Raw genomic sequence first — 56,373 nt, forward strand, 5'->3', positions numbered from 1 at the left:
CCCAGGTCGTTTAGCTCAGCTGGGAGAGCACCTCCCTTACAAGGAGGGGGTCACTGGTTCGATCCCAGTAACGACCACCAGTTTGTAAAAATGATTTAGATGGGTCGTTAGCTCAGTCGGTAGAGCAGTTGACTTTTAATCAATTGGTCGCTGGTTCGAATCCAGCACGACCCACCATCATTTCAGAATTCCCAGGTCGTTTAGCTCAGCTGGGAGAGCACCTCCCTTACAAGGAGGGGGTCACTGGTTCGATCCCAGTAACGACCACCATATTCGCAAGCGAGGCTGAGATATCAGTTGCGGTTGCAGAGAAAGTCCCCACTCAGATGGGGATTTTTTTTGCCTGAAATTCAGTGTTCAGCATTTTCTATTGCTCGATCTCTTAACCTGTCCCGTCTGCTCCCGTCTGCTCCCGTCTGCTCCCGTCTGCTCCCGTCTGCTCCCGTCTGCTCCCGTGTTATCCAAGCGCCCTTTTCCACTCCCGCTCTTGGTCTGCTGATGCCTGCTCATCTTATTGCCGCTCCTTGACCGCCGCCTCTGGCGAGCGGCAAGAAAAAGGGCAGGCCAGAGCCTGCCCTCATCGTGATGGTCGACGTTACATGATCCCGCGGATCAGGATCCCGCTGATCAGCAGCGGCGCCACCACGCGCCAGCACCAGAGCAGCGCAAGGCGCAAGGTGGGTGACATGCTTGCAGGCAGAATGGCATCACCCAGTCGCCAGCCCAGCAGCAGGGTCAGTACCAGGCCAAACAGCGGCATCATCAGGTTGGAGGTGAGGTAGTCGAGCAGCTCGAAGATGGTTTTGCCAAACAGGGTCAGATCGCTCCAGGGGCCGAACGACAGGCTCACCGGAATGCCGGAGGCCATGATGAGCAGGGTCAATACCCGGCAGGCGCCACGGCGTGACCAGCCCCACTCCTCGGTAGTGAAACGCACCAGATGCTCCAGCATGGAGATGGAGGAGGAGAGGGCGGCAACCAGCAGCAGCAGGAAAAATACGACACCGAGCCCCTGACCGAACGGCAGATGGCTGAACACGGCAGGCATGGTCATAAAGGTGAGACCCGGCCCGGCAGTGGGGTCTATGCCGGTAGAGGCCAGCGCCGGGAAGATCATCAAGCCCGCCAGCACCGAGATAAGGCTTGCCAGAGTGACCACCCAGACGCCGGAGCGCAGCACACCTTCGCTATTGGGCAGGTAGGCGCCATAGGTCGTGTGTACCCCGAGCCCGATGGAGAGGGAGAAGAAGGCCAGTCCCAGCGCGTCCAGCACGCTCTGGCCGGTCAGCATGGAGAAGTCCGGCAGCAGCAGCTGGCGCACACCCGCCATGGAGCCGGGCATGGAGAGGCCAACCCCCACCAGCAGTAGCATCATGATGAAGAGCGCGGGCATCATCCAGCGCAGTGCCCGCTCAACCCCTTTCTGAATCCCCCCCTGCACGAACCACCAGGTCAGGCCCGCGAAGATCAGATGGGTCAGCACCGGCCACCAGGGGTTGCTGACATAGCCGTTGAACAGGGCGGTGAGGGCGCTCCCCTCGCTCAGGTTGAGCTTGCCAGCCATCGCCAGCGCGGCGTAACCCACGGTCCAGCCACCGACCACGCTGTAGAAGCTGTATATAAAGAAGCCGCAGGCGATCCCCATATACCCCATCCAGCGCCAGTTCGGCCCCACCAGTTTGCGAAAGGCGCCGAGCACCCCGCGCTGGCTATGGCTGCCGAGCAGGGTTTCGCCGACCTGTACCGCTACCCCCAGGGTGAAGCTGAACAGCAGAAACACCAGCAGAAAGGCGCCACCGCCATTGGTGGCGGTCACATAGGGAAACTTCCAGATGGCACCAAGGCCAATCGCTGTGCCTGCTGCGGCCAGCACATGACCGAGACGGGAAGACCACTGAACCTGGCTCATACAACCTCCGGGTAACACGACATCGAAGCAATACTCCTCTGTAGCAATAAACGACAGACCATAAAAAAGGCCGCCTGAGGCGACCTTTGCAATGAACATTCAGAAAAACTGTGCGTGCAAGGTCACCTCTCTTGCGAGCTAAAAAATCGACCAAACAGCACGAGGATGGCAGACATGAGGTGGCAACCTGACCAATGAATGAGGGAACAGCCTAAACCATGGAAAGAATAATTGACACATAAAATCAAAAATTTTTTATGTGTGCCGCTGTCATCACTCTGACTGTACGTACAACTCAATGGGGGAGAACCTCGCAGGGCCGTATCTTTTCTACCTTGCGGCTATTTACTGGGCGATAATCGACGTAGCTTCTTCTGGAACTAGTGACTGCTACATGGCGCTGACGGGAACAACGATGAGACAGGATGTCGTATGAGATGGATGGTGTTGCCCTGGTTACTGATCAGCCTGAGTGTGTCGGCGCAGCCCGGATTAACCCTGCTGAGTCACGACTTACCCCCCTTTACCGAATACCACGACGGCAAGCTCGACGGATTTGCCATTCGCCTGATCGATGAGGTGCAGGAGGAGCTTGGCACCCGTTATCCGGTGCGGATTTACCCGCTCAAGCGGGCGCTGGCGCTGGCACGGGTCGAGCCCGGCTATGGACTGTTCGTGGTACAGCGGCTCCCGGAGCGGGAGTCTCATTTCAAATGGGTTGGCCCGCTCTTTATCAATCGGGTCTTTATCTATCAGGCGCCGGATAGTCGCCACCCGCTGACCTCGCTGGCACAGCTGCGGGATCTGCCCAGAGTGGGGGTCGTGCTGGGTAATGCCGATGACGTGCGGCTGACCCATGAGGGCTACACCAATCTGGTGCGCTACAAGACAGTCGGGGAGGCGATAGAGCGGCTGATGCTGGGCAAGATCGATGCCTTGCCGATGGCGGAGCTGGTGATGGAGGCCACCCTCGACAAGATGGGGTTATCCCTGCGCAGCATCGTCAGCAGTGGGGTACTGCTCCATCAGGCCGGTCTCTATATCGTCTTCTCCAAGGGAACGGATGATGCCGAGATCACCCGCTGGCAGCATGCCCTGGAGGCCGTCAGAGCCGCCCAGGGGCGGGCCGATGAGCCCACCCGCGAAGAGTAACCGTCACACCAGACCGCGAATCAAGATCCCGCCGATCAGCAAGGGGGCAATCCAGCGCCAGCAGTTCATCAGCAAGTGATGCCAGTGGCTGGCAATCCCCTGCGGCGGCGCCTTGCGCCCCAGTTTCCAGCCCAGCAGCAGCGTCAGCATCAGGCCGAACAGCGGCATCATCAGGTTGGAGGTGACAAAGTCCAGCAACTCGAAAATGGTTTTGCCAAACAGGGTTGCGTGTTGCAGCGGGCCAAACGACAGGCTGACCGGAACACCGCTAACCATGACGAATCCAGTGATGGCGCTGCAGGCCGTGCGGCGTGACCAGCCCCAGGTCTCGCACAGGAAGCACTGCAAATGCTCCAGCAGGGAGATGGCCGAGGAGAGCGCCGCAAAGACCAGCAGGGCGAAGAAGATCACCTCAAGCACCTGACCGAAGGGCAGCAGTTGAAATACCGCCGGCATGGTCATAAAGGTGAGACCGGGGCCGGAGGCCGGGTCGATACCGGTCGAGGCCAGCACCGGGAAGATCATCAAACCCGCCAGCACTGCCACCATGCTGGCCAGCAGCACCACCCAGAGGCTGGAGCGACCAACCCCTTCGCTGGTCGGCAGATAGGCGCCGTAGGTGGTGTGGATGCCAAGACCGATGGAGAGGGAGAAGAAGGCCAGCCCCATGGCATCGAGCACGCCGGACATCCCCAGCTTGCTGAAGTCGGGCATCAGGAAGTGACGTACCCCCGCCATCGCATTGGGCAGTGTGAGGCCAAAGGCGACCAGCATCAGGATCATCAGGAACAGGGCCGGCATCATCCAGCGCAAGGTGCGCTCCACCCCTTTCTGAATGCCCCCTTGCACCACCATCCAGGTGAGGGCGGCAAACAGCAGGTGAGTGAGGATTGGCCAGACGTCGCCGCTGACATAGTCATTGAAGCGGGCGGTGAGGGCCGCCGCATCCCCATGGTTGAGCTGACCGGAGATGGCCATGCCGGTATAACCCAGGGTCCAGCCGCCCACCACGCTGTAGAAGCAGTAGATGAGCAGGGTAGAGATCACCCCCATTACCCCAACCCAGCGCCACTGTTTACCGAGCAGATCGGAGAAGGCTCCGACTACCCCGCGGCGACTCATGCTGCCGAGCAGGGTCTCCCCCATCAATACCGCCACCCCCAGGGTGAAGCTGAACAGCAGAAAGACCAGCAGGAAGGCGCCGCCGCCGTTGACGGCAGTGACGTAGGGAAATTTCCAGATTGCGCCGATACCGACCGCGGAACCCGCTGCGGCGAGGATGTAGCCGAGTCGGGATGACCATTGGGACTGCTTCATAAGAACTCCAATCGAGCGCCCCTTGGCAGGGGCAGAATGGCGCTCATGTTACGGAGGTCACGGCGCAATCACTACGACGGTTATCAGGCATAAATGCGATTTATTGGCATGATTGGCTAATTTAATTCTGTTTTTTGCCCAATCCTGCCGCCAAATAAAAACCGGAGCGAGATTGCTCCGGTTTGGTCTCTGACAACTGCTCGTCGGCGGACTAGATCACCCCGAGCTCCCGCAGCCGCTCCATCAGGTAGCTGTGGGCGGTATGACGCTCGGAGAGCACCACCTCGGGCCGCGGATGGAGGAACAGCGGCAGGGAGATACGCGACTTGGCGGCACTGCCACCGGTCGGGTTGATGACGCGGTGAGTGGTGGAGGGGTAGTAGCCGCGAGAGGCCTCCTGCAGCATGTCGCCGATATTGATGATGAGGGTGCCAAAGTCGCACGGCACGTCCATCCACTCGCCGTCGGAGCCCTTCACCTGCAGCCCCGGCTCGTTGGCGGCGGGCAGAATAGTGAGCAGGTTGATATCTTCGTGGGCGGCGGCGCGGATGGCGCCCGGCTCCTCGGTGCCATCGAACGGCGGATAGTGCAGCACCCGCAGCAGGGTCTTCTGGCTCTCTTCAATCATCGAGGAGAACGGGCAGCTGTAGTGAGCGGCGATATCGGCCGGGGTATACTGCTCGACCCAGCCCAGCAGCTCGGCGGCCAGACCGTTGGCGAGACGGTAGTACTCCATCGCCTGCTCTTTCAGCTCTTCCGGCATCTGGCCCCAGGGGTAGATGTGGAAGTACTCCTTGATGTCTTTCTGGCTATGGCCCTTGGCCACCTCGGAGACCGACGGCGGGAAGTAGCCATCCTGGGTTTCGCGGTTGAACAGGAAATCCTGCTTCTGCTCGCTCATGAAGAAGCGATACCAGTTGTCGTAGATGGATTGCACCAGCTCTTTTGGAATGGGGTGGTTGGTCAGCACGCCAAAGCCGGTGGTACGCAGGGATTCGGTGAAGCGTTGGGCCGCATCGGGTGAGCGGTAATCGACGGTCAGGACTTTCATTGTTTTTGTTGCGCGCCAGTTAAAAGATGGCGCAGTTTACCTTGCGCCTGATAACAAGGAAAGCGGGTTGGCCGCCCGTCTGGCACGGCGTTGAATAGTGACAAAAACATCAAATAAACCGCGCCAGACCGCACGGGAGTGCATCCCTTGTTATGGCCTTTTATCCTCTCTAGAATGCCGGTCACTATCTTTTCCGGAGTCTGTTCATGTCCCCCAAAATCCTGTTGCTGACCCTGCCGGTATTGCTGGCGGGATGCAGTGCCCTGTCAGAAGATGAGTGCCGCACCATGAGTTGGTACAACCTGGGTTATCAGGATGGATCGGAGGGTAAAACCCGTCAGGCGACCCGTGATTACGTTTCGTCTTGCAGCGAATATGGCCTCAAAGTGGATGAGGCCGAGTGGAAACGGGGCTACGACAAGGGGCTGGAGCTCTACTGCATTCCCGAGCTGGCTTACAGCAAGGGCAAGGAGGGGCAGGCCTATCTGGGGGTATGCCCCAATGACGCCAGCTTCCTCAAGCAGTATCAGCGTGGCTACGAAGAGTACAAACTGGCTGCCCGCCTGCGGGAGATCAGCGACGAGCTGGAGCGTACCGAGCGGGATATCGATACGCTTGAACGCAGCATCCGCAACGAAACCAACACGGAACAGCGCGACTATTACCGCGCCAAGCGCGATCGGGCCATTCGCCACTACGAATCCCTGCGCCGGGAGTACAACCGTCTGCGTTATCCGGATCGGGTGATCCAGTTCTCCTTCGGCGGTTAATCCCTCTCTTCATGGCCAGCCCGCGTGCTGGCCATGTTGCATCTTGTCAGATCAGGGCAGTACCCAGCGCTGCAACGCCAGTGCGATGCCATCTTCGTTGTGGTCGGCCGTGACCCGATGGGCATGGCTCTGGAGCTGTGGGGCCGCATTGCCCATGGCCACCGCCAGCCCCACCTGCTCGAACATGCTGATGTCGTTGTTGTTGTCACCAAACGCCACCACCTGCTCCATCGCAATCCCTTCGCTGGCTGCCCACTGGGCAAGCCGGTTGCCCTTGCTGCAACCGGGCTGTACCAGCTCCACCGCATAGGGGGCCGCCCAGTCACGGGTAAAGGGCATCTGCTCGACCACCTCGCCCATAAAGGTGTGCAGGCGCGCCGGATCCTGATTGAACAGCTCCAGTTTCCAGACCGGGTTGTCGAGCCAGCCTGCCAGCTCCTCGACCGGGTGGAGGGCGATCTTGAGGTGGTCCGGCTGATTGGCCGACCAGTGGCGGATGCGAGTGACATGCTCTTCACAGCCGATGTAGCCAATGCCCTCGCTCAGGTGGAACAGGGCGCCCATCTGCTGCGCCTCGACCGCGGCCAGCAGCTCGGTAAGCGGGGCGACCGCCAGCGGGTCGCCGCTGAGGATACCGTTTTGCACCGGATCATAGAGATAGGCGCCGTTGCTGCAGATGAGGGGGGTATCGAGGGCCAGCTCGTGGTGGAAGGGACGCGCCGTCATGTAGTGGCGTCCCGTGACCAGCAGCACCTTGATACCGTGGGCGCGGGCCTGCGCCAGGGCTGCCCGGGTGGCCGACGAGATCTTGTGATCCCGGGTCAGCAGGGTGCCATCCATATCGAGCGCGATGGCCTTGTACTCACTCATAGCTCCTCCAGCATCGAACAAATCCGCAAAGAGCTTTACCGTCCCAGACCCGGTGCTCCGATGCAAGTCTTGCGCGTGGCCGAAGCGCCGAACTGTGATCCCTTCGTGGCTCAGGTGCAGCTGGCCAGCTGTTGACGACGGTCGGCACGGCGGCGCAGCAGATAGAAACCGGCAGCACTGGCAAGGGAGCAGAGGGTGGCGAGATAGAAGGGCCACTCGGTACCGGCCAGCAGCACCAGACTGCCGAGCAGCACCGCCAGTATCTCGCTGCCTACGGCGAGGGCGCGGTAGAGCCCCATCGCCTGCCCCTGTTGCTCCGGGTGACTGCGGTTGGAGATCGCCACCGAAGTGGCCAGCTCTCCCAGACTCATTCCGATGCCAGCGGGAACGAAGGTAAGCGCCAGTCCCCACCAGTGCACGGGCAGGATAAAGAGCAGCATGCCGCTCGCCATCACCAGATGGCCGACAATGCCGAGGGAGCTGCCGCGCCAGTGACGGGCGATGCGGGAGCCGAGCCAGGAGCCCGCCATCATGGGCAGGCTCACCAGTACCGCCGCCTGTGCCAGCTGGGCCGGATCCCAGGACAGCCGCTCCACCAGCCAGATATTGAAGTAGGTGAAATAGAGCTGCACGGCGCCATAGCTGATCAGGGTAAGTGCGAAGTAGGGCAGCAGGGCCGGTTGCAACAACAGCTGGCGGCTGGAGAGGGTCGCTGTCTGACGGGTGGCCGCCACCGGCGGACGATAGGGGATCAGCCAGTAGACCAGCAGCAGGTTGAGCAGGGTCATTCCTACCGCCAGCCAGGCGGCCAGACTGTAATCCCCCGAGATCACTGCGGCGTAGCCCCCGATCACCGGCCCCACTACCCAGCCCAGATTCATGCCGATATTGATCCAGGCGAAGCTGCGGGCCTTGTGCTCCTTGCCGGCGAGATCCGCCGCCATCGCCTGCACGATGGCGATGTTGCCGTTGCACAGCCCCTCCACAATCCGGCTGAGCAGCAACAGGGGGAGTGAGCGCCAGGCGATACCGAGTGCCATCAGGGCATAGCCTGCCAGTACCCCCGCCAGCGAGAGCAACAGCAGTGGCTTGCGGCCATAGCGGTCGGAGAGGCGCCCGAGCCAGGGGCTGCCCACCAGCTGGAACAGGGGATAGAGCCCCATGATGACCCCCAGCCACACCTTGCGGCTCCAGTCGGAGGCTTCCGGCGTCAGCATCCCCTGCGCCGGATCCAGCAGCAAAGGTGCCAACACCGGGGAGGGGAGACTGAAGCCTGCAACTGCCAGCGTGACCGTCATGACCAGCACCCAGAGGGGATTTTTGTGCCCGTGTTTCTCCATGTTGCACCCATTAAGTAAAGTTATTTGTTTATTTATGCTGATTCATAGACGGGATTAAGTAAAGTGAATTGTTGATTTAATAAAGGGCGATCCCCATAATGAGACCATGAACGCAAGCACCGACAAGATCCTGTTTCTGCTCAAGAGCCATGGCCCGCAGAGCGCCGCCGCGCTGGGGGAGCAGTTGCAGATGACCTCCATGGGCGCCCGCCAGCACCTGCTCACGCTCGAGCAGGAGGGGTGGGTTACATTCAGCGACGAGGCGCGCGGGCGCGGTCGTCCCGTGCGGCTGTGGCAGCTCACCGAGCAGGCCTGGCAGCGCTTCCCCGATAGCCATAGCGACCTGACCGTGCAGCTGATCGACAACGTGCGCGAGCTGTTTGGCGAGGAGGGGATGGAACGGCTGATCCAGCAGCGGGAGCAGCAGATGCTTGCTCGCTATCAGGAGGCGCTGGGGTCCCATGGCCTCTCTGGCCGGCTGGCGGCGCTCAAGGAGCTGCGTACTCGCGAGGGCTACATGGCGGAGATCCGCCGCGAAGAGGATGGCAGCTGGCTGCTGTGGGAGAGCCACTGCCCCATCTGTGCGGCGGCGCGCACCTGCCGCGGTTTCTGTCGCAGCGAACTGGCGCTGTTTCGCCAGCTGCTGGCGCCGGCGACGGTGGAGCGGGAGCAATATCTGCTGGAGGGGGCGCATCGCTGCCTCTATCGCATCACGCCGCCCGCGCTCTGATTTCGTCAAACGCCCAAAAACAACAAAGCAGGCGCCGGGATGCCTGCTTTGTTGCCTTCGGGGAGGGGGTTCTCTCGTTCCAGCCCGTCGTTTCCCGATAAGGTAAGACGGCTGATGGGGCTCTTGACCCGGTAAGGTCCTTCACCGCAGAGACCCGGTCAGGTATCTGCTTTGCCACCGGAAGATGTAACCATAGTATCCCTCCCGTGCCGGTGAGTGGTTGCAAAGCAACCACTTATTTCGGTTGTTTTTGCAATACTTCACCCTTAATCTAGGAAAAGTGGATTAGTCATTGCAACGAGGAAGGGTAAATGCTGAAACTTGATCGCATAGACAGACATATTCTCGAGCTGATGCAGGAGAATGGCCGCATCAGCAATCTGGAACTGGCCGAGCTGGTCGGGCTCTCGCCGTCCCCCTGCTCCCGCCGGGTCAAGGCGCTGGAGGATGCCGGTCTCATCGACACCCACGTTACTCTGCTCAACGCCCGCCAGCTTGGCCTCACCCTCACCGCCTACATTCATATCTCCATGGACAGACACACGCCCGAGCGGTTCGAGAATTTCGACCGCGCCATCAGCGAACTGCCCGAAGTGCTGGAGTGTGACCTCATCACCGGCAACGATGCCGACTACCAGCTCAAGGTGGTGGTGCGCGACATGGAGCACTACCAGCACTTCCTGCTGGACAAGCTGACCCATATTCCGGGGGTGACCGGAGTGCGCTCCAGCTTCGTGTTGCGCCGCATCAAGCACAAGACGGCGCTGCCGCTCAACCATCTGGGGTGAGCCCGCGCAAGCCGCTTATATAAACAGAAAGAGGAGGCCAGTGGCCTCCTCTTTTGCTATTCGCTCTTGGTTATTCGGTAGTGGTTATCGGGTCTGGATTAGCTGTCGCGGTGACGGGGCGACTGCCGTGGTCAGACACTGACCTGGCTGATGTCTTCCACCTGCAGCAGCCAGCCGCTCTGCTCCTGCTGCGGTTCGCCGCTGACCCGCAGCCGCTCGCCGGTCGGCACCCACTGCCCCTCGGGCAGGGAGACCAGCAGGCTCTCGCTGCCGTTGTCGAACAGCCAGCGATCTTCGCCAAGCGATTCAATCAGATAACCTTCCATCTCCACTCTGGACTCGGCTTGCCAGGATGGCGCAACGGAATCACGGCTCTCGATGAAATCCCCCTGAACACCAAAACTGGCTAGCCCCCACAGAATGGAGAGCCCGACGATGGATGTTTGCATCTTGTCTCTCCTCTTTTGGAACTGTAGGGCCAGTATGGGAACAGAAAACTGAGCGCACCATGAACAAGGTGGCAAAGTGCTGGCGAGATCGCGAAAAAATCCGGCCAATTGGTCGGCAGTGTCATTTTATGGTGCCTGGATCACACTATTTGGCGGCTTCTTCTGCCATCCGTTCAGCTCTTGGCTTATTCGTCCACATGGCTACCCCGCGATGATCCCCACAGATCCCCTCTGCCACCACGGCGCGAACCCGGGTGCCATCTTTGCAAATGGCCTGCCAGGCGTCGGCATCATCGATGGCGAGCGAGTTGGGGGGCGGCGTGGTTTGGCAAGCCGTGAGCAGCAGGGCGCACAGGGGGAGCAATTTTTTCATGGCGGACTCCTCGGGGTGATGGGGGACTGGGAGGATGGGGATGACCTCTCCATCCGGGCTTCACTCCCCAGCATCAGTGATAACCGGTTAAGGGGCAAGGGGGGGCCACTGACGGCCGCAGGTGCCGTGCAGCCAGGGCTTGCCCTGTGCCCTCCTTGGGCCTATGGTGGGGCCGTTTTATTGCCTGATTGAAGGAGCGTTTTCATGTCCACTCTCTATCCCCGCGTCGGGGTCGGCGTCATCCTGACCAACGCCCTAGGCCAGGTGCTGCTTGGCAAACGCAAGGGGAGCCATGCCCCCTACTGGTCGATCCCGGGTGGTCATCTGGAGTTGGGGGAGAGCTTCGAGTCGGCGGCGATCCGCGAGGTGGCCGAGGAGACGGGACTTGAGATCCACGGGCCCGAGGTGGTGGCGGTGACCAACAATCTGGAGACCTGGCGCGAGAGCGGGCTGCACTATGTCTCGGTGACGCTGCACGCCCGGGCCGATGGTGAGCCGCAGCTGCTGGAGCCGGAGAAGTGCGAAGGCTGGGTCTGGTGCGATCCGCGCGCGTTGCCCGAGCCCCATTTCGACGCCAGCCGTCAGTCCATCGCCTGCTGGCTGGCGGGACGCTGCTATCTGCCGGGTGATGTGCCCATGGTGTCGGCCTAATCAGTCTGATTGTCATAAAAAGATCATCGCGCTGTCATAATATCCCCTCTCCATCGGGAGAAGAGGGATGAGGGAGAAGAGCGTGGGACAGGTATTTATTCAGTTTTTATGGCTGGGCTGCATCAGCTTTGGTGGTCCGGCCGCTCATATCGGCTATTTCCAGCGCACCTTCGTCCAGCGGCTTGGCTGGCTGACACAGGCCGAATTTGCCCGCTTGCTGGCGCTGTGCCAACTGCTGCCGGGGCCCGCCTCCAGCCAGCTTGGTTTCGCCATCGGTCGTCATCGCGCCGGTCTGGGCGGGGCGCTCTCGGCTTTTGTTGGCTTCACGCTGCCCTCATTTCTGCTGCTACTGGCGGCCGCGATCGGCATCGGCCAGCTGGGCAGCAATCTGTGGCTCGATGCGGCTTTGCACGGCCTCAAGCTGCTGGCGCTTATCGTGGTGGCCGATGCGGTGTTCACCATGAGTCGTCAGTTCTGTGCCACGGGAATGACCCAGGGGATCATGGTGGTGACCGCTGCCGCACTCTGGTGGCAGCCCGGTCTGATGACTCAACTGTTGATGCTGGCTGGAGCGGCGCTGATCTGCGCCCGCAGCCAGCGCGGGGCGGGTAGTGTGCCAGCCTCCGCCGAGCTGCCTTCTGCCGCCAGCAGTCAGCCTCATTGGCCGACCCTGCTGCTGTTTGGCATTCTTTTTATCGGTCTGCCGCTGCTCGCTAGCCCGATTGGCCAGCTGGTTGCTGACTTCTATCGCGCCGGTAGTCTGGTGTTTGGCGGTGGCCATGTGGTGCTGCCACTGCTGCAAGAGAGCGTGGGCCACACTCTCAACGAGCAGCAGTTTCTGACCGGTTACAGCCTGGCCCAGTTGGTGCCGGGCCCCATGTTTACCCTTGCCACCTATCTTGGCGCCCAGCTGCAGCCCGAGATGCCGATGATCGGTGCCCTGTTGGCGACCCTGGCGCTCTTTGCGCCCGGCTTTCTGCTGCTCTGGGCGGTGGGCCCCTGCTGGCAACAGTGGCTGGCCCAGCCCCGTCTGGCGGGGGCCGTCACCGGAATCAACGCCGCCGTGGTGGGCTTGTTGTTGGCGGCCCTCTATCAGCCGGTGTGGCAGAGCGCGGTGCTGGCGCCGACCGATCTGGCGCTGGCGGCCATCGGCTTTTATCTGCTGCGGGTGGTGAAGCTGCCGATACCGGCCATTGCGGCCCTGCTGGTGATGGCCGCCATCCTGCTGGCGTGAATGCGGTGAAATCCCGATAAAAAAACGGCGCCTCCATAACGGAGGCGCCGTTTTTATTGCAATGGGTCAGCCGCTTAAGCGTCGGGATCGAAATCCAGACTCAGGCTGTTGACGCAGTAGCGCTGGCCTGTCTCGGTCGGTCCGTCGGGGAAGACGTGACCGAGGTGAGAGCCGCACTGGCGGCAGGTGATCTCCACCCGCTTCATGCCGTGGCTGTTGTCCTCGGTGTACTCCACCGTCCCCTCGATGGCCTTGTCGAACGAGGGCCAGCCGCAGCCGGAATCAAACTTGGCTCCTGAGTGAAACAGCACGCTCTTGCAGCAGACACAGAGGTAGTCGCCGCTCTTGCGATTGTGGAGCAGGGCGCCGCTGTAGGGGCGCTCGGTGCCCTTCTCCCAGCAGACGTGAAACTGCTCTGCGGTCAGTTTGCTGCGCCACTGTTCCGGATTGTTACTGCTCATACCGACTCCTTGCCATCCATACCGGAGCCCAGCATAGCGGCTCCGTAAAGCTGACTCCAGCATGCCTGTTATGGTTTGCCTGTATCTGTGATCGAGGTGGCAACCATCTCCTCACCGGATGCAGGGAGAATTTCCTGCTGCGGTGGTTGGGCATCCTCCGCCGTGCTGGCCAGCGCCACCCGCTCCAGCAGTTTGAGGGAGTGGGCCCGGCCGACTGCCACCTGCCGTTTGATGTCATCGGGTAGGAAGGGCAGCCCATCGTTGGTGGCGGTGTCGATGGTCTGGATCCACTCCAGCCCTTCCCCCGGCGGCGGCAGGCGGAACTGGATGTCATAATCGCTGGCGTTGAACAGCACGTACCAGCGCTCGCCGACACAGTTGATCATGCCGATATCCATGGCGAACGCCTGCCCCATGGGGGCGTGCCAATCCTGATCGGTGAGCTGGTGGCCGTCCGGGTGATACCAGTTGACCTGATGGCAGCTGGATGGGGTGCCATTCCAGCTGTCGTCGCTCAGTTGCAGGTTGGAAAAGACGCAGGACTCCGCCCGCAGCGCCATCATCTGCTGGGTGAAGGCGAACAGCCGCTCATCCTCCGGCCGCCACTGCCAGTTGACCCAGCTGATCTGGTTGTCCTGACAGTAGGCGTTGTTGTTGCCAAGCTGGCTGCGGCCCATCTCGTCGCCGGCGAGGAAGTGGGGAGTACCTTGGGACAGCAGCAGGGTGGCAATCAGATTGCGCTTCTGCTGCTGGCGCAGGCTGTTGACCCGCGGATCCAGGGTTGGCCCCTCTACCCCATGGTTATAGGAGAGGTTGTTGCCGTGGCCATCCCGATTGTCCTCACCGTTGGCCTGATTGTGGCGCTGGTTGTAGGAGACCAGATCCTCCAGGGTGAAACCGTCGTGATAGCAGAGGTAGTTGACGCTGGTGTGAGGCGAGCGCCAGTTCTTCGGGAAGATATCCCGCGAGCCTACCAGCCGGGTGGCGAAGTCCCCCATCTTGCCCGCATCACCGCGCCAGAAGGCGCGCACAGTATCGCGGTAGCGGTCGTTGATCTCCTGCCACTGGCTCGGGAATTGACCCAGCCGGTAGCCGAAGGGGCCGATATCCCAGGGTTCGGCGATGAGCTTGACCTGTGACAGCACAGGGTCGGCCATCACTGCCTTGAAGAAGGCGCCCATGGGCTCGAACTCCCCCGCTTCCCGCGCCAGTGTCACCGCCAGATCGAAACGGAAGCCATCCACCTGCATCTCGGTGACCCAGTAGCGCAGGGCATCGAGCACCAGTCGCAGGGTATTGGGATGATCCAGATTGACGCTGTTGCCACAGCCGGTCACGTTGGCGTGACGGGTGTAGTCCGGGCCGTGGGGGCCCGCTTCGAAGGCGTAGTAACCGGCGTTGTCAAAGCCCTTGAACGAGAGGGTGGGGCCGTCGAAGCCAGAGGCGGCAGTGTGGTTGTAGACCACATCCAGGATCACCTCGAGCCCGGCCCGGTGCAGCTCGCGCACCATGGTCTTGAACTCGGTCACCGCCTCGTCCGCCCTGGTGCTGTAGCGCGGCTCCGGGGCGAAGAAGGCGATGGGGTTGTAGCCCCAGTAGTTGGTCAGTCCCAGCTGCTCCAGTCGCGGTTCCGACATGAAGGCGGCCACCGGCATCAGCTGCACCGAGGTGATGCCGAGACTCTTCATATGCTCGATAACCAGCGGGTGACAGATGCCAAGGTAGGTGCCCTGCAGCGCTTTGGGGATCCCCGGGTGCTGCTTGGTAAAGCCCTTGACGTGGGTCTCGTAGATAATGGTGCGGGCCGGGCTGATCCCGGGTTTGCCAACCCCTTGCCAGTCAAAGCTGTCATCCACCACCACCGACTTGGCAATCATCCCGGCGCTGTCCCCCTGATAGAGGGCTTCATCCCAGTAGGTGGGACGACTGAGCGCCTTGGCGTAGGGGTCAATCAGCAGTTTTTGCGGATCGAACAGCATCCCCTCCTGCGGGGTGCCATAGACCCGATAGCCGTAGCGCTGACCGGCCTTTACACCGCGCACGTAGCCAAAGCGATACTGGCCACGGCGGCCGGGCAACTCCAGCCGCATCAGCTCCTGCTCCTGCTCGTCGTACAGGCAGATCTCCACCTTGTCCGACTGGGGGGCCCAGACGCAGAAGTGGCAACCGTTCTCGTCAAGGCGGGCCCCCAGCGGGTGGCCCACCCCTTTTTCCATTACAAGCATCAAGACTCCTGTTTGATAAACAAGGTCGCCAGCGGCGGCAGATCCAGCACTATGCTGTGTGCCATCCCCTGCCAGAGGGTCGGCTCGGCAGCGAACACCAGACCTACATCATAGTTACTGCCCCAGTAATACTCGCTGTCGGTGTTGAGCACCACCCGATAGTGGCCCGCCGCAGGGACGCCGATCCGATATTCGAGACGGGGCACCGGGGTGAAGTTGCAGGCCACCACAATAGTCTGCTTGCCCTCTTTGTCCGCCCGCAGCCAGGCAAAGATGCTGTTGTCGGCATCGTTGTGATCCAGCCAGCGGAAGCCGGTCTGCTCATAATCGGCCTGATACAAGGCAGGCTCATGACGGTAGAGGTGGTTGAGATCGTGGATCAGCCGCTGCTGACCGGCATGCTTGGGATATTGCAGCAGATGCCATGGCAGCTGGGCGTCGTGGTTCCACTCGTTGCTCTGGGCGATTTCGGTGCCCATGAAGTTGAGCTTCTTGCCCGGGTGGGCGTACATGAAGCCCATGTAGGCCCGCAGGTTGGCGGCTTGCTGCCACTCGTCGCCCGGCATCTTGTAGAGCATGGAGTGCTTGCCGTGCACCACCTCGTCGTGGGAGAGCGACAGGATGAAGTTCTCGTCATAGTGGTAAACCATGGAGAAGGTCATGTCGTTGTGGTGGTAGCGACGGTGGATCGGCTCTTTCTGCATATAGGTGAGGGTGTCGTGCATCCAGCCCATATTCCACTTGAAGCCAAAGCCGAGGCCGCCGAGGAAGGTGGGGCGGGAGACACCGGCAAATGCGGTGGACTCTTCGGCTATGGTCATGGCGTGGGGGTACTTGCCGTAGACCTCCTCGTTGGTCCACTTGAGCAGACTGATCGCCTCGTAGTTGTGGTTGCCGCCATCGACGTTCGGTACCCATTCACCGGCGTTGCGGGAGTAGTCCAGATAGAGCATGGAGGCGACCGCATCCACCCGCAGTCCGTCGATGTGGAACTTGTCGAGCCAGAACAGGGCGCTCGCCACCAGGAACTGACGCACTGTGTCGCGGCCAAAGTCATAGATGTAGGAGTTCCAGTCTGGATGCCAGCCACGGCGCGGATCCTCGTACTCGTAGAGCGGGGTGCCATCGAAGCGGGCCAGGCCGTGGGCATCGGACGGGAAGTGGGCGGGCACCCAGTCCAGAATGATGCCGATCCCTGCCTGGTGGCACTGGTCGACGAAGTATTTGAAATCATCGGCGGTGCCGTAGCGGCTGGTGGGGGAGAACATGCCCACCGGCTGGTAGCCCCAGGAGCCGCTGAAGGGGTGCTCGGAGACCGGCAGCAGCTCGATGTGGGTGTACTCCATCTCTTTGACGTAGGCGACCAGCTCCACTGCCAGCTCGCGCCAGCTCAGGCTGTCGCCGTTGGGGTGGCGCTTCCAGGAGCCGACATGCAGCTCATAGATGGAGAGGGGGTGCTCACGCTTGTCGTTGTGCTGGCTGGCAATCCACTCGGCATCCTGCCACTGGTACTGGGCGTGGTCATAGACCACGGAGGCGAACGACGGATACTGCTCACTGTAGAAACCGACAGGGTCGCTCTTGTGGGGCAGCCGGTTGCCCATGGGATCCTTGAGCTCGAACTTGTAGCGATCCCCGGCCTTGAGGCCCGGCACAAACAGCACCCAGTGACCGCAGAGGCTGCGCTGCATCGGATGGCGGCGGCCATCCCAGAAGTTGAAATCGCCGATCAGGCTCACTGCGGTGGCGCTCGGCGCATAGACCGCAAAACGCACCCCTTCAACCTGCTGGCCAAGATGCTCCACGGTGCGCAGCTGGGCGCCAAGGGTGTGGTAGAGGTTTTCCGGCTGGGCGGTCAGTTCGGCCAGGCCTGCCCAGGCGGCATCCTGAAACTGATAGGGGTCGATGACCTCGGTGGTGGCATCTTGGTAGCTGGCGATCAGCTGATAGGGGAAGGAGTTTTTGCGGCGGGTGAAAACAGTTTCAAAAAGACCCGATTCATCGGTGGGCGCCAGGGTGGCAACGACTTTGCCCGACTTGAGATCCTTGACGCGGACTTCGAGGGCATCAGGCAACCAGGCGGTCAGTTTGAGGCCGGGCCCATCCGGATTGGCCTGCAGGCCTAAGTGAGAGAAGGGATCGGAACAGCGGGCAGCAACCAAACGTTCAACGAGCATCGAGATTTCCTTTCATGACAGAGCATCCACTCCGGCCGAAGCCGGAGTGGATTTAGGTGAGAACGCTGTGGGAGACAGCGTCTCAACGACTGGCCTCATCACGGGCTTGGCTCATCTTGCCAGCCAGTGCCTTGAGTGCCTCATTGGCAAAAATATCTTCCAGATCAGCGGAAAGCTTGCGGCGCCAGTTGGGGTATTCGTAACTGGTGCCCGGTACGTTGACCGGCTTGTCCATCTCCAGCCAGTCTTCCAGCTGGGTACTGAACAGGGCGCAGCTGCCGCGGGACATGTGGATCTGCAGACCGTGGTTGAGTTCGGTGTTCATGCCGACCCAGTTCACGTCATGACTGATGTTGTCAGAGATGACCTTGTGGGCATGCAAGCTGTCGAGGATCCGTTGTTTGGCCTGGTGACGATCAGCATACAGAGTCTTCAATACATCTTCATCCGGATACAGACCCAGTTGACGGCCGAGCGCCAGATCGTCGCAGTGCCAGAAGCCCTTGAGGGTCGGCATGTCGTGGGTGGTCAGGGCCGACATCGCCTGCTCGGTGTAGTGCGCCGGGGAGATAAAGCCGCCATCTTCCTTGGAGCGCTCGAAGAAGAACACCTTGTAGGAGTGAACGCCGTTCTCTTTCAGGGTCACGTCGATCCCCTCCGGCACGGTACCCAGATCCTCGCCGATCAGCAGGCACTGATTGCGGTGGGATTCGAGGGCCAGAATGCCCAGCAGATCGTTGACCGGATAGTAGATGTAGGCGCCCTTGGCGGCGGACGCTCCGGGCGGTACCCACCACAGGCGCAGCAAGGCCATCACGTGGTCGATGCGCAGTGCGCCGCAGGAGCGCATGTTGGCTCGGAACAAGTCCACCATCGGCTGATAGGCCGCTTCAAACAGCTTGTTCGGGTTCATCGGGGGCAGGCCCCAGTTCTGACCGAGCGGGCCGAGGATATCGGGCGGCGCACCGACCGAGGCCTTCGGACAGTAGAGATCCTGGTTGGCCCAGATCTCGGTGGAGCCTTCGGAGACGCCCACTGCCAGATCCCGGTAGATCCCCATCACCATGCCGGCAGCCTTGGCACGGGCATCGGCTTGCGCCAGCTGCTCGTCGGCCAGGAACTGCAGATAGAGGTAGAAGTTGACATCTTGCGGGTGCGCGGCCATCCAGGCGGCAACGGCAGGATTGTGGTAATCGCGCAGCTCCTGCGGCCATACCGGCCAGCCCCAGGCATTTTCGCCTTTGGCATAGAAGTGGGCCTGCAGGGCATCAAATGCTGCTTGCTGTTGCAGGCTGTCGTCACCGGCGGCCACGAAGGCATCAAAGGCAGCCTGACGCTCGGCGCCAAGGCTGGCTTCGTCGAACACCTGACGCAGCATGCCGAGTTTGGTCTGGATCACGCCGGTGTAATCGACATTCTCTTTGGCACGCAGGTCGGCCAGATGTTGCTGGAAGGCAGGGCTTGCCACTTCCGCCTTCAGGCGAGCGCTCTGCTGGAATTCGGGCACCGCTTCCACATTGATATAGGCCACGTTGAGCCAGCGACGGGAAGAGGGGCTGTAGGGACTGGCGCTCTCCGGATTGGCCGGATAGAGGGCGTGGATAGGGTTGAGACCGACGAAGTGGGCACCCCAGGCGGCCGCTTTCTCGACCAGCTGGCCCAGATCGCTGAAATCACCGATACCCCAGTTGTGGCGGCTGCGCAGGCAGTAGAGCTGCACGCTCGGGCCCCATACCTTGCGGCCATTGGCAATTGGCGCCTGCTTGTAGCAGGCCTTGGGGGCGACGATGAGGCGCATGGTAGCCAGCGGCTCGTCATTGCCCTCTTCCAGCAACACCAGCTGGTGATAACCCAGCTCCGGGGCCATATCCAGCGTGACGCGATAGGCCTGGCACTCCATCTCTTCAAATTCGGCCACGCCGACCAGCTCACCCTCGATGGGGGTGAATTGACCGGACAGCACCGCACCCTGCTCCTGCTGGAGCTGCCAGGTGAGGGCGTCGTTGACGAATTCGATGGGGAGGCGAACCTCAAGGGTAACGGCGTCGCCGGTGCGAACCACCATCACAGGATCCAGCGCCCGCAGCCAGTGCTGGCGATGCTCCTCTTCCAGCTGCTGCACCAGTGCGGCCTCGTCATCGACGCGGTAGCCCATGGCGCCCAGCATGGCGGCCTTGCTCTCTTCTGATACCTGGGCCGGGTGGCCCCAGGCATCGACATACTCGCTGGCGATACCTTTTGCGGCAGCCAGCTGTTCAATCAGGGTGGTCATAGTTTGAGAATTCCCGCTGTGGATTCTATCTATACTATTTTGTTTGATTTTTATGGGGTGGTACTTGAACAGTGGCTCTATGGGCCATGCTAAACCGCGCACATTTTTACATATCTCAGTGAATGGTTGTGTGACCGAGTAGGCACTATTGTTGATATCTGCGCGATGCCACGATCTGGCACTTTTTTCGTCAAAACGTGGTAATCAGTTACATAAACAGAAAATTAATTTCACAGTTTTTCATGATATAGCGCAATTTCAGACAGAATGTTGGTTGACTCACCGGAGAGTTCTAGTAAATTTACAAGCGGAATTTTCTTTGACTACTGAACAGTTAGGTAACTAAATATGACTATCAAAGTAGGTATTAACGGTTTTGGCCGTATCGGTCGTTTCGTATTCCGTCTGGCTTGCGAGCGTGCAGACATCGAAGTTGTTGGTATCAACGACCTGATCGATGTTGACTACATGGCTTACATGCTGAAGTACGATTCAACTCACGGTCGTTTCAACGGTACCGTTGAAGTTAAAGACGGCAACCTGGTTGTAAACGGCAAAACCGTACGTGTTACCGCTGAGCGTGACCCGGCCAACCTGAAGTGGGGCGAAATCGGTGTTGACGTTGTTGCTGAAGCTACCGGTCTGTTCCTGACCGACGAGACTGCTCGTAAGCACATCGCTGCTGGTGCCAAGAAAGTTGTTCTGACTGGCCCGTCCAAAGACGCTACCCCGATGTTCGTAATGGGTGTTAACGACTCTACCTACGCTGGCCAGGACATCGTTTCCAACGCTTCCTGCACCACCAACTGCCTGGCCCCGATCGCCAAGGTTCTGAACGATACCTTCGGTATCGAGTCTGGCCTGATGACCACCGTTCACGCTACCACTGCTACCCAGAAGACCGTTGATGGTCCGTCTGCCAAAGACTGGCGCGGTGGCCGCGGTGCGGCTCAGAACATCATCCCGTCCTCTACCGGTGCTGCCAAGGCTGTTGGCGTAGTTATCCCGGAACTGAAAGGCCTGCTGACCGGTATGGCTTTCCGTGTTCCGACTCCGGACGTGTCTGTTGTTGACCTGACCGTTAACCTGAAGAAAGCTGCCACCTACGCAGAAATCTGCGAAGCGATGAAAGCTGCTTCCGAAGGCGCTATGAAAGGCGTTCTGGGCTACACCGAAGACGAAGTTGTATCTACCGACTTCCTGGGTGAGCGTCAGACCTCCGTATTCGACGCCAAGGCTGGTATCCAGCTGAACGACAAATTCGTTAAAGTTGTATCCTGGTACGACAACGAAATGGGCTACTCCAGCAAAGTTCTGGACCTGATCGCTCACATCTCCAAGTAATTTGGGATGCGCAATCGCGTAGCTTGAAAAAGGCGGCCATTGGCCGCCTTTTTGTTTTTCGGTTTCCCCTGATGACAGGAGTCCACATGCAATCCATTCGTCCCCTGACAGCCAATTGCAAGCTTGCCAACAATGCGGCCGGTCTGCCGGTTCTCACCATCAACAACGACTATGCCAAGGCAGAAATCAGCCTGTTTGGCGCCCATGTGCTGAGCTATCAGCGTCATGGCGAGCCGGCCTCCATCTGGCTGAGTGACAAGGCGGTGCTGGATGGCAGCAAGCCTGTTCGCGGTGGTATCCCGATCTGCTGGCCCTGGTTTGGCCCGGCGCCCGCCCGCGTCGGTAGCGGCAAGCCCTCCCACGGTTTTGCCCGTACCACCCTCTGGATGCTGGACGGGGTCTCCGATCACGCTGACGGCACGCTCGTTCATCTCTCCCTGCGCGACAGCGACGCAACCCGTGCCCTGTGGGATCACTCCTTCGAACTGGAGCTGGATGTGCTGGTGGGCAAAGAGCTTTCGCTGGTGCTGACCACTCGCAACACCGGTAGCCAGCCGCTGACTTATAGCGGTGCGCTGCACACCTATTTGCAAATCAGTGCGCCGGAAGCGGTGAGTGTCACCGGCCTGGGCGAGCCCTATGCTGACAAGCTGACCGGACAGGATGCCAAGCAGCAGGGTGCATTGACCCTGAACGGGCCGCTGGATCGGGTCTACTGGCAGCCAGAGGCGCTGGTGAGCGTGCAGGATGGTGAGCGCGAGACCCGGGTAGTGAGCGGCAACCACGACAGCGTGGTGGTCTGGACCCCCTGGCTGGAAGGGGCCACCGCCATGGCCGACATGAGCGACGATGGCTATCGCACCATGTTGTGTGTCGAGGCCGCCATCGCTGGCGAGGCGGGGGTGACCGTCGCGCCGGATGATGAGCACAGTCTCTCCACCGTGATCATCTGATCAGGATGAGGTTCAGATAAATAAAGAGGGCTCCCGCGGGAGCCCTCTTTGCATCTCGTGACGGCGGCAATCAGGCGTTGCCCTGGGTCTTGAGCTTGAGTTCGGCGGCGAAATTGAGCATGCGATCGAGGGGGATCAAGGCTTTGACCCGCAGATCTTCATCGACATGGATCTCGTGGCGCTCGGCACCGTCGGTGAGCGCTTCCTTGATCGCCACCAGACCGTTCATCGCCATCCAGGGGCAGTGGGCGCAGCTGCGGCAGGTAGCGCCATCGCCACCGGTCGGTGCTTCCACCATCTCTTTCTCCGGACAGGCCTGCTGCATCTTGTAGAAGATGCCCCGATCGGTCGCCACGATCAGCTTCTGCTGGGGCAGCTCCTTGGCTGCCTTGATCAGCTGACTGGTGGAGCCCACCGCATCGGCCAGCTCGATCACCGAGGCGGGGGATTCCGGATGAACCAGCACGGCGGCGTCCGGATTCTGCTCTTTCAGCTCGCGCAGGGCGCGGGCCTTGAACTCGTCGTGGACGATGCAGTGGCCCTGCCAGCGCAGCATCTGCGCCCCGGTCTTCTTCTCGATATAGGCACCCAGATGGCGATCCGGGCCCCAGATGATCTTGTGACCCAGACTGTCGAGGTGTTCGACGATCTCCAGCGCAATGCTGGAGGTCACCACCCAGTCAGCCCGTGCTTTAACGGCGGCCGAGGTATTGGCATAGACCACTACGGTATGGTCGGGATTGGCATCGCAGAAGGCGGAGAACTGTTCGATGGGACAGCCCAGATCGAGGGAGCATTCGGCCTCCAGAGTCGGCATCAGCACCCGCTTGTGGGGGCTCAGGATCTTGGAGGTTTCCCCCATAAAGCGCACCCCGGCGACGATCAGGGTTTGTGCCTCATGATCGCGGCCAAAGCGGGCCATCTCCAGCGAGTCCCCGACGAAACCGCCGGTTGCTTCGGCCAGCGCCTGGATCTCGGGATCCGTGTAGTAGTGGGCGACCAGTACCGCCTTGCGCTCCTTGAGCAGCGCCTTGATTTCTGTGGTCAAGGTCGTTCTCTGCTCGGCACTCAGGGGAAGAGGTTTGGCCGGAAAGGGGTAGTCCATCGCGACTACCGGCGGGACACTGCTCAGTGCATTGCTCATTGCGACTGTTCCATCAACGCTCGGGAAGGCAAAAATTATAACCAGAAGCCTGCCACAAACCCATCAACAAATCGGGTGAAGCGCAAGTGGGCGAATATACTCAAGTAATTCGTTGTTATTCTGCCATAAGGAGTTGTCGCATGAAGCAACGTTCCCTCAAGTTCAAGTTGTTGTGCCTTACCATGGGACTGTTTCTGCTGACCGGGCTGGCCATGACCCTGTTGCAATCAGCCTCTTTCAGCTCCCTTCGCAATATGGTGATGACCCAGACCAGCGATGCTCTGGAAGAGGAGGTCTCCCGCAGCCTGCAGTATCAGGCGGAGCGCTATGCCATCCAGATTGCCTCGCTGATGCAGAACTCCTATCAGATCCCCCTGACTGTGACCGCCCAGATTGAAGCCGGTATGGCTAAACCGGAACTGCGCTTGTCGCGACCCCAAGTAGAGTCTCTGCTCGGCAGCAGCCTGCAGCAGGCGAGCGGGATCAGCTCCATCTACGCCCAGTTTGAACCGGATGGCTATGATGGCGAGGATGGCAACTGGCTGGGCGGGGCCAGCCACTCGGTGGCAGGCAAGGGGAGTCTGGAGGTCTATTTCACCAAGGATCAGGGAGGCGCCGTCGCCCAGCAAGCGGTGGACGCCGCCGCCAGCGAGGCCAAGTTTGATACCTCCCTCAATGAGTTTGGTATTCGCAATAGCGAGTGGTATCTGTGCGGCCGCGATACCCGCAGACCCTGTTTGATGGAGCCCTACCTCTTCGAGATAAGCCCCGGCAACAAGATGCTGATGACCAGCCTCACAGTGCCCATTCTCAACGATGGCAAGTTTGTCGGGCTGGCCGGGGTGGATATGAACCTACCCATCTTCCAGCAGCTTGCCGAAACGCTGGGCAAGAGCCTTTATGACAACAAGACGGATGTCACCATCGTCAGCAAGATGGGGCTGATTGTGGGCAGCAACCGCTATGCCGACAAGCTGGGCCGTCCACTCAAGGAGGTGGGTCTGACCCTGCCTGACGGTCAGCCGGTCAGCAGCGACAGTGACTTCATTCTTCATCAGCCCATTCGGGTTGAAGCAGCCAATACCCAGTGGTGGTTGATGATCAAGGTGCCCAAGGCGCTGGCGCTCGGCAAGGCGCACGCCATCAGCAATGAACTGGGCGCCCTGCTGGTGGATGGCCAGCGGCAGCAGATCATCGCCATGGGCGGGATTACCCTGCTGGTGCTGGGGCTGCTGGTCTGGTTTATCCAGACCATCACAGCGCCGCTTTCCCTTATCAGCCGCCATGTGGGTCATCTCTCCAGCAACGAGGGGGACCTGACCCAGCAGATGGAGATCGACACCCATCAGGAGCTGATCGATCTGGGGTCCCAGCTCAATGCCTTCCTCGGCAAGCTGCGGGGTATGGTGCAAATGAGCAAGGGGATCGGCCAGCAGGTCTACCAGCAGGCGCGGGAGATGAAACATACCGCCGACACCATGCGAAGCAGTCTGGACGAGCAGAATCTGGAGCTGGAGAGCGTAGTGAGCGCCATGCATCAGATGAGCACCACGGCAGTCAGCGTGGCGGGTTATGCCGAGCAGGCAGCGCAGGAGTCGGAAGCGGCGACCCACCACATCAATACCGCCCAGCAGACCCTCAGCAATGCCCGCAACGAGATCCATACTCTGGTCGGCGATATGCATGAGGCGGACAAGGCGGTAGCGCTGGTGGCCCAGCGCAGCACCAATATCAGCAGGATCCTCGATGTGATCCGCGCCATTGCCGAGCAGACCAATCTGCTGGCCCTCAACGCCGCCATCGAAGCGGCACGAGCGGGTGATATGGGCCGTGGCTTTGCGGTGGTGGCGGATGAGGTACGGGCGCTGGCCAACAAGACCCGTGAATCGACCGACGAGATCGGCCAGCTGATTGGTAGCCTGCAGACCGAGGTGAGCAGCAGTCAGCGTCTGATGAATACCGGCATCGAGCGCTCCACCACCACGGTGCAGGGCACCGAGCAGGCGTTCGATGCGCTCAATCGGGTGGTGGCGCAGATCCAGCAGATCCACGACCACATCAGTCAGGTGGCTACCGCCGCCGAGCAGCAGAGCGCCGTCAGTGACGATATCAACAAGAATTTGATGCGGATTGGTGATACCGCCAACGTGATCGGGCAGGAGGCCAGCTCTAGCCATCAGCTGAGCGAAGCGCTGGAGCAAGCGGCCACTGCGCTGGCCAGTCAGCTCGATCGGCTGCGTACCTGAGTGGCAGCCAGAGAGACAAAAGCCCGCGAGCGATCGCGGGCTTTTTTATGACTCGACGGCAGAGTTGCGTCAGTTGCGGGGTTCAACCAGCAGGATGTGGGAGTCGGCCCCGACCACCCTGACCTTGCTGCCCGCAGGCAGCGACTCGTCGCAGCGCACCGTCCAGACCGTGTCGTCCAGATGCACCCGACTGGTGCCCTGAGCCACATCATCCAGCAGGGTCAGCTCGCGGCCCATATAGCTCTGCATCCGCTCGTTGATGGTGCTGGCGGCATCCTGACCCGAGTTGTCACGCTGGTGCTGCCAACGCCACCAGGCCCAGGTGGTGAGCAGGGATTGCACCGCAAACAGCAGCAACTGCGCCTGCCAGCCAAAGGGCCAGATCAGCAGCAGTAGCCCCACTTCCAGCGCGGCGATGCCGGTCCAGAGCAAAAAGCCCACTGAGCCGAGCACCTCGATGGCCAGCAGAATGAAGCCGAGCCCCAGCCAGTGCCAGTGGGTCAGCCCCTCTAACAGGGCTGTCATGACTTGCTGCCCTTGCCATCTTTGTTGAACAGCTCGGCCATGCCAGCCACAGAGCCAATCAGGCTGCCTGCTTCCAGCGGCATCATGATGATCTTGCTGTTGGGGCCTTCACCGATGCGGGCCAGTGCCTCGGTATATTTCTGAGCCACGAAGTAGTTGATGGCCTGCAGGTCTCCTTCCGCAATCGCCTGGGAAACCATATGGGTCGCCTTGGCTTCCGCCTCGGCAGCCCGCTCCCGCGCTTCGGCGGCGAGGAAGGCGGCCTGACGCTCACCTTCGGCTTTGAGGATCTGGGACTGTTTCTCCCCTTCCGCTTTCAGGATCTTGGACTGGCGCACCCCTTCGGCTTCCAGTACCTCGGCCCGTTTCTGGCGCTCGGCCTTCATCTGGGCGTTCATCGCTTCGACCAGGGCCAGCGGCGGCCGCACATCTTTAATCTCGATGCGGGTCACCTTGATACCCCAGGGGGCGGTGGCGGCATCCATGGTGCGCAGCAGTTTCTCGTTGATGGTGTCGCGCTGGGAGAGCATCTCGTCCAGCTCCATGGCGCCGAGCACGGTCCGCATATTGGTCATGGTGAGATTGCGGATGGCGCTGGTGAGATCGTTGACCTCGTAACCCGCTTTGCGGGCATCCACCACCTGCACAAAGCTGATGGCGTCGATGGTGACGTTGGCGTTGTCGCGGGAGATCACCTCTTGTGCCGGGATATCCAGCACCTGCTCCATCATGATGATCTTGTGGCCGACCCGATCCACGTAGGGGATCAGCAGGTTGAGGCCCGGGGTCAGGGTGCGGGTGTAGCGGCCGAAGCGCTCCACCGTCCAGTTGTAGCCCTGGGGCACTATCTTGATGCCCGCGCTCAGGGTGGCGAGCACCAGGAACACGAAAATCCCTAGCACAATCAATGATTCATTCATCATTTAGCTCCTTATGAAACACAGTCCCTAGCCTATGGTCTGGCGTCAGGTACCACAAGTGACTTTGTACGCCTTTGTCATGAATGGGCTTTGCTAATTACCAAAACGCATTAAAAAGCATTTTTTATTATTTTGAGGGATAAGCTGCCCTGCCTATAGTCGCCCCATATTAGTCGTGTTCCGAGGGATGGGCCGAAATGGATTATTTACCTATGTTTGCCAAGTTGGAAGGCCGCCCGGTACTGCTGGTGGGCGGGGGCGAGGTTGCCCTGCGCAAGGCGCGCCTGCTGCTGGCCGCCGGTGCTCGCTTGACCCTGGTCTCCCCGGAGCTTGAACCGGAATTTTCGGAATTCACCGATCGTTTCACCCATCTGGCTGAACGCTTCACCCCGGCCCATCTAGCAGGCCAGATTTTGGTGGTGGCGGCGACCGACAACCTCGAAGTCAACGCACTGGTTTATCAAAGTGCCAACCAGCTGGGTCTGTTCGTCAATGTGGTGGATGACCCCAAACGCTCCAGCTTTATCTTCCCCTCGATCATCGATCGTTCGCCGCTGATGGTGGCGGTCTCCAGCGGTGGCAAGGCGCCGGTGCTGGTGCGCCTGCTGCGTGAGCGGCTGGAGAGCCTGCTGCCGCGCCATCTCGGCGGGCTGACCGAGCTCTCCGGCCGGGTCCGTGACAAGGCCAAGCGGGTGCTCTCATCGATTTCCGATCGCCGCCGCTTCTGGGAGCGCGCCTTTGCCTCCAACACTCTCGCCAGCCTGATTGAAAAAGAGGATTGGCAAGGAGCCGAGCAGTGGCTGAGCGATGGCCTCGACCAGGCGAAAAGCGAAGTGGGCGAGGTGGTCTTGGTCGGCGCGGGCCCCGGTGATCCGGGCCTGCTGACCCTCAAGGCGCTACAACAGATTCAACAGGCTGAAGTGGTGCTCTACGACCAGCTGGTCTCCGCCGAGATCCTCGATCTGGTGCGCCGCGACGCCACTCTGGTGTCGGTCGGCAAGAAGGCGGGCGCCCACAGCGTGCCGCAGGAGGAGACCAATCGCCTGCTGGTGGAATACGCCAAGGCGGGTAATCGGGTAGTGCGGCTGAAAGGGGGCGATCCCTTTATGTTTGGCCGGGGCGGCGAGGAGCTGGAAGTGCTGGCCGACGAAGGTATCCCCTTCTCGGTGGTGCCCGGCATCACGGCCGCTGCCGGTGCCACCGCCTATGCCGGCATTCCGCTCACTCACCGTGATTACGCCCAGAGCGCCGTCTTTATTACCGGCCACTGCCAGATCGATGGCAAGGAGCCCGACTGGCAGCAGCTCGCCGCCACCAGTCAGACCCTGGTCATCTACATGGGGCTGATGCGTTCCGAGCATATCCAGCAGCAGCTGGTGGATCACGGCCGAAGCCAAGCCACCCCCATCGCCATCATCGAGCGCGGCACCACATCCCGTCAGCGGGTGCTGACCGGCACGCTGGCCGACTTGGCCGAGCTGGCCAAACAGGCGGTGAGCCCGTCGCTTATCGTCATCGGCGAAGTGGTCGCCCTGCGCGAGCGGCTGGCCTGGTTTGGGGAGCAGAGTGGCAAGCAGCAGCGCGCCAACCCGGATCTCGATGGCTGCGACCTCAAGCTGGTGCAGCTGGCCTGACCCGGAAAGAGATATTTGATGCGGCTGCCAGCGCGGCCGCGCACTGAACCACCCAGCGCCCCGAGCAGGCGCATAAGCAATGACCCGAGGACCAACATGGACCGTGAAAGATTGACACATCTGCAGCAGCTGGAAGCCGAGAGCATCCATATCATCCGCGAGGTGGCTGCCGAATTTGAAAACCCGGTGATGATGTACTCCATCGGCAAGGACTCCTCCGTCATGCTGCATCTGGCCCGCAAGGCCTTCTATCCGGGCAAGATCCCGTTCCCCTTGCTCCACGTCGACACCGACTGGAAGTTCAAGGAGATGATCAAGTTCCGCGACGAGACCGCCAAAAAGTACGGGCTGGATCTGATCGTCCACAAGAACCCAGAAGGGCTCGCCATGGGCATCAACCCCTTCGTCCACGGCAGCGGCAAGCACACCGACATCATGAAGACCGAGGCGCTCAAGCAGGCGCTCAACAAATATGGCTTCGATGCCGCCTTCGGCGGTGCCCGCCGCGACGAAGAGAAGTCCCGTGCCAAGGAGCGGGTCTACTCCTTCCGCGACAAGTCCCACCGCTGGGATCCGAAGAACCAGCGCCCGGAGCTGTGGCGCGTCTACAACAGCCAGGTCAACAAGGGGGAGAGCATCCGGGTGTTCCCGCTCTCCAACTGGACCGAGCTGGATATCTGGCAATACATCTATCTGGAAAAGATCGACATAGTGCCGCTCTACTTCGCCGCTTACCGTCCGGTGGTGGAGCGCAACGGCATCAAGATCATGGTGGATGACGAGCGTATGCCCATCGGCCCGGAAGACGAAGTGAAGCAGGAGCTGGTGCGCTTCCGCACCCTCGGCTGCTACCCGCTGACCGGGGCCATCGAATCCGATGCCACCACCTTGCCGGAAATTATTGAAGAGATGCTGCTCACCACCTCGAGCGAGCGGCAAGGGCGGCTGATTGACCACGATCAGGCCGGCTCCATGGAGCAGAAGAAGCGTCAGGGATATTTCTAAGGAGTCGTCAGCATGAACAGCCATATTCAGACCGCCATCACCGAACAGGGCATCGAAGCCTATCTGCGCGCCCAGCAGCACAAGAGTCTGCTGCGTTTTCTCACCTGCGGCAGCGTGGATGACGGCAAGAGCACCCTTATCGGTCGCCTGCTGCACGACTCCCAGCAGATTTATGAAGATCAGCTCAAAGCGCTGGAGTCCGACAGCCAGAAGCTCGGCACCACCGGCGAGAAGCTGGATCTGGCGCTCTTGGTAGACGGCCTGCAGGCGGAGCGTGAGCAGGGCATCACCATCGACGTGGCCTACCGCTATTTCTCCACCGCCAAGCGCAAATTTATCATCTCGGATACCCCGGGCCACGAGCAGTACACCCGCAACATGGCCACCGGCGCCTCCACCTGCGATCTGGCCATCATCCTGATCGATGCCCGCAAAGGGGTGCTGGATCAGACCCGCCGCCACAGCTTTATTGCGAGCCTGCTCGGCATCAAGCAGTTCGTGGTGGCGGTCAACAAGATGGATCTGGTGGAGTTCAGTCAGGAGGTGTTCGAGCGCATCAGTGCCGATTACCGCGAGTTCGCCAAGAAGCTCAGCGTCGACACCATCCATATCGTGCCGGTCTCGGCACTGGATGGTGACAACGTGGTCAACCAGAGCGACAAGCTGGCCTGGTACGAAGGCGAAACCCTGCTGGCGCTGCTGGAGTCTGCCGAGGTGGAGCGCGAGCTGGAGCGTCATCCGGTGCGTCTGCCGGTGCAGTATGTGAACCGCCCCAACCTCGATTTTCGCGGCTTCGCAGGCACACTCGCCTCCGGCATCCTGCGGGTGGGCGACAAGCTGGCGGTGCTGCCGTCGGGCAAGGAGAGCACGGTGACCCGCATCGTCACCTTCGACGGGGATCTGGAGTACGCCCTGCCGGGTCAGGCCATCACCGTCACCTTCGCCGATGAAATCGACATCAGCCGCGGCGACCTGCTGGTGGATGCCGCCAACCGTCCGCAAGTGACCCAGAACCTGCTGGCCCATATCGTCTGGATGGGGGAGGAGTCCCTGCAACCGGGTCGGGTCTACGACGTCAAGCTGGCCACCAAGAAGAGTCGTGGTCAGGTGGAGGCTATCCGCCACCGCATCGAGATCAACAAGCTCGACGAGTTGCCTGCGAGCGAGCTCAAGCTCAACGAGATCGGCCTGTGCGAGCTGAGCCTCACCGACCCGGTGGCGTTCGACCCGTATCAGGAGATCCGCGATACCGGCAGCTTTATCCTGATCGACCGGCTGACCAACGTCACCGTCGGCGCCGGCATGATAGTGGAAGGCTTGGCCGCCAAAGTAGCCAAAGGCCACTACAGCGAGTTTGAAATCGAGCTCAACGCGCTGGTGCGCAAGCACTTCCCCCACTGGCAAGCCCTTGCCATCGGTAACGACACAAGCAAGGAGTAAGCCCATGACCTGGCAACAATTCCTGGTGCTGGGTCTGCTGGCTGCTCTCGTGGCCCTGCTGATCCAGGGCAAACTCCGCCCGGCGCTGCTCTTCTCGGGCGCCGTGCTCATCACTTACCTGAGCGGGCTGGCGGATATCAACGCCGTGGTGGCGGGCTACACCAACAGTGCCCTGCTGACGCTGGTGCTGTTGCTGCTGGTGTCGCTGGCGGTGGAGAAGACCCGCATCATGAGCTGGTTCGCCAATCTGGTGGGCACGGGTTCATTCAACAAGGTGCTGGTGAAGGTGTGGTTCTCCACCGCCTTCCTGTCGGCTTTCGTCAATAACACCGCCGTGGTGGCCTCCATGCTGGGAGCGGTCAAACGCAACCCCAACCATGCGCCGTCACGGCTGCTGCTGCCCATGTGCTTCGCGGCGACCTTTGGCGGGGTGCTGACCCTGATCGGCACCTCCACCAACCTTATCGTCAACAGCTTCCTCATCAAGATGGGGGCGCCGCCGCTCGGCATGTTCGACTTCTTTATGGTGGGGGCTGGCACCCTGCTGACCGGTCTGGTGGCCGTGCTGCTGTTTGCCCGTCACCTGCCGGTGCAGGATACCGAGATGAGCCGCGAATCCGGCTACTTTCTCGAAGCCAAGGTGGGGGCTGGTTCACCGCTGGCGGGGCGCAGCGTCAAGGAGAACGGCCTGCGCAGCCTGAAAAGCCTCTATCTGGCGGAAATCATTCGCGGCGAGCAGGTGATCTGCCCGGTGCAGCCGGAACACGAACTGCACGAAGGGGACGTGCTGCTCTTTTGCGGCGATGTGGAGAGCGTCGGCGTATTGCAGGAGATGAAGGGGCTGGATCTCTACGGCCAGCACCGCCTCAACGGCCAGCATCTGGTGGAGGTGATCGTCAGCCACAGCTCGCGGCTGGTGGGGCAGACCATCAAGGATGCCGAGTTTCGCACCCACTTCGATGCGGTGGTGCTGGCGGTGCGCCGCGGCGAAACCCAGCTTACCGGTGGCCTCGGCCAGATTGAACTGCACGCCGGTGATACCCTGCTGCTGGCCCCCGGCCCCCAGTTTGCCCGCAACAAGTCGCTGGGGCGGGAGTTTGTGGTGGTGAGCGGGCTGGAAGCCTCCACCCGTCTCGATGGCAAGCGCAGCGCCGCCGTGGTGCTGGGCTTTCTCGGGGTGCTGGCACTGTCGGTGTTTGAGCTGGTGCCGCTGTTCAAGGGCTTGCTGCTGATGCTGGTGGCGCTGCTGCTCACCCGCATTCTGACCCTGGACGAGATCCGCCGCCGCTTCCCGCTGGATATCTGGCTGGTGGTGGGCGGGGCGCTGGCCATCGCCGATCAGCTGGAAAAAAGCGGACTGGCCAAGCTTATCGCCGACTGGCTGATGGGGGAGTTTAACGGTGCCAGCCCCATCATCGCCTTTATCGGTATCTATGCGTTTACGCTGGTGCTAACCGAGCTGATGAGCAACAACGCCGCCGCCGCGCTGGCCTTCCCCATGGGTTACCAGCTGGCGCTCAGCATGGATGTCTCGACCATGCCGTTTATTCTGGCGGTGCTGTTCGGGGCGAGCTCCAGCTTTATCCTGCCCTACGGCTACCAGACCAACCTGATGGTCTATGCCGCGGGCAACTACAAGATGCCGGACTACCTCAAGCTGGCCCTGCCGGTCTCGCTGGCCTATAGCCTCGGGGTGATTGTGATGGTGCCCCTGCTGTTTCCGTTTTAAGGCGTAAGTGCCAATCAAGGCGTGTTGGGTGAGCAATGCCATGGTACCAGCACGTTGTCGGCGGATAGTCCGAGGCGGCTCCCCGTGGTGCCGGACAGTTTAAGTTTTGAGGCGTAAGCGCCAATCAAGGAGTGTGGGATGAGCAATGCCATGGCACCAGCACGTTGTCGGCTGATAGTCTGAGGCGGCTCCCCGTGGTGCCGGACAGTTTTAGTTTTGAGGCGTGAGCGCCAAGCAAGGAGTATTGGATGAGCAATATCGTGTGGCACAAGCATGCCGTGGACAAACAGAGCCGGGCCGAGCTTAAAGGGCAAAAACCGCTGGTGATCTGGTTTACCGGGCTGTCGGGGGCGGGCAAATCGACCCTGGCGGGGGCGCTGGAGCAGGCGCTGGCGGCACAAGGCAAGCATACCTATCTGCTGGATGGGGACAATGTGCGCCACGGCCTCTGCGGCGATCTTGGTTTCGATGATGCTGCGCGGCAGGAGAATATCCGCCGGGTCGGCGAGGTGGCGAAACTGATGGTGGATGCGGGCTTGATCGTGCTCACCGCCTTTATCTCGCCGTTTCGTGCCGAGCGGGCGCTGGTGCGCAGCCTCTTGGGCGAAGGGGAGTTTGTCGAGGTATTTGTCGATGCGCCGCTATCCGTCTGTGAAGAGCGTGACCCCAAGGGGCTCTATAAAAAAGCGCGGGCCGGTGAAATTACGAATTTTACCGGTATCGACTCTGCCTATGAGGCGCCGGAGCAGCCGGAAATTCATCTGCTTAATGCCGGTAAACCGGTGGATACGCTGGTGGAGGAGTTGCTGACTGCCCTGCGGCTGCGGCTGTGGATGGATTAAGGTGTATTGTCTGGACGGATTATTGATAAACAAAGGGGCGTGTGCCCCTTTGTTTATTGCTGGTCAACCAATTCCTTGTTGTCAGTGCTTCAATTCCACCTAAGTAGAGTCGCGTTACATACCCAAAAGAGGATTCTCATATGTTATTCTTTAGTGAAGTTGAACTAAATTTTCCTTTTGTTTTTCAATAAGCTTAAAGATTGAGTTTTCTTTATATTGACACAAGTTGTTTCTGAGGGTATCTAGTTTTAAACACTCATCAAAGTGATTTGTCAGTTCGGTGAACTTTTGTTTCACTGACTCACCATTAGTAACGGTTTTCTTATACTCGAGTAAGGCGTTATTTATTAAGTTCTTCCTTATTTGTTTGTCAATTGGAGTTACGATTGCGTTTTCTAAGTGATGACAGTCGATAAATTGATATGCAGTTTTATTGGAAAGACCAAATGAGGCTGCTATCTTTATGAACCCAGGATAGTCATCATGACTAGATAAATCATATTTATCATTGAATGCTCTGATTCTTTTTATAGTTTTGTCCCACTCTGTTGATGTAGAGCTAAAAAATGCCGCAGTGTTAATTTTTATTGCAGTGTAAAATTCTTGCCTGGTGATTCTGTTTGAGTTGTAACTCATAGAAAATATGTATGTCAATAAGGCCTTGTAAATCTCATTTGAATACCTGGTAAAGAATTTATTGTAACAATAACTGTTATTGTATGTGCGTTTGTATTTTGTGAGGCAAGCATTTAGATTTTCAGCACAATTTATGATGCTTTCTTTTCCATATCCATAAGTATGCAGTATGTATTTATTATATATTATTGATAGATTGATGTTATGTGTATCTGGAGTTAGTAATGAAAAGTCCGAATCTATAGCAAATACATGTGTTTTACTGGCACTATTTAGATATGCATAGAATCTGGCCTTCCCCCTAACACCATCATCTACGGAATCGGTACCAGAACTCATAGTGAATTCATAGTTATTAACTATATCTTCCCCTAAGACATCGATCCAAAAACATTTATCGCGCTCATTTTCGACATGAATCCATCCATTCTCTTCTTTTTTTCCCAATAGAGAGTTAAGTATTTGTGAATAGTCATCATCAAACAAAGTATTGGCAAAACTATATTCTTTCATATTTATAAGTTTTATTTGCAGATTAAGTCTTTAATATCAACCATTTTTGATTTGTAGTATTTCATAACTAATGCGGGAGAATGTGTAACAACAACAAGTTGGGATTGTGCTGCAATTCTTTTAAGGCTGTTAATAATATTCATCTGCCATCCAACATGCAAAGATATCTCAGGTTCATCCATAAATATTATGCATGGATTAAAAAGAGAACAGTTTAAAGTTTTAATTAATATTAAAATTAGCTGCTTTTCACCTGAGGATAGGTCCGTTGTACTTAAACTCTGTTCCTTTGATGTGATAGATAAATTACCTTGTTTGCTTATAAGAACTTTTTTATCAGATTCTTTGAAATATTTTGAAAGCTCATTATTCAAAATATCCAACTTTGCATTGTTTTTATCTTCAACTTCTTGTAATGGTTTTGAATTACTCTTTTTAGAATATTCCTTTTTAGTCTTGTCTTTAATTTTTATAATGTTAGATCTTAATCGTTCTAATTCTTCTTGTATGACAACATCGAGTTCTGAGTAACGTTTTTCACTGTATTGGTCATATTTTTCTTGGGAGAGTAGCAGCATGTCAAAAGTCGAAATAAACTCTATCGATACATGGTTATGTAAAATATTTACGCTAGAGCCTTCTTCATTTTTTGTAATGAACTGTGAAGAGCCTTTCAGAACATATTTTCTTATATCATTTTTTGAGGAAGTTACATCATTATTGATGCTATTTATCATGCTCTTAATATTTGTCGCTGAAACATCATCCATCTGACGAATAAAATCTTCATTATCAAGTAAGTTTGTTAATAGTTTCAGCATTTGATCTTTTTGAGCATGATCATCAACTATATTTATTTTCCCTTTTTTCCCATTGTTCAATTCTATTTCGAAAGAATCGAATTTACCTAAAACACCATCTATGTTATTAGTGTTTTCATTTATATCTTGAAGGCCTACTTTTGCTAACTTGAATATAGTTGACTTGCCTGAGCCATTATTACCGACGAGCACATTTATATCGCTTAAAACCCATTCAATGTCATATCTAGAAACTAGGTTTTTGACAGTTATTTTTTTAATGAAAAATGGGTTTGTTTTTCTCCATTCTTCTAATTGCATGTTATTCTCCATTCGAAATGAATGCTTGCTGATATTTAAGTGTCTTATGTTTTTGGTGTGCCGATTAAATTAAGGCGTGACACTTGCTACGAAATAAATTAATAAATAAAAACTTCACCAGTAGGCTTCTTTTTTATACATTATCAATGTGATTTAATTGTGTTTTGAGGTGTTTTATTTAGTTTTGTGTGTCGTTAGACAAAGCTACCGCCCCTAGATTACAGCTTCTAGTTTGCTGTTTTTTTACCAAGTTTCTCTATGGCATCACGCATGGGTAACTCGAATGAGACGATTGCCAAACGGCAATGATACTGTCTAAGGCCAGAAAGGGAAGAAAAAGGTGGTGGTTTTCTGAATAAGATCAATAAATTGATTGGTATTCGGTAGTGATAGACAGCGAGTGAAATTTGGACTGTTGTTACTTTTAATGATGCACATATCGTCTTTTGGGCTTCGCTACGCTCTGCGCCAACCTGCAAAACCACGCTACCGCCCCTGAATTCCAGCCTCCAGTTTGCTGTTTTTTACCTGCGATATAGCTCTGCACTGGCTCATGGCTGACTCCTGCGAGAGGTTGCCAAGCGGCTATGTTACCGAACGGTGCTGGGGTGAAAAGCGCAAGCGGGCGGTTTTCTGAGCAAGATCAATAAATTAATAAATAACGGACGGCGATATAACCGCTCAACAGTGTTGGCCATCAGAGCTGGGGAAAATCGGACGGTGAAAGCGAGAGTGCCGCCCTCTTGTTGGCGGTCATTAAAAAACCACATGGGCCCAAGGGCCCATTTGGTTTTTCTGCGGTGATGGTTTGGGTAGCGGTTATCTGGCTTGGCGAACCGGCACGGCGCGGGTGGTGGCCACTTCGTAGCGGCTTTGGGTGGCCGGAGCCCCTTTCTGGAACTGGCGTACCAGCCGGTCGAGATCGCTCAACTGGTTTACCAGCTGGGTGATGCCGTGCACGGCGTGCTGGCTGCCCACGCTGGAGTCATCGGCCAGGGTCTTGATGCTGAGCACGTTACGGTTGATCTCGGCGGTGACGTGGGACTGCTCTTGCACCGCCTGGGCAATCTGGCTGCTGCCGGAGGCCACCTGCTGCAACATGTTGTTGATTTGCTGGAGTATGGTGCCGGTCGCGGTGGCCTTCTGCTGGCAACTGTCGGCAAGTTGGCAGCCCTTCTCCATCGCTTGCTCAGCCTCGCCAGAGCTGTTTTGCAGCTCGGTGATCATCTTCTGGATCTCGCTGGTCGAGGATTGGGTCTTGATGGCGAGGGTGCGGATCTCATCGGCCACTACCGAGAAGCCGCGACCCGCTTCGCCAGCCCGAGCCGCTTCAATGGCGGCGTTGAGGGCCAGTAGGTTGGTCTGGTTGGCGATGTTGTTGATCACATCGAGGATGCCGTCGATATCGCGGCAGTGGCCGACCAGCGCACTGATCACGCTCTTGGAGGTGATAAGTTCGCTGTTCATACCAGCCACGGCAGCCACGGTTTCGGCCACGCTACTGTTGCCGCTCTTGAACAGCACGGCCGTTTCATCCAGCAGGCTGGAGGATTCGCTGGAGCTCTGTGAAACCTCGCGAATGGATTCCGACATCTCGGTCACGGCGGTCGCTACCTGATTGGTTTCGGCCTGCTGCTGTTGCAGGTTGTCGGTGATGGATTCGGCGTTGCGCAGATCCCCCTCGGCGGCCAGCAGGATCTTGCTGCAAGTCTGCTGGGTGCGGGCCAGCACGGCGTTGAACTCGGCCTGATTCATCACCATCGAGAGTTCGATGGCGGCGATATTGTCCACCTTGTTGGTGTAGAGCAGCTGCATCAGCGGGTTGTCAAAGCGGCTGCGGGCCATCTTGTTGAGCTTGCCGAGGCGGCGGGAGAGGGCATTCAGGGTGATGGCCGCTATCGCCAGCGGCAGGGCGGCCAGCGCCAGTTGCCAGTTCATATCGTGGCTGTAGCCCAGGGCAAACATGGCGAGCAGGCTCAGCAGCAGACAGAGGTTGATGGCCAGGGTATGGGAGAAGGTGGGCAACTTGAGCGCCAGCGGCAGCTTGTTGTTGCGAAGGTCGGCATAGACCTTCTCGGCCCGCTGTTTGATCTCCTCGCTCGGGGCGGTGCGCACCGACTGATACTCCACCACCCGGCCGCTGGCATCCTTGATGGGGGTGACAAAGGCGCTGACCCAGTAGTGGTCACCGTTCTTGCAGCGATTTTTCACCGGCCCCATCCAGCTCTTGCCATCCCTGATGTGACCCCACAGATCGGCAAAGGCCTGTTTCGGCATGTCAGGATGGCGCACCAGATTGTGGTGTTCCCCCTTCAGCTCGTCGAGCGAGAAGCCTGCTATCTCGCAGAACTCATCGTTGGCGTAGGTGATGCGGCTCTCCAGATCCGTGGTGGAGATGAGGCTCTGGTGGTCTGGATAGAGACGTTCTCTTTGGGTAACCGGTTGATTGATTCTCATGGCCTTGCTCCCGAGCTGTGGTGGTTGAATTTTGATCTGCATCAAGACATGTGCAAGGGGCGGGCCAGCTGGCAAAAGCTAATGATTGATGTGTTATTAGCGAGGTTTGGAGAGGAAAAGCGCGTGGTTGTTTGCAATATGCAACGGTTCTGACGGGGTGTGCCTCTGCGGCATCTGCAATTTGCAACCTATTCTGGTCAAGCCCATAAGCTGGGAGCCAGCAGCTGGATGCGAAGGTGCCACGAACCGACGGGGCAGCAGCTGCCCCGCCAGAGATCAGGGGAGAGGGTCGGGAGCGGGTGAGGAGGGGGTGCTGACAAGCTGCATCACTTCAATCTGGATACCCTGCACCAGCACGGTTTTCAGATCCTGCAGGTACTCCTCCAGCGGCGACTCTTGCAGCAGCTGGGCGAGCTCGTTGCCCACCGGGGTGAGGCGGTAGTAGAGCAGGGTGATGTTGTTCTGCTTGCATTGCAGCCGCCAGCGCTGGTTGCCGAATTCCAGCTCGACCCCATCGGCGGGCAGCGGGCCGGATTCCAGCTCCGCGCGATGCAGCAGCCCGAGCTCAAACAGTTGCAGCAGGGCGTTGTAGGGCAGTCGGTATTTGCCAAGGCCAAGGCGCGTCGCCTTGGCGCGACTCAGCAGGGTGGCCCCCTTGTGCAGCCCCAGCAGCAGTCGCTGCTCGTCGCTGCCGGCGTAGTGGCAAGTCAGTGAACAGATGCGCTGAAACAGCTGGGCCTCGCGTTGGGTCATCTCTTTGAGGGTGGCGAGCGCCCGAATGGAGAAGCGGCCCGGCGTGGCGACTTCCAGCGCGAAGATCCGCCCCCACAGCTGCTGCATCGGCACCATGCTGATATCTTCCGCCAGTTGCAGGAAGCGGGTCAGCCAGTCGCTGTCCATCTCGCCACCGGCCGCGGTCTCTTCGCAGTGGCGGGAGGCCATCACCATGATGGCTTCCAGATTGCGCTGGCGGGCGGCCTGATCCGCCAGATGGCGAAAGGTGGCGCGCTGTTCGAAGGTGCTGTCGGTATTGCGGGTGAGCATGCCGTCGATGCCGCGACTGCGGGCCAGACGCAGGGTTTGCTCCTGGCTGCTCAGGATCGAACTCTCTTTTTTCGGGGGGGGGAGGTCTGCCATGCTGACTCCATTCGCACAGGTTCTGGAGCTGAATGTTACTCCAACCGGGATGCCAAGATAACAAAGCGGCCTCCACGGAGGCCGCTTTTTTTGCAACGGGAGGATTACTCCTCGTAGACGCTCACCTCGACTGCTTCCATCGAGTAGGAGGCGGTGGCCATCTCGTGACTGGAGCTGACCGTGCGCATCTTGCCCTTCACCCAGATGGCATCCCACAGGTCATCCACGGGCGCCCCCTTGGGGTAGCTCACATAGATCACCTGATTGGTGGGGGGCGGCGGCACATGGATGCAGGCGCCGAAGTAGGGCACCAGCAGGAAGGCGGTGATCTTCTTGGCATCCCCTTCCAGCGGCACCACGAAGCCCGGAATGCGCACATCCTGGTTGTCCAGCTTTTTGTTCACTCCGCCCACCGGTTGCGGCACCGACATGGGATCTTCGTGATTGACCTGGGGTGGTGGCAGCAGTTTCTCCCCTTCCGGGATGAGCACATCCCAGTCGATGGTCTTGTAATCGGCGGCCAGGGCGGGCAACACCAGCAGGCTGGCGAGCAGCACCACAATTTTCCACTTCATCATCTGTCCTTCTGTTTCTATTTTGGGCGTCTCGCTAGACGCGAATGCTCATGCCATCGCTCAGGCTGTAGCGGTAAGCGCGTGCAGCAGGGAGCAGGCCGATCACCATGCCTGCCAGCCAGACTACCCCCAGCAACTGCCACTCATAGGCGCTCGGCAGCCCCAGACTCAGTTGCAGGCCATAGTGGCTGAGCAGCCAGGGCGAGGCAAGCCCCTGCCCCAGATAGAGCACGGCGACCCCGAGAGCGATGCCGACCGTGGTCAGCGCCATGGCCTCCAGCGCCAGCAGCAGGAACAGGTGGGCAGGGCCCGCGCCGAGGGATCGCAAAATAGCGAGTTCCCGGCGCCGCTCGTTAAGCCCCGCCAGCAGGGTAGTCAGCATGCCGATCAGGCCCGCCACCACCACGAAACCGGCGATGACCGAGAGGGCGGTTTCCGCCACGCTCATCAGGCTCCACAGCTCCTGCAGGGCGGCCCCCGGCAGGATCGCCATCAGCGGCTCTTTGGGATAGGTGTTGACGCTACGTTGCAGCTGGAACGCCAGGATCCGGTTGCTCAAGCCCACCATAAAGGCGGTGATGGTTTTCGGGGTGAGATCCTGCGCCAGCGCCTGCTCCGGCGTCACGTTCTTGCTGTGGCGGCCGGTATCCCAGCCCAGATGGATCGCCTCTATCCCCGCCAGCGGCACATGGATGGTGCGATCGATGGGCGTGCCGGTCGGCGCCAGAATACCCACCACCTTGAATGGCAGGTTGTCGTGCTGGCTGAACGAGGTGTTGCCAGCGCCGTGGGCGATAACGATGGATTGGTCGAGGTGATAGCCGAGCTTCTCGGCCACCTGAGCGCCGAGTACCGCTTCAAACGGCGTGTCGAAAGGCCGACCTTCCCGCAGTTGCAGCGACTGCTGCTGACCGTACTTCAGGTGGGTGAAGTAGTCGCCATTGGTGCCGAGCACCCGAAATCCCTTGTGGGAGTCACCAAGGGAAAGCGGGATGGTCCAGGCGACGCCCGGTTTCTGCTTGATGGCCTGATAGGAGTCCCATCCCACGTTGTTGGTGGGGTTGCCGATGCGAAACACCGAGTAGAGCAGCAGGTTCACCTGGCCGGAGCGGGCGCCGACGATGAGATCGGTCCCCGAGACGGTGTTGGAGAAGCTTTCGCGGGCCTGGGTGCGCACTCGTTCCACCCCGAGCAGCAGGGTGACGCTGATGGCGACGGCCAGCAGGGTGAGCCCGGCGGTGAGGCGGCGGGCCCAGAGACTTTGCAGGGCTAGCTTTAGCATGATGCCCTCCGGTTGAGCTGTTGCAGGTTTTCGACTCGCGGGAACAGGGGTTCGAGATAAGGGTCGTGACTGACGAAGATCAGGGTCGAGCCCTGCTTGTCGCACTCCTCGAACAACAGCTTGATAAAGGCCGCCCGGTTGTCGGTATCGAGGGCCGAGGTGGGCTCGTCGGCGATCACCAGTGGCGGCGAGCCGATCAGCGCCCGTGCGGCGGCAACCCGCTGCTGCTGGCCGATGCTGAGGGCGTGGACGGGGCGATGCAGTGCGTCATCCGGCAGTTGCAGCTCCGCCAGCAGACGGCGCGCCTCCTGCTCCGGACTCCCTTGCAGGCGGGCCCGTTTGGCGGGCGAGAAGGTGAGGGCAGCGGTCACGTTGTCCTGCACCGAGAGAAAGGGCAGCAGATTGAACTGCTGGAAGATATAACCCAGATTGGCCGCCCGGAAGTGGTCACGGGCACGGCCAGAGAGCCGGGCCAATGGTTGGCCCAGCACCTCCAGGGTGCCGTGGTTGGCGCTCTGGATCCCGGCCAGCAACCCGAGCAGGGTCGACTTGCCAGAGCCCGACGGGCCCTTGATAAAGACCCGCTCACCCTCGCGGATGGTGAGGGCGGGCAGATCGAGTACAGCGTCGCCACCTGGCCAGGCAAAGGCCAGATCGCGGATCTCAACCACGGCTTTTTTCATGGCGTTACCAGCTCAGCTTGTTGGCGGACGGGGTCAGCTCGCCTGCGGTCTGGCCGATGGGCAGGATGCCCTGCACGCTCAGCTTCCCAAGGCTCGGATAGACGCTGAACAGGGTCGCCTCAAGGCCGGTCAGTTTGGCCGGCGTGGCGCAGGTGTAGGTATACATGGCGCCTATATCGGCGTGACCCGCTTCGTCATGATCATGGTGGTCTTCATGTTTGTCGCTGGCAGCCTTGTCATGGTCATGGCCATGGTCATGGTCATGGTCGTGATCATGATCTTCTTTGGCTGCTTGCAGTTCCTGCTGGGTCAGTTTGCAGCCTGCGGACGGGTCGAAGCGGAACAGGGTGTCAGGTTGCTGGAGGCGGGCGACCGCTTTGGAATACTGCGCCTTCTCTTCATCGCTCTTGGCGGCGTGCTCGAAGCCCACCAGATCGGCTGCGGGGGCCTGCAGTTCGATCATCAACTGGTCGCCATCGACCACCAGATTGAGGTGGCCGTGGCCATGCTCGTGGGCGCCGTGGCTGTGGCTCTCGTGTTCGTCGTGATTTGCGTGTGCGCCAAAGGCCGCTGCGGCCAGCAACAGAGTAACTGCTTTCATCTTTAATCCTTTTTCAAAACAAATAGCGAAATTAAACAAAGGGATAGAGAAAAGCAGAGACGGGCGGCGCACGGATGGCATAGCAGTGAAGTGTGGTTGTATCCGCCGAGCGTTGCATGGTTGCAACTGCGGGCAGGACAGAGGTCGAACCGGGGAAACAATAGGGGGTAGCGGTGATGACCTGCTTGCCATCCAGATGGAGGGCGCAAACCAGGCAGTGATGGTCATCGTGGCCGGGCAGGGCGGATTCAAACTGGTGCCGGGCAAGGGCAGGCTGCAGCCATAACCAGCCCAGCAGCAAGATCCAGATTTTCAGCTTGATACGACCCATAGACCCTTATGGAAAGGGCGCCATCAGCGCCCTTTCTCTCTGACTTAGAGATGGGACTTGATGAGCCCCATCACGGTAGCAATGTTGTTGGCATCGAGCTGGCCATCTTTGGCAAACAGCACCTTGCCCTCTTTATCCAGCAGGATGATCGCCGAGCTTTCCGGCGTCAGATCCCAGGCGTTGCGCGCCATGCCCTTGGCATCCAGCACCATGGCGGACCATGGGAACTCTTTCTTGCTGTCCTCGGCACTGCTCTTCACGAAGCCGGAGGTGCCCCAGATGGCGTCATTGCTGTTGATGACGGTAACGGTCTGGTACTTGTCTTGCGGCAACTTGGCGGCCTTGATCGCCTCGATCATCGGGGCGTTCAGCTCCTTGGCACTGGAGCGACCGGCAATATGCTGGATCAGGAACACCTTGCCGGTGAGCGAGGTGCTCTGCCACGGCTGGTAGCCGATCTCCTTGCCGTTCAGTACCAGCTCACCCTTGTCACTGACATTGACCAGCGGCACCGGGTTGCCATCCTTGAAGTTGTGAGCAAAGACCAGAGATGGCAGCAGCGCCAAAGTAAGTACAAGATGTTTCATCCTGATGACACTCCATTTGTTATGTTATAACGAGTTTCGGATTGAGGGAATGGGCGAGCTTCATCCTAAACTGATCGGATCTGTTTAAAAAGTGTTAAATAAGATCGCAATTCAGAAGCGTCGGCGCCCCGCCAGTCAGGTGGTTGGCTGGCAAGGGCGGCTAGGATGGCATGACATCGATAAAAATCAATGAATTGGCTGCTGGTCTGAGCTGTCTGCGTCAGTAGAGCGATTCGCTGATGAGGGGGATCTTGGCCATGGTCATCTGCTGGGCCAGCAGGGACGAGCCGGTCAGCAGCACATGGCGCTGATTGTTGATCACCACCACATCTCCGGGTACGCCACTGTCTGCCGTAATGGCCAGCCAGGCAGGGGAGACGCTGCCGATGCTGATATCCGGATAGATGATGCTGAGCACATATTGCGGCGCCAGCTCCGCCAGCAGACTGGCCATCAACAGCGCCTTCTCGTCGCTGTCGGCCTTGTTATCTTGCAGTGCCTGCAGCGGCGGCGCGAAGTGATCCAGCTGCTCCGGCTGAGTGGGGATGGCGTTCAGCCACTCCTGCAGCAGGCTGACGCTGGTGGCGAGATCCTTGGCCGCAAATTGCTGCGCCAGCGGCTTGAGGTGCCCTTTGAAGTGGTAGAAGAGCTGGGAGTAATCGGGTCGCACGCATGGCAGTTTGCGATTGGCAGGATGGACGCAGGGGATCACCCTCATCTGGTAGAAGGCATCCTCCTGATACTGCTGGTAGGCTTGCCAAAACAGCATCGACTCCATGCTGTCGTCCCGCAGGGTGAAGGCCTGCTCCAGATTGCGAAATTTGGTAGCTGTCTCGGGGCTGCTCTGATTGATCAGGTTGATGCTGTTGTAGAGCCGCGGGCTGATGTAGGCGTAAAGGGTCTCCAGCGGATTGGTGAGGGAAGCCTTCAGCAGGCTCATCTCGTGGCGACTGGCGGCCATCACCTGATCGTCAGTGGTCAGCTGGAAGTGCTTGCGCTGGCCATCGGTGGATTGCCACTGCCAGCTCATGTTGATTTCGCTGGCGTTGCTTGTAGCACCAAGAGTGGTGCAGAGAGTGAGGCTGAGCAACAGCGTGGGGGTCAGCTTCATGGTGGTGCTTCCTGCCGTGGACGATAATTAACAACTAGGTGAGCCGGCACCACTTTGGTGATGTTTCGTTTTGTGATCTGGATAACAGATTGATGTGACTTTTAATTTAATTGTGAAATTAAGTCACTCTGGAGGGGTTATGAAGCCTTGGATCATAGTGCTGTTTGGGCTGCTCAGCCTGCCAGCCATGGCGGGTCAGGTGATCGTCAACAAGGGGATGTCCATTGCGGATACCTTTGCCCTGCGCGATCAGCTGGCACGCGAGCACGAATGGCAGGAGTGGCTGCGCTACCAGCAGGCCATCAAGTGGCTGGAGGTGTTGCCGGTCAACTGCGAGCTGATGAGCCAGCCGGGCGGCGGCTATCGCTGTGGCGGTGATTACTATCGGCCTTACCAGAAAGATGGCCGTGAAATATACATTCAGGGCAATCCTGCCGAAGATGCGGCCGGTCAGCTGCCGCAAATACCGACAAAAAAGGCGCCATAAGGCGCCTTTCTCATTCCGGGTGACGCTTACTTGGCAGCGTAACGCTCGGCAGAGGTCTTGATCTCGGCTTCGGCAGCGGCCTTGTCGCCCCAACCTTCCACCTTGACCCATTTGCCCGCTTCCAGCTCTTTGTAGCGCTCGAAGAAGTGCTGGATCTGGGCTTTCAGCAGTTCCGGCAGATCGTTCACATCCTGGATGTGGTCGTACTGCTTGGTCAGCTTGGAGTGTGGTACTGCAACGATCTTGGCATCTTCGCCAGATTCGTCGGTCATCTTCAGCACGCCAACCGGGCGGCAGCGAATGACGGAACCGGCCAGCAGCGGGTAGGGGGTCGGAACCAGTACGTCGACGGGGTCACCATCCAGAGAGAGGGTCGCGTTCACGTAGCCGTAGTTGCACGGATAGAACATCGGGGTAGACATGAAGCGATCGACGAAAATAGCACCGCTGTCCTTGTCGACTTCGTATTTGATCGGGTCGGCATTCTGCGGGATTTCGATGATGACATAGATATCGTCGGGCAGGCTCTTGCCAGCCGGTACCAGGTTCAGGCTCATGATATTTCCTTCGTTGTTAGTATCAGGTTTGCAGGCCGATATTATAGCGATGTGATGTTAAATGACCATATTTCAGCGGATATCGCTAACAAAGAAGGAGGATGTTTCCGGTTTGCGGCGCTTTGATGTCTGCGGGATGCAACAAAACGGCTGTTTTGATGCCCTGCCGGTGAGCAAGGTCACCGGCAGGGCATATGGAGTAGCGAGCAAAGAGGGTCAGAGCGAGTAGGGGAGTCTCGACTCGTTGACCAGTCGCGACAGGGCTGTCACTACATGAGGGTCAAACTGGGTGCCGGAGCGGGACTGGATATACTCCATGGTCTGCGCCAGCGTCCAGGGTTCTTTGTAGGGGCGCTTGCTGAGTAGGGCATCGAATACATCGACCACCGCCACAATCCTCGCCGACAGCGGGATCTGCTGGCCAGTCAGCTGCTGCGGGTAGCCCTTGCCATCGAAGTGCTCATGGTGGCCCCGGGCGATTTCGGCGCCGAGAGAGAGGTAGCTGGTTCCCTCCACCATTTCGCCCGCCTTGTGCAGGATATTGGCGCCGATACCGGCGTGCTGCTCCATGATGGCCCGCTCTTCCGGGTCGAAACGGCCGGGCTTGTGCAGGATATGATCCGGGGTGCCCACCTTGCCCACATCGTGCAGGATGGAGGCCATGCCGATCATCTCGACAAACTCCGGGGTCAGCTGCTCGGGATAGGCCGCCATCTGCTTCAATTCGGCCACGATGGCATCCGAGAGCTTCTGCACCCGCAAGACATGCTCGCCGGTATCGGAGTCGCGAAATTCCGCCAGCGCCGCCAGCGCCACCACGGTGGCCTCTTGGGCGCGCAGCAACTGATTGTAGAGATAGAGGTTGTCGTAGGCCGCCGAGATGCGCTGACAGAAGACATCCAGCAGATCGCACTCGAGGGGATCGAGAGGCTGGGTCGGGGTAAAACTCAACACGAACTCGCGACCATTCTGGGCGGCGATATAGAGGGAGTCCTGCGGGTGTTCAAAGCGGTTGCAGCGCGCCGCCAGTGCCTTCATGACCGAGTCATTGAGGGTGGGAAAGTCGGTGATCTTGCCATCATCCAGCAGAGTCTCGTAGTCGCCGGTGGCGGCGAGGATCTCCAGCCCCTGTTCTCCGGGACGGCGCTCGGCGCAGATAGCCCCTTCGGTGCCCACATCGAGAATGGCGCTGATCTGTTTCAGCACGCCGGAGGCAAACTCCTTGAGTGAATGAAGATGGTAGAGATCGCCCGCCCCTTCGAGAATTTTGCCGAGCCCCTGCCGACTCTTGTCGATGGCACTGAGGGTTTCGTATGAGCGCAGGGATGCAATGACAGTGGTGTAGAGTTTTTGTACCGTCAGCTCGGTCTTGGTCTTGTAGTCATTGATGTCGTAATCAAGGATCACCCGCTGCTCGGGGGCTTGGCCGGGCTGGCCGGTACGCAGCACGATCCGCACCAGCGAGTTGTGCATTTCGTTGCGGATCCGGTGCACCAGCCGCAGACCTGCGTCTTCGGTCTCCATCACTACATCGAGCAGGATCAGTGCAATCCTGGGATTGGCCTCCAGCATGCGGCCAGCTTCGGCGCCGCTGTAGGCATTGAGCAGCTCCAGCGGACGGGATTTGTAGTGAATGTTGGAGAGGGCCAGGCGGGTGGCATGATGGATATCCGGCTCATCATCCACGATCAGCACTTGCCATGGGTTGAGTGCCTTGGGGACCACGACCTCCTCATCATCGAGTTCGATGATGTCGTCGTCCAGCAAGATATCGTCCTTGTCTTGGGCACTGCTCATATCGGTTACGCCTCCGGCGTTCAATGAGTATGTAAACAGTATGCACGATCATGCTCGGTAGACGCATCAGCTTAAATGCAGATCGTGAACTTGCTCCGTGACTTTCATCTATTCGAATGGTTCCAGATATGTCTGGATTGAGCGCTTCAACCAGGCCAACACCTTGCCGTGATAGGCGTTTTCCGCCAGATAGACCCCGTAATCCCGCCACTGCAGGCTGAACTTGTGTTTCAGGGTCAGCAGGGTGCCTTGTCGCAGCTGGCTCTGGATCAGAGGCGAGGGGAGCACTGCCCAACCCAGCCCGTCCAGCACCGCATTGCGCATCAATTCGAAGCTGGAGAGGCCGATATGCTGGCCTCCCACAGGTAGCAGGCTTTTTACAGAAAATTCATCTACATACGAGAGGGTAACCTGGGTGTGATCGGTCAGATCCTGTTGTTTGACCCGCTTCAGTCCGGCCAGCGGATGGTTGGGCGCCACCACCATCAGGGTGCGGATCGGGTTGAGCACGTCGATATTGAGGCCGCTGCGCTCCTGATCCTCGGTGATAAGGCCAAAGGCGGCATCGACGAACCCCTCTTCCACCAGCGCCGGCAGTTCGGGCGGAGAGGCGAGCACCAGCGAGATACTGGTGCCGGGAAACTGGTTGTGCAGGCTGGCCAGCATCTCGCGCCACACCGGCTCGGGAATCGCGTCATCGCGGGCGACTCGCAGCGCCACTTCGGCCCCCGAGGCGTAATGTTTGCACTTCTGCTGCAGGCTGTTGGCTGCCTGCAGCAGGCGAGTGCAATCATCAAGCACCAGCTCGCCGATCTCGGTCAGCCGACTCTGATTGGCGCCTCGTTCAAAAAGTTCGACGCCAAGCTCAACTTCCAGCGCCGCGATGGAGGTGCTGACGGCGCTGCGGCTTTTGCCGAGGCGACGGGCGGTGTTGGCAATAGAGCCGCTATTGGCTGACTCTACAAAGAGTTCTATCTGATATAGCTTCATGTTTACAGGCCATGGCGGAGTTTTTCACCATCACCTTAGCGTGCCGAACCAAGGCAAGGCAAACCTGTGGCGTCGGAATAATCGACGCTGAGCGATTGTCGCGAGTTGCTTCTCCCCGTTTACCATCTCTCCCGTCGAAGCAACAAAGGCATCTTATATGTTATTAAGTCGTATGTTTCTGGCCCGGCTGTTTTTGACCGGCGCCATCGTGACCGAGGTCGCCGGTACCTCCAGCATGGCCATGATCCCCGAGCAGGGGGCTGGCTGGATGAATTACATCCCGATGTGGCTGTTGATCGGTTTCTCGTACTGGTTGCTGGCGAAAGCCGCCAAAACAATCTCCATTGGTATTGCGTTTGCGCTTTGGGAGGGGCTCGGGATCACCTTGATCACCATAGTGTCGGTCATGTTCCTTGGTTACGATGTGACCGTTCAGGAGCTGATTGGCCTGGCTCTCGCGATAGTGGGGATTGTTATGGTGACCATGGGGGAGACCCATGATGAGCCCGCAGACGAGTCAGTAGAAGCGGAGGCCACAGCATGAGTCCGTTTGTGATTGTACTGGGTGCCGCGCTGATCGATATCGGCGCCAACATGGCTATCAACCGCTCCAAGGGTTTTCGTTACAAGGGGTGGGGATTCCTGGGGATCATGCTGGTACTCGGCGCCTTTACCCTGCTCTCGGAAGCGGTAAGTAGCGGCCAGATTGACCTGGCTGTTGCCTACGCCACCTGGGGGGCTATCGGCATCGTCGGTACGGCGCTGGGTGGTTTGATCTTCTTTGGTGAGCGGCTCAAGCCCATCGGCTGGGCTGGCATGATGGTGATGGCGCTGGCTGTCGTTATGCTGACTACCGCCTGATAATCTGAAGCAACAAGAAATGCCGCCCGGTTGCAACCGGGCGGCTTTTGTTTGGCTGATTGCTTGGTCGATGCAGGCTCAGCGCGGCGCTTCGTAGAGCTCCAGTGGCAGGCCGTCGGGGTCGGCGAAGAAGGTAAAGCGCTTGCCGGTCAGCTCGTCCACCCGTACCGGCTCTACCTCGACCCGATGGGCCAGCAGGTGGGCGATGACCCGGTCAAGATCGCTGATCCGAAAGGCGAGATGGCGCAGGCCGCACGCCTCGGGGCGGGAGGGGCGCTCGGGAGGTGAGGGGAAGCTGAACAGCTCCAGCTGGCTGCCGTCCGGCAGGGCCAGATCCAGTTTCCACGACTGGCGCGCCTCGCGCAGGGTCTCGGCGATAATGGGTAGCCCCAGCACCTCGTGGTAGAAGTGGCGCGAGCGTGGGTAATCGCTGGCGATGATGGCCACATGGTGGATGGCGTCAAACAGCGGAAAGGTCATGGTGTTTCCTTGTCAGCAGCATAGTGAACGGGCAGCCTGCGCTGCCCGTGTCGTAGATCTAGTTGAAGAAACCGCCGAACCAGTCATCCAGCGCACTGCGTGGCGTCGCACTGCTGGCGCAACCGGCCGGGGAGCCCATGGTGGAGGCTTTGGCCGGCACCTGCAGGCTGCCCGGGCAGTCGCTGGTGACGCGGGTGCCGCTGGCGCGGGAGAAGTTGGCCCAGGTGACCCCTTCCGGCATCTTCAGCCCCAGACTGTTGACGCCGCGTTGGCTCATGTAGCCGCTAAATAGCTGCAGAGCACCGCTGGCACCGGTCAAGCCCGCCGGGGTGTTGTCGTCGCGACCGACCCAGATACTGACCAGTTCGTTGTTGTCCATCCCGGCAAACCAGGAGTCGCGCAGCTCGTTGGTGGTGCCTGTCTTGGCCGCCATGGTGGCGCCGGGGAACTTGGCACTGAGCGCGCGGGCCGTGCCCTGACTCACCGTCTTGGTCATGGCGAACAGGGTCAGCCAGCTTGCCTGCTGGTCGGTGACCCGCTTGGCGGTCTGATCATGCTGATAGAGCAGGCTGCCATCACCGTTGACTACGGCGCGAATGGCCGACAGCGGCTGGGTCAGTCCCTGATTGGCGATGGGCAGATACATCTGGTTCACCTCCAGCGGGGAGAGGGCCACCGCCCCCAGCACCAGCGACGGATAGGGCTGGATCTCCTGCTGGACTCCCAGCTTGTGCAGGGTGTCGACTACCTTCTCCAGCCCCACCTGCAGACCCAGATTGACGGTCGGCACGTTGAGGGAGCTGGCCAACGCATCCATCAGCGGCACGCTCTGGCGGAACTTGCGATCGTAGTTCTGCGGCGTCCAGACCTGACCATCCTGACCGCGAATGCGGATCGGCTGATCTTTGAGTGGGGTCGCGAGCGTCAGGCCGTTGGAGAGACCGGTGAGGTAGACCGCCGGTTTCACCAGCGAGCCGATCTGGCGGCGGGCATCCAGCGCCCGGTTGAACCCGGCGTAGCGGGGATCGCGGCCACCCACCAGCGCGACGACTTCGCCCTTATGCCAGTCGGAGACCACCATGGCCGCCTCCAGCTTCTTCTTGCCGCGCAGTTTCTCGATATCGGCGAGGCCCGATTCGACCGCTCGCTCGGCGGCATGCTGGGCGATGGGGTCGAGGCTGGTGAAGATCTTGAGGCCGGACTGCTTGAGCAGATCGGCACCGAAGCGGCTCTGGATCTCTCGCTTGAGCAATCCCATAAAGGCCGGGGTACGGCCATAACTCATTTGGCCGCGAGCGATGATGCCGAGGGGCTGACGGCTGGCCAGTTCATACTCTGCCTGGGTCAGGCTGCCGTGATCCATCAGCAGCTTCAGCACCAGATCACGGCGGGTCTTGGCCCGCTCCGGGAAGCGCCATGGGTCGTAATAGGAGGGGCCTTTCACCAGACCGACCAGCAGGGCCACCTGATCGATATCCAGCTCGTTGACCGGAATGCCGAAGTAGAAGTAGGAGGCGAGGCCGAAACCGTAGACCCCTTGCGAGAAGTTCTGCCCCAGATAGACCTCGTTGAGGTAGGACTCGAGGATCTCGTCTTTGCTGTAGCGATAGTCGATCAGCACCGCCATGTAGGCTTCCTGCAGTTTTCGCCACAGGCTGCGTTCACGGGTCAGGAAGAAGTTCTTGGCCAGCTGCTGGGTCAGAGTACTGCCCCCCTGCACGGTGCGACCCGCGATCAGGTTGGCGAACATGGCGCGCATGATGGCCACCGGCGAGACGCCGCCATGCTGGTAGAAGTCGCGATCTTCGGTGGTGAGCAGGGTCACCAGCAGGCTGTCGGGCACCTCGGCGATGCGTACCAGCAGGCGATCTTCCCGATCCTCGGTATTGAGGCGATCGAGCAGCACCGGGTCCATCTGGGCGTAACCGAGCTGGCGCTGGTTCTCCAGCGACTGGATCCCCTCAAGGCGCGGGCCGTTGAAGGTGAGGCGCAGGCCACGGGCACCATCGGCGCCGTCATAGAACTCGAACGGACGGCGAATCAGCTCGATGCGGTTGCCATTGATGGTGTATTCACCCGGTGTGTGAGGCTGGCGCACCTGCTTGTAGCTCAACATGTTGAGCTCGCGCAGCATCTGGTCCCGCGACAGGCGCTGGCTGGGGTAGAGCTCCAGCGGGCGGCTATAGACCATCACCGGCAGCTGCCACTTCTCGCCATCGAAGCGCTCGCGCACCTTGGTATCGAGGTAGATGCCAAACACCACCATAAAGGCCGCCACCACCAGGGAGAGCTTGAAGCCAAGCCAGAACAGCTTGCGCCAGATGGTGCGTTTGGGCGCAGCCTTCTTGGGGGCACGCTTGCGTCGTTGGGTTGCCATAAATCCTCTTTGCTTTCCTTTCTACTTGTTATATCGCATTCGCGAACGTCCGAGCGGGATTAACCCATCGAACTTAGATGCCCATCTTCTTTTTGGTAACCTTGGTCGGCATCGCCTCCAGCGGATTATCCGGCCAGTAGTGGCGGGGATAGCGCCCCTTCATCTCTTTTTTCACCTGCTCGTAGGATCCAGCCCAGAAAGCGGCCAGATCAGCAGTGATCTGCAGCGGTCGCTGGGCGGGGGAGAGCAACTCCACCACCAGCGGTACTCGGCCATCGGCCACGCAGGGGGTCGAACCTTGGCCGAACATCTCCTGAATGCGCACCGGGATTACCGGTGCCTGCCCCGGTTGATAGCGGATCCGCACCCGGCTGCCGGTCGGTGCCGCAAAGTGGCTCGGCAGCGCCTCGTCCAGCCGTTTGGGCAGTGGCCAGGGCAGAGATTGGCGCAGGATGTCGCTCATATTGAGCCTCTTCAGCTGCTCCAGCCGGGTCATACCGCTCACCGCTGGCAGCAGCCACTGTTCCAGCGTGGCCAGCAGGCTTTCGTCATCCATCGCGGGCCACCCCTCATCAGGCAGCCAGTCGCGGGCACAGCGCAGACGAGCCAGCAGCCCTTCGCTACTCTCGTCCCACGGCAGCACATGCAGCCCCTTGCGGCGAATGCCTTGCAGCAGGCAGCGTCCTTTCTGCTCGTCAGAGAGTTCGGTCAGCGGTCGCTGGTTCAGCACCAGCTCGCCGATCACCTGCTGGCGTTCGGCGCGCACCCGCTCTTCCCGTTCATCCCAGTCGAACCACTGCCGTTCGCTCACCAGTTCCGGCAGCAGGCGTACCAGTTCGTCCAGCTCGACCGGTTCGGCGATAAAGATGCGGCTGCCGCGATCGTTCTGCCCCATCTCGATGGCGATCAGGGCCCCTTGTCCCTGACAGGGATGACCTTCTACCAGATCGCAGCTCACCCCACCACTGAGTTGATAGCGACTGCCGCTACGCAGTTTGCCAATGCGATCCGGCCAGGCGAGGGCACAGAGCAGCCCCAGCCACTGGCCCTGTGCATTGGCAGGGCGGGCGCCAAGCCGCTCAAACCAGCGGGCAGCGTTCTGGCACAGGGCGTTTTGACGGCGGTGGAACAGCACAGAGAGGCGCTCCGATCCTCGCAGATCTTCTTCCTGCAACGCCACCAGATAAGCGGCATCGGCGACAATCCCTGTCAGACCCTCGGACTCCAGCTCGCGGGCGCGCAGCAGCATGCGGGCGAGGCGAGGGTGAGTACCGAAGGCGGCCATGGCGCGGCCAGCGGGAGTGAGTTGTTGCTCACCCTCCGGCTTCATGGCGCCAAGGGCCACCAGTAGCCGCTGGGCGCTGGCCACCGCAGCGGCTGGGGGCATGTCCAGCAGCGGCAGATCTTCCACCTTTGCCCCCCACTGGGCGGCGTCCAGCAGCAGGCCGGTCAGCTCCTGAGTGAGGATATCTGGCGGGCTCTGCTCGGCGAGTCGCTCCTGCACCTCGTTGCTCCAGAGCCGGTAGCAGATACCAGGGCCGAGACGGCCAGCACGGCCTGCCCGCTGGGTGGCGGAGGATTTGGCTATCTGGCGGGTCTCCAGTCGGGTGACACCGCTTTTCAGATCATAGGAGGCCCGTCGTTCCAGCCCGCTATCGATCACCACCGAAATCCCCTCAATAGTGAGGGAGGTCTCCGCCACATTGGTGGTGAGCACCAGCTTACGGCGGCCGGCAGGCGCTGGTTCGATGGCTGCCTGCTGCGCCGCCATGTCGAGGCGGCCGTAGAGGGGGGCGAGGGTCACGTCGTCCGGCAGTTTGTCTGCCAACCATTGCGCCAGTCGCTCGATCTCACCCTGTCCCGGCAGAAAGACCAGTAGGCTGCCATCTTGCTCGGCCAGTGCTTCGAGCACCACGGCGCCGACCTGCGGCTCCAGCCACTGCTGGCGATTGGCGGGGCGGTAGTGGTAGTCGATGGGGAAACCGCGCCCCTCGGAGCGAACCACAGGGGCATCCGGCAACAAGGTCTCGAGTGCCATGCCATCCAGGGTTGCGGACATCACCAGTAGCTTGAGATCATCGCGCAATCCCTGCTGGCTCTCGATGGCGAAGGCCAATGCGGTATCGGCGTGCAGACTGCGTTCGTGGAACTCATCGAAGATCACCAGCGAGACGCCAGTCAGCTCAGGGTCTTGTTGCAACATCCGGGTCAGCACCCCTTCGGTGACGATCTCGAGCCGGGTCGCTGAGCTGGTGCGGCTCTCACCGCGTACCCGCAGGCCGATGCGCTCGCCCACCTTCTCCCCCAGCTGACGGGCCAGAAAGCTGGCGATATTGCGCGCCGCGAGGCGCCTTGGCTCCAGCATGATGATGCGGCCGGGCAGCCGGTTCTGACGCACCAGCTCCAGCGGCAGCAGGGTCGATTTGCCCGCGCCTGGGGGCGCCTGCAGGATCACGCTGGTGTGGCTGTCGAGGGCGGCAAAGAGTTCGGGCAATACCGAAACGATGGGGAGCTGGGACAAAGCGATGAGCACCTTCTGTAGCAACCGGTAAAACGGCGCCTATTCTGCCACAGCCACCCGTGCCACCGTGAGTGGATGTGCGCAGATGGTCACTCGGGCGGGAGGGTGGCGAGACATGGCCGGATGGCTGCCATAGAATGGGCCCATCCAATGAGCGTGAAAAAGGCATTATCACCACATGGCCAAACTCTTCTTTGCCCTGCCCGTCAAGGAGCTCGCCCCCGAGCTCATCGCCTGGCGCGATCAGCAGCCCTGGCCCGGTCAGCCGGTGCCGCAAGCCAACCTCCACCTGACCCTGGCCTTTCTGGGGGACGCGGACGAGTTGACCACCCGCCGCCTGATCGCCGCCGTGGAGCGTCAGCACTGTCCGCCGCTCACCATCAGGCTGGATGAGACCGGCTGGTTCAGCCGGGCCAAGGCTGCCTGGATTGGCCCGAAGGAGTGGCCCAATGAGCTGACTGTGTTGGCAAAAGCGCTGCGCCGCCACGGCGAGAAGTTGCGCCTTGGCAATGGCGAGCAGGGCTATCGCCCCCATGTCACCCTGTCGCGCAAGGCGGTTGAGGCACCGGCCATCCAGCCTGCTCCCAATTTTCTGCTGCAGGCCGATGAGTTCTGCCTCTATCAATCCATCTCGACTCCGGACGGGGTGCGCTATGAGCCGCTTGCCTGCTGGCCGCTGCGTGCCCGGGTAAAAGAAGATGCGCGGAGGGCTAACCCGTGATTTTTGATCCCCCCCTGCAATCGGGCCAGCTGGTGGCCCGCTACAAGCGCTTTCTGACCGATGTGCAACTCGATAACGGCGAGGTCATTACTATCCACTGCGCCAATACCGGTGCCATGACCGGTTGTGCCGATCCAGGCACCCGGGTCTGGTACTCCACCTCCGATAACCCCAAGCGCAAGCTGCCCAACAGCTGGGAGATCGCCGAGAGCCCGGCGGGCCACTTTATCTGCGTCAACACGGCGCGCGCCAACCAGATCGCCCGGGAGCTGATCGAGCAAGAGGCCATCGCTCCGCTGGCGGGTTACAGCCGGTTGCGCACCGAGGTGAAGTATGGCGAAGAGAACAGTCGCATCGATCTGCTGCTGGAAGATGACGAGAAGGGCAATTGTTACATCGAGGTAAAATCGGTCACCCTGCTCGACGAGCGGGAGCAACCGGGCATGGGCTACTTCCCCGATGCGGTCACCGCCCGTGGAGCCAAGCATTTGCGCGAATTGATGGCGATGAAAGCAGCGGGCCACAGGGCCGTGCTGCTCTTTATGGTGTTGCACTCCGGAATAAGCCGGATGCGCCCTGCAACCCATATAGATCCGCACTATAGTCTGCTAATTGAGCAGGCAATCGCGGCGGGGGTTGAAATTTTATGCTATCGGCCCCATGTTGGGGTGCAAGGCATGGTGGCTCAAGGGTTTATCCCGTTTGAATCTGGTCACCTGTTACCCGAGGGGAGTGCATAAATATTGGAGTGGGTAACATTATTGGTACGGCTCGTTTGCTTACCCGTTACCCTTCTGCTATAGATGTCGCCCTCAATTTATGGATGGCACGGGTAGCGTGCTGAATTAGGAGACAGGGCATGCCAACAGGCGAAAACAGGAAATCTCTGGGCCCCCTGGCCATTGCGGGTGTCGCGCCTTACCAGGAAAAGCCGGGTGAGGAGTACATGAATGACCAACAAAAGGCGCATTTTCGCAAGATCCTGGGTGCCTGGCGC

Annotated in this window: 51 protein-coding genes and 3 tRNA genes (1 of these 54 only partly in view); 23 read left to right on the forward strand and 31 right to left on the reverse strand. The window is 59.4% G+C overall.

The genetic code is table 11. The annotated features are described in order from the left end of the window. The first annotated feature begins 4 nt into the window (after nucleotides 1-4). The 3 genes from ACW5XC_RS13145 (at nucleotide 5) to ACW5XC_RS13155 (ending at nucleotide 270) form a co-directional block, all read left to right on the forward strand. Nucleotides 5-80 (forward strand) — tRNA-Val (locus tag ACW5XC_RS13145). 21 nt (nucleotides 81-101) lie between these two features. Continuing rightward, nucleotides 102-177, forward strand: a tRNA-Lys gene (locus tag ACW5XC_RS13150). Nucleotides 178-194: 17 nt separating this feature from the next. Next, nucleotides 195-270, forward strand: a tRNA-Val gene (locus tag ACW5XC_RS13155). Nucleotides 271-595: 325 nt separating this feature from the next. On the opposite strand, the gene ACW5XC_RS13160 is transcribed toward ACW5XC_RS13155, so the two are convergent. Next, the gene (locus tag ACW5XC_RS13160) at nucleotides 596-1,909 is read right to left on the reverse strand and encodes a sodium-dependent transporter (RefSeq protein WP_042052425.1); all 1,314 of its coding nucleotides are present in this window, start codon (nucleotides 1,907-1,909) and stop codon (nucleotides 596-598) included. Nucleotides 1,910-2,341: 432 nt separating this feature from the next. On the opposite strand from ACW5XC_RS13160, the gene ACW5XC_RS13165 reads away from it, so the two are divergent. Beyond that, nucleotides 2,342-3,061: a substrate-binding periplasmic protein gene (locus ACW5XC_RS13165; protein WP_042052424.1), complete on the forward strand. Its 720-nt coding sequence runs from the start codon at nucleotides 2,342-2,344 to the stop codon at nucleotides 3,059-3,061. Nucleotides 3,062-3,064: 3 nt separating this feature from the next. Here ACW5XC_RS13165 and ACW5XC_RS13170 read toward each other — a convergent pair whose 3' ends face one another. Next, nucleotides 3,065-4,378: a sodium-dependent transporter gene (locus ACW5XC_RS13170; protein WP_042052423.1), complete on the reverse strand. Its 1,314-nt coding sequence runs from the start codon at nucleotides 4,376-4,378 to the stop codon at nucleotides 3,065-3,067. 211 nt (nucleotides 4,379-4,589) lie between these two features. After that, entirely contained in the window at nucleotides 4,590-5,429 is an 840-nt protein-coding gene (locus tag ACW5XC_RS13175) for an isopenicillin N synthase family dioxygenase (RefSeq protein ID WP_042052422.1), read from the reverse strand. Between the two features lie 206 nt (nucleotides 5,430-5,635). Here ACW5XC_RS13175 and ACW5XC_RS13180 point away from each other — a divergent pair, with 206 nt between their 5' ends. Continuing rightward, nucleotides 5,636-6,199: a DUF2799 domain-containing protein gene (locus ACW5XC_RS13180; RefSeq protein ID WP_005362971.1), complete on the forward strand. Its 564-nt coding sequence runs from the start codon at nucleotides 5,636-5,638 to the stop codon at nucleotides 6,197-6,199. Between the two features lie 51 nt (nucleotides 6,200-6,250). Here ACW5XC_RS13180 and ACW5XC_RS13185 read toward each other — a convergent pair whose 3' ends face one another. Together ACW5XC_RS13185 and ACW5XC_RS13190 are read right to left on the reverse strand one after the other, a co-directional pair. After that, the gene (locus tag ACW5XC_RS13185; protein WP_042052421.1) at nucleotides 6,251-7,069 is read right to left on the reverse strand and encodes a Cof-type HAD-IIB family hydrolase; all 819 of its coding nucleotides are present in this window, start codon (nucleotides 7,067-7,069) and stop codon (nucleotides 6,251-6,253) included. A gap of 110 nt (nucleotides 7,070-7,179) precedes the next feature. Further along, entirely contained in the window at nucleotides 7,180-8,409 is a 1,230-nt protein-coding gene (locus ACW5XC_RS13190) for an MFS transporter (protein WP_042052420.1), read from the reverse strand. 106 nt (nucleotides 8,410-8,515) lie between these two features. On the opposite strand from ACW5XC_RS13190, the gene ACW5XC_RS13195 reads away from it, so the two are divergent. Both ACW5XC_RS13195 and ACW5XC_RS13200 read left to right on the forward strand, forming a co-directional pair. After that, complete coding sequence (locus tag ACW5XC_RS13195) at nucleotides 8,516-9,139, forward strand: helix-turn-helix transcriptional regulator (protein WP_042052419.1); 624 nt, start codon at nucleotides 8,516-8,518, stop codon at nucleotides 9,137-9,139. Nucleotides 9,140-9,450: 311 nt separating this feature from the next. After that, complete coding sequence (locus ACW5XC_RS13200) at nucleotides 9,451-9,927, forward strand: Lrp/AsnC family transcriptional regulator (protein WP_005304871.1); 477 nt, start codon at nucleotides 9,451-9,453, stop codon at nucleotides 9,925-9,927. A gap of 131 nt (nucleotides 9,928-10,058) precedes the next feature. Here the strand turns inward: ACW5XC_RS13200 and ACW5XC_RS13205 are convergent, their stop codons facing one another. Together ACW5XC_RS13205 and ACW5XC_RS13210 are read right to left on the reverse strand one after the other, a co-directional pair. Next, nucleotides 10,059-10,376 carry a hypothetical protein gene (locus ACW5XC_RS13205; protein ID WP_005343224.1) on the reverse strand — a complete coding sequence of 106 codons (318 nt, stop codon included), beginning with the start codon at nucleotides 10,374-10,376 and terminating at the stop codon, nucleotides 10,059-10,061. Between the two features lie 145 nt (nucleotides 10,377-10,521). Then, complete coding sequence (locus tag ACW5XC_RS13210) at nucleotides 10,522-10,749, reverse strand: hypothetical protein (protein ID WP_005335715.1); 228 nt, start codon at nucleotides 10,747-10,749, stop codon at nucleotides 10,522-10,524. Between the two features lie 204 nt (nucleotides 10,750-10,953). On the opposite strand from ACW5XC_RS13210, the gene ACW5XC_RS13215 reads away from it, so the two are divergent. Then, nucleotides 10,954-11,400, forward strand: coding sequence for a nucleotide triphosphate diphosphatase NUDT15 (locus ACW5XC_RS13215; protein WP_042052418.1), 447 nt, complete (start codon nucleotides 10,954-10,956; stop codon nucleotides 11,398-11,400). Nucleotides 11,401-11,482: 82 nt separating this feature from the next. Next, entirely contained in the window at nucleotides 11,483-12,634 is a 1,152-nt protein-coding gene (gene chrA, locus ACW5XC_RS13220) for a chromate efflux transporter (protein ID WP_155397218.1), read from the forward strand. Between the two features lie 74 nt (nucleotides 12,635-12,708). On the opposite strand, the gene msrB is transcribed toward chrA, so the two are convergent. The 4 genes from msrB to malQ all read right to left on the reverse strand — a co-directional run bounded on the left by msrB (nucleotide 12,709) and on the right by malQ (nucleotide 19,769). After that, nucleotides 12,709-13,095 (reverse strand): peptide-methionine (R)-S-oxide reductase MsrB, encoded by a 387-nt coding sequence (msrB, locus tag ACW5XC_RS13225; RefSeq protein WP_040068248.1) that lies wholly within the window; start codon nucleotides 13,093-13,095, stop codon nucleotides 12,709-12,711. Nucleotides 13,096-13,163: 68 nt separating this feature from the next. Then, nucleotides 13,164-15,320 (reverse strand): glycogen debranching protein GlgX, encoded by a 2,157-nt coding sequence (gene glgX, locus ACW5XC_RS13230; protein WP_042052416.1) that lies wholly within the window; start codon nucleotides 15,318-15,320, stop codon nucleotides 13,164-13,166. Beyond that, nucleotides 15,320-17,497: a 1,4-alpha-glucan branching protein GlgB gene (glgB, locus tag ACW5XC_RS13235; RefSeq protein WP_042052415.1), complete on the reverse strand. Its 2,178-nt coding sequence runs from the start codon at nucleotides 17,495-17,497 to the stop codon at nucleotides 15,320-15,322. Before glgB ends, glgX begins: the two co-directional genes overlap by 1 nt. Nucleotides 17,498-17,579: 82 nt before the next feature. Beyond that, nucleotides 17,580-19,769: a 4-alpha-glucanotransferase gene (gene malQ, locus ACW5XC_RS13240; RefSeq protein ID WP_042052414.1), complete on the reverse strand. Its 2,190-nt coding sequence runs from the start codon at nucleotides 19,767-19,769 to the stop codon at nucleotides 17,580-17,582. Nucleotides 19,770-20,117: 348 nt separating this feature from the next. Here malQ and gap point away from each other — a divergent pair, with 348 nt between their 5' ends. Both gap and ACW5XC_RS13250 read left to right on the forward strand, forming a co-directional pair. After that, nucleotides 20,118-21,113, forward strand: a complete 996-nt coding sequence (gap, locus tag ACW5XC_RS13245; RefSeq protein WP_005335708.1) for a type I glyceraldehyde-3-phosphate dehydrogenase — start codon at nucleotides 20,118-20,120, stop codon at nucleotides 21,111-21,113. Between the two features lie 86 nt (nucleotides 21,114-21,199). Continuing rightward, entirely contained in the window at nucleotides 21,200-22,066 is an 867-nt protein-coding gene (locus tag ACW5XC_RS13250) for a D-hexose-6-phosphate mutarotase (protein ID WP_042052413.1), read from the forward strand. Nucleotides 22,067-22,136: 70 nt separating this feature from the next. Here the strand turns inward: ACW5XC_RS13250 and nadA are convergent, their stop codons facing one another. Further along, entirely contained in the window at nucleotides 22,137-23,210 is a 1,074-nt protein-coding gene (nadA, locus tag ACW5XC_RS13255; protein WP_005335706.1) for a quinolinate synthase NadA, read from the reverse strand. A 140-nt stretch (nucleotides 23,211-23,350) separates the two neighbouring features. Between nadA and ACW5XC_RS13260 the strand changes: the two genes are divergently transcribed. Next, complete coding sequence (locus tag ACW5XC_RS13260; RefSeq protein ID WP_042052412.1) at nucleotides 23,351-25,456, forward strand: methyl-accepting chemotaxis protein; 2,106 nt, start codon at nucleotides 23,351-23,353, stop codon at nucleotides 25,454-25,456. Nucleotides 25,457-25,525: 69 nt separating this feature from the next. Here ACW5XC_RS13260 and ACW5XC_RS13265 read toward each other — a convergent pair whose 3' ends face one another. Both ACW5XC_RS13265 and ACW5XC_RS13270 read right to left on the reverse strand, forming a co-directional pair. Further along, nucleotides 25,526-25,981, reverse strand: coding sequence for an NfeD family protein (locus ACW5XC_RS13265; RefSeq protein WP_005354718.1), 456 nt, complete (start codon nucleotides 25,979-25,981; stop codon nucleotides 25,526-25,528). Then, on the reverse strand, nucleotides 25,978-26,901 hold the full coding sequence (locus tag ACW5XC_RS13270) for an SPFH domain-containing protein (RefSeq protein ID WP_005335703.1): 924 nt from the start codon (nucleotides 26,899-26,901) through the stop codon (nucleotides 25,978-25,980). The genes ACW5XC_RS13265 and ACW5XC_RS13270 overlap by 4 nt, the downstream gene beginning before the upstream one ends. 197 nt (nucleotides 26,902-27,098) lie before the next feature. On the opposite strand from ACW5XC_RS13270, the gene cysG reads away from it, so the two are divergent. From cysG to cysC, 5 genes are all read left to right on the forward strand, one after another. Beyond that, nucleotides 27,099-28,535, forward strand: a complete 1,437-nt coding sequence (gene cysG / locus ACW5XC_RS13275) for a siroheme synthase CysG (RefSeq protein WP_042052411.1) — start codon at nucleotides 27,099-27,101, stop codon at nucleotides 28,533-28,535. A gap of 72 nt (nucleotides 28,536-28,607) precedes the next feature. Then, complete coding sequence (gene cysD / locus ACW5XC_RS13280) at nucleotides 28,608-29,540, forward strand: sulfate adenylyltransferase subunit CysD (RefSeq protein WP_339385037.1); 933 nt, start codon at nucleotides 28,608-28,610, stop codon at nucleotides 29,538-29,540. A 12-nt stretch (nucleotides 29,541-29,552) separates the two neighbouring features. After that, nucleotides 29,553-30,980: a sulfate adenylyltransferase subunit CysN gene (cysN, locus tag ACW5XC_RS13285; protein WP_042052409.1), complete on the forward strand. Its 1,428-nt coding sequence runs from the start codon at nucleotides 29,553-29,555 to the stop codon at nucleotides 30,978-30,980. A 4-nt stretch (nucleotides 30,981-30,984) separates the two neighbouring features. Beyond that, nucleotides 30,985-32,709: an SLC13 family permease gene (locus ACW5XC_RS13290; protein WP_042052408.1), complete on the forward strand. Its 1,725-nt coding sequence runs from the start codon at nucleotides 30,985-30,987 to the stop codon at nucleotides 32,707-32,709. Between the two features lie 248 nt (nucleotides 32,710-32,957). Then, nucleotides 32,958-33,551 (forward strand): adenylyl-sulfate kinase, encoded by a 594-nt coding sequence (gene cysC / locus ACW5XC_RS13295; protein WP_042052407.1) that lies wholly within the window; start codon nucleotides 32,958-32,960, stop codon nucleotides 33,549-33,551. A gap of 150 nt (nucleotides 33,552-33,701) precedes the next feature. Here cysC and ACW5XC_RS13300 read toward each other — a convergent pair whose 3' ends face one another. The 11 genes from ACW5XC_RS13300 to ACW5XC_RS13350 all read right to left on the reverse strand — a co-directional run bounded on the left by ACW5XC_RS13300 (nucleotide 33,702) and on the right by ACW5XC_RS13350 (nucleotide 44,585). After that, complete coding sequence (locus ACW5XC_RS13300) at nucleotides 33,702-34,700, reverse strand: hypothetical protein (protein ID WP_143182588.1); 999 nt, start codon at nucleotides 34,698-34,700, stop codon at nucleotides 33,702-33,704. Nucleotides 34,701-34,711: 11 nt separating this feature from the next. After that, nucleotides 34,712-35,821 (reverse strand): AAA family ATPase, encoded by a 1,110-nt coding sequence (locus tag ACW5XC_RS13305; protein WP_042052405.1) that lies wholly within the window; start codon nucleotides 35,819-35,821, stop codon nucleotides 34,712-34,714. A gap of 819 nt (nucleotides 35,822-36,640) precedes the next feature. Continuing rightward, the gene (locus ACW5XC_RS13310; RefSeq protein ID WP_042052404.1) at nucleotides 36,641-38,278 is read right to left on the reverse strand and encodes a methyl-accepting chemotaxis protein; all 1,638 of its coding nucleotides are present in this window, start codon (nucleotides 38,276-38,278) and stop codon (nucleotides 36,641-36,643) included. Nucleotides 38,279-38,554: 276 nt separating this feature from the next. Next, a complete protein-coding gene (locus ACW5XC_RS13315; RefSeq protein WP_042052403.1) occupies nucleotides 38,555-39,415 on the reverse strand; it encodes a TIGR03899 family protein in 861 nt (286 codons plus the stop codon). 104 nt (nucleotides 39,416-39,519) lie between these two features. Next, entirely contained in the window at nucleotides 39,520-39,993 is a 474-nt protein-coding gene (locus ACW5XC_RS13320) for a DUF3299 domain-containing protein (RefSeq protein WP_042052402.1), read from the reverse strand. 31 nt (nucleotides 39,994-40,024) lie between these two features. Continuing rightward, complete coding sequence (locus ACW5XC_RS13325; RefSeq protein WP_042052401.1) at nucleotides 40,025-41,272, reverse strand: ABC transporter permease; 1,248 nt, start codon at nucleotides 41,270-41,272, stop codon at nucleotides 40,025-40,027. Next, complete coding sequence (locus ACW5XC_RS13330) at nucleotides 41,266-41,955, reverse strand: ABC transporter ATP-binding protein (protein ID WP_042052400.1); 690 nt, start codon at nucleotides 41,953-41,955, stop codon at nucleotides 41,266-41,268. Before ACW5XC_RS13330 ends, ACW5XC_RS13325 begins: the two co-directional genes overlap by 7 nt. A gap of 4 nt (nucleotides 41,956-41,959) precedes the next feature. Beyond that, nucleotides 41,960-42,556 (reverse strand): DUF2796 domain-containing protein, encoded by a 597-nt coding sequence (locus ACW5XC_RS13335; protein ID WP_042052399.1) that lies wholly within the window; start codon nucleotides 42,554-42,556, stop codon nucleotides 41,960-41,962. A 31-nt stretch (nucleotides 42,557-42,587) separates the two neighbouring features. Beyond that, complete coding sequence (locus ACW5XC_RS13340; RefSeq protein WP_042052398.1) at nucleotides 42,588-42,887, reverse strand: DUF2607 family protein; 300 nt, start codon at nucleotides 42,885-42,887, stop codon at nucleotides 42,588-42,590. Nucleotides 42,888-42,931: 44 nt separating this feature from the next. After that, nucleotides 42,932-43,474, reverse strand: a complete 543-nt coding sequence (locus ACW5XC_RS13345) for a YtfJ family protein (protein WP_005335681.1) — start codon at nucleotides 43,472-43,474, stop codon at nucleotides 42,932-42,934. Nucleotides 43,475-43,694: 220 nt separating this feature from the next. Further along, a complete protein-coding gene (locus ACW5XC_RS13350) occupies nucleotides 43,695-44,585 on the reverse strand; it encodes a hypothetical protein (protein ID WP_042052397.1) in 891 nt (296 codons plus the stop codon). A 139-nt stretch (nucleotides 44,586-44,724) separates the two neighbouring features. Between ACW5XC_RS13350 and ACW5XC_RS13355 the strand changes: the two genes are divergently transcribed. Continuing rightward, entirely contained in the window at nucleotides 44,725-45,072 is a 348-nt protein-coding gene (locus ACW5XC_RS13355) for a hypothetical protein (protein WP_042052396.1), read from the forward strand. A gap of 26 nt (nucleotides 45,073-45,098) precedes the next feature. Here ACW5XC_RS13355 and ppa read toward each other — a convergent pair whose 3' ends face one another. The 3 genes from ppa to ACW5XC_RS13370 form a co-directional block, all read right to left on the reverse strand. Then, a complete protein-coding gene (gene ppa, locus ACW5XC_RS13360) occupies nucleotides 45,099-45,629 on the reverse strand; it encodes an inorganic diphosphatase (protein WP_005335667.1) in 531 nt (176 codons plus the stop codon). Nucleotides 45,630-45,845: 216 nt separating this feature from the next. Beyond that, nucleotides 45,846-47,426: a DUF3369 domain-containing protein gene (locus ACW5XC_RS13365; RefSeq protein WP_042052395.1), complete on the reverse strand. Its 1,581-nt coding sequence runs from the start codon at nucleotides 47,424-47,426 to the stop codon at nucleotides 45,846-45,848. A 108-nt stretch (nucleotides 47,427-47,534) separates the two neighbouring features. Then, a complete protein-coding gene (locus ACW5XC_RS13370) occupies nucleotides 47,535-48,416 on the reverse strand; it encodes a LysR family transcriptional regulator (protein ID WP_042052394.1) in 882 nt (293 codons plus the stop codon). Nucleotides 48,417-48,573: 157 nt separating this feature from the next. Between ACW5XC_RS13370 and ACW5XC_RS13375 the strand changes: the two genes are divergently transcribed. After that, complete coding sequence (locus ACW5XC_RS13375) at nucleotides 48,574-48,960, forward strand: DMT family transporter (RefSeq protein WP_042052393.1); 387 nt, start codon at nucleotides 48,574-48,576, stop codon at nucleotides 48,958-48,960. Next, nucleotides 48,957-49,277 (forward strand): SMR family transporter, encoded by a 321-nt coding sequence (locus ACW5XC_RS13380; protein ID WP_042052392.1) that lies wholly within the window; start codon nucleotides 48,957-48,959, stop codon nucleotides 49,275-49,277. Before ACW5XC_RS13375 ends, ACW5XC_RS13380 begins: the two co-directional genes overlap by 4 nt. 78 nt (nucleotides 49,278-49,355) lie before the next feature. Here the strand turns inward: ACW5XC_RS13380 and gloA2 are convergent, their stop codons facing one another. From gloA2 to hrpB, 3 genes are all read right to left on the reverse strand, one after another. Then, nucleotides 49,356-49,757: an SMU1112c/YaeR family gloxylase I-like metalloprotein gene (gloA2, locus tag ACW5XC_RS13385; RefSeq protein ID WP_042052391.1), complete on the reverse strand. Its 402-nt coding sequence runs from the start codon at nucleotides 49,755-49,757 to the stop codon at nucleotides 49,356-49,358. A 58-nt stretch (nucleotides 49,758-49,815) separates the two neighbouring features. After that, the gene (mrcB, locus tag ACW5XC_RS13390) at nucleotides 49,816-52,134 is read right to left on the reverse strand and encodes a penicillin-binding protein 1B (protein ID WP_042052390.1); all 2,319 of its coding nucleotides are present in this window, start codon (nucleotides 52,132-52,134) and stop codon (nucleotides 49,816-49,818) included. 73 nt (nucleotides 52,135-52,207) lie between these two features. Next, nucleotides 52,208-54,655 carry an ATP-dependent helicase HrpB gene (hrpB, locus tag ACW5XC_RS13395; RefSeq protein WP_042052389.1) on the reverse strand — a complete coding sequence of 816 codons (2,448 nt, stop codon included), beginning with the start codon at nucleotides 54,653-54,655 and terminating at the stop codon, nucleotides 52,208-52,210. A gap of 178 nt (nucleotides 54,656-54,833) precedes the next feature. Between hrpB and thpR the strand changes: the two genes are divergently transcribed. The 3 genes from thpR to dksA all read left to right on the forward strand — a co-directional run. Beyond that, on the forward strand, nucleotides 54,834-55,376 hold the full coding sequence (gene thpR / locus ACW5XC_RS13400) for an RNA 2',3'-cyclic phosphodiesterase (RefSeq protein ID WP_042052388.1): 543 nt from the start codon (nucleotides 54,834-54,836) through the stop codon (nucleotides 55,374-55,376). After that, on the forward strand, nucleotides 55,373-56,116 hold the full coding sequence (gene sfsA, locus ACW5XC_RS13405) for a DNA/RNA nuclease SfsA (RefSeq protein ID WP_005354664.1): 744 nt from the start codon (nucleotides 55,373-55,375) through the stop codon (nucleotides 56,114-56,116). Before thpR ends, sfsA begins: the two co-directional genes overlap by 4 nt. Nucleotides 56,117-56,235: 119 nt before the next feature. Beyond that, nucleotides 56,236-56,373: the beginning of an RNA polymerase-binding protein DksA gene (gene dksA, locus ACW5XC_RS13410; protein WP_005335644.1), read on the forward strand. Its footprint extends 312 nt past the window's final position; only the first 138 of its 450 coding nucleotides appear in the window; it begins with the start codon at nucleotides 56,236-56,238; its stop codon lies beyond the right edge, outside the window.

Source organism: Aeromonas sp. 25-AL00135 (assembly GCF_054052385.1).

Bases quoted from the DNA above. Each gene is read 5' to 3' on its own strand.
- ACW5XC_RS13160 (WP_042052425.1), bottom strand. From the start codon at position 1,909: ATGAGCCAGGTTCAGTGGTCTTCCCGTCTCGGTCATGTGCTGGCCGCA.
- ACW5XC_RS13165 (WP_042052424.1), top strand. From the start codon at position 2,342: ATGAGATGGATGGTGTTGCCCTGGTTACTGATCAGCCTGAGTGTGTCG.
- ACW5XC_RS13170 (WP_042052423.1), bottom strand. From the start codon at position 4,378: ATGAAGCAGTCCCAATGGTCATCCCGACTCGGCTACATCCTCGCCGCA.
- ACW5XC_RS13175 (WP_042052422.1), bottom strand. From the start codon at position 5,429: ATGAAAGTCCTGACCGTCGATTACCGCTCACCCGATGCGGCCCAACGC.
- ACW5XC_RS13180 (WP_005362971.1), top strand. From the start codon at position 5,636: ATGTCCCCCAAAATCCTGTTGCTGACCCTGCCGGTATTGCTGGCGGGA.
- ACW5XC_RS13185 (WP_042052421.1), bottom strand. From the start codon at position 7,069: ATGAGTGAGTACAAGGCCATCGCGCTCGATATGGATGGCACCCTGCTG.
- ACW5XC_RS13190 (WP_042052420.1), bottom strand. From the start codon at position 8,409: ATGGAGAAACACGGGCACAAAAATCCCCTCTGGGTGCTGGTCATGACG.
- ACW5XC_RS13195 (WP_042052419.1), top strand. From the start codon at position 8,516: ATGAACGCAAGCACCGACAAGATCCTGTTTCTGCTCAAGAGCCATGGC.
- ACW5XC_RS13200 (WP_005304871.1), top strand. From the start codon at position 9,451: ATGCTGAAACTTGATCGCATAGACAGACATATTCTCGAGCTGATGCAG.
- ACW5XC_RS13205 (WP_005343224.1), bottom strand. From the start codon at position 10,376: ATGCAAACATCCATCGTCGGGCTCTCCATTCTGTGGGGGCTAGCCAGT.
- ACW5XC_RS13210 (WP_005335715.1), bottom strand. From the start codon at position 10,749: ATGAAAAAATTGCTCCCCCTGTGCGCCCTGCTGCTCACGGCTTGCCAA.
- ACW5XC_RS13215 (WP_042052418.1), top strand. From the start codon at position 10,954: ATGTCCACTCTCTATCCCCGCGTCGGGGTCGGCGTCATCCTGACCAAC.
- msrB (WP_040068248.1), bottom strand. From the start codon at position 13,095: ATGAGCAGTAACAATCCGGAACAGTGGCGCAGCAAACTGACCGCAGAG.
- glgX (WP_042052416.1), bottom strand. From the start codon at position 15,320: ATGCTTGTAATGGAAAAAGGGGTGGGCCACCCGCTGGGGGCCCGCCTT.
- glgB (WP_042052415.1), bottom strand. From the start codon at position 17,497: ATGCTCGTTGAACGTTTGGTTGCTGCCCGCTGTTCCGATCCCTTCTCT.
- malQ (WP_042052414.1), bottom strand. From the start codon at position 19,769: ATGACCACCCTGATTGAACAGCTGGCTGCCGCAAAAGGTATCGCCAGC.
- gap (WP_005335708.1), top strand. From the start codon at position 20,118: ATGACTATCAAAGTAGGTATTAACGGTTTTGGCCGTATCGGTCGTTTC.
- ACW5XC_RS13250 (WP_042052413.1), top strand. From the start codon at position 21,200: ATGCAATCCATTCGTCCCCTGACAGCCAATTGCAAGCTTGCCAACAAT.
- nadA (WP_005335706.1), bottom strand. From the start codon at position 23,210: ATGAGCAATGCACTGAGCAGTGTCCCGCCGGTAGTCGCGATGGACTAC.
- ACW5XC_RS13260 (WP_042052412.1), top strand. From the start codon at position 23,351: ATGAAGCAACGTTCCCTCAAGTTCAAGTTGTTGTGCCTTACCATGGGA.
- ACW5XC_RS13265 (WP_005354718.1), bottom strand. From the start codon at position 25,981: ATGACAGCCCTGTTAGAGGGGCTGACCCACTGGCACTGGCTGGGGCTC.
- ACW5XC_RS13270 (WP_005335703.1), bottom strand. From the start codon at position 26,901: ATGAATGAATCATTGATTGTGCTAGGGATTTTCGTGTTCCTGGTGCTC.
- cysG (WP_042052411.1), top strand. From the start codon at position 27,099: ATGGATTATTTACCTATGTTTGCCAAGTTGGAAGGCCGCCCGGTACTG.
- cysN (WP_042052409.1), top strand. From the start codon at position 29,553: ATGAACAGCCATATTCAGACCGCCATCACCGAACAGGGCATCGAAGCC.
- ACW5XC_RS13290 (WP_042052408.1), top strand. From the start codon at position 30,985: ATGACCTGGCAACAATTCCTGGTGCTGGGTCTGCTGGCTGCTCTCGTG.
- cysC (WP_042052407.1), top strand. From the start codon at position 32,958: ATGAGCAATATCGTGTGGCACAAGCATGCCGTGGACAAACAGAGCCGG.
- ACW5XC_RS13300 (WP_143182588.1), bottom strand. From the start codon at position 34,700: ATGAAAGAATATAGTTTTGCCAATACTTTGTTTGATGATGACTATTCA.
- ACW5XC_RS13305 (WP_042052405.1), bottom strand. From the start codon at position 35,821: ATGCAATTAGAAGAATGGAGAAAAACAAACCCATTTTTCATTAAAAAA.
- ACW5XC_RS13310 (WP_042052404.1), bottom strand. From the start codon at position 38,278: ATGAGAATCAATCAACCGGTTACCCAAAGAGAACGTCTCTATCCAGAC.
- ACW5XC_RS13315 (WP_042052403.1), bottom strand. From the start codon at position 39,415: ATGGCAGACCTCCCCCCCCCGAAAAAAGAGAGTTCGATCCTGAGCAGC.
- ACW5XC_RS13320 (WP_042052402.1), bottom strand. From the start codon at position 39,993: ATGATGAAGTGGAAAATTGTGGTGCTGCTCGCCAGCCTGCTGGTGTTG.
- ACW5XC_RS13325 (WP_042052401.1), bottom strand. From the start codon at position 41,272: ATGCTAAAGCTAGCCCTGCAAAGTCTCTGGGCCCGCCGCCTCACCGCC.
- ACW5XC_RS13330 (WP_042052400.1), bottom strand. From the start codon at position 41,955: ATGAAAAAAGCCGTGGTTGAGATCCGCGATCTGGCCTTTGCCTGGCCA.
- ACW5XC_RS13335 (WP_042052399.1), bottom strand. From the start codon at position 42,556: ATGAAAGCAGTTACTCTGTTGCTGGCCGCAGCGGCCTTTGGCGCACAC.
- ACW5XC_RS13340 (WP_042052398.1), bottom strand. From the start codon at position 42,887: ATGGGTCGTATCAAGCTGAAAATCTGGATCTTGCTGCTGGGCTGGTTA.
- ACW5XC_RS13345 (WP_005335681.1), bottom strand. From the start codon at position 43,474: ATGAAACATCTTGTACTTACTTTGGCGCTGCTGCCATCTCTGGTCTTT.
- ACW5XC_RS13350 (WP_042052397.1), bottom strand. From the start codon at position 44,585: ATGAAGCTGACCCCCACGCTGTTGCTCAGCCTCACTCTCTGCACCACT.
- ACW5XC_RS13355 (WP_042052396.1), top strand. From the start codon at position 44,725: ATGAAGCCTTGGATCATAGTGCTGTTTGGGCTGCTCAGCCTGCCAGCC.
- ppa (WP_005335667.1), bottom strand. From the start codon at position 45,629: ATGAGCCTGAACCTGGTACCGGCTGGCAAGAGCCTGCCCGACGATATC.
- ACW5XC_RS13365 (WP_042052395.1), bottom strand. From the start codon at position 47,426: ATGAGCAGTGCCCAAGACAAGGACGATATCTTGCTGGACGACGACATC.
- ACW5XC_RS13370 (WP_042052394.1), bottom strand. From the start codon at position 48,416: ATGAAGCTATATCAGATAGAACTCTTTGTAGAGTCAGCCAATAGCGGC.
- ACW5XC_RS13375 (WP_042052393.1), top strand. From the start codon at position 48,574: ATGTTATTAAGTCGTATGTTTCTGGCCCGGCTGTTTTTGACCGGCGCC.
- ACW5XC_RS13380 (WP_042052392.1), top strand. From the start codon at position 48,957: ATGAGTCCGTTTGTGATTGTACTGGGTGCCGCGCTGATCGATATCGGC.
- gloA2 (WP_042052391.1), bottom strand. From the start codon at position 49,757: ATGACCTTTCCGCTGTTTGACGCCATCCACCATGTGGCCATCATCGCC.
- mrcB (WP_042052390.1), bottom strand. From the start codon at position 52,134: ATGGCAACCCAACGACGCAAGCGTGCCCCCAAGAAGGCTGCGCCCAAA.
- thpR (WP_042052388.1), top strand. From the start codon at position 54,834: ATGGCCAAACTCTTCTTTGCCCTGCCCGTCAAGGAGCTCGCCCCCGAG.